Annotated in this window: 55 protein-coding genes, 1 pseudogene and 1 riboswitch (2 of these 57 cut by a window edge); of the genes and pseudogenes, 25 read left to right on the top strand and 31 right to left on the bottom strand. The window is 70.7% G+C overall.

All coding sequences use genetic code 11. From position 1 onward, the window contains the following. Positions 1–297 carry the 3' portion of a superoxide dismutase, Ni gene (sodN, locus tag ACIQM0_RS05890; RefSeq protein ID WP_327338977.1) on the top strand. It extends 99 nt beyond the left edge of the window, so only the last 297 of its 396 coding nucleotides appear in the window; its start codon lies off the left edge, out of view; it ends in the stop codon at positions 295–297. A 239-nt stretch (positions 298–536) separates the two neighbouring features. Here the strand turns inward: sodN and ACIQM0_RS05885 are convergent, their stop codons facing one another. Then, positions 537–1,010, bottom strand: a complete 474-nt coding sequence (locus tag ACIQM0_RS05885; RefSeq protein WP_401283854.1) for a hypothetical protein — start codon at positions 1,008–1,010, stop codon at positions 537–539. A gap of 689 nt (positions 1,011–1,699) precedes the next feature. On the opposite strand from ACIQM0_RS05885, the pseudogene ACIQM0_RS05880 reads away from it, so the two are divergent. Both ACIQM0_RS05880 and ACIQM0_RS05875 read left to right on the top strand, forming a co-directional pair. Further along, positions 1,700–2,152: pseudogene (locus tag ACIQM0_RS05880) on the top strand (GNAT family N-acetyltransferase); the annotation flags it as partial. A gap of 79 nt (positions 2,153–2,231) precedes the next feature. Then, positions 2,232–2,780 (top strand): SDR family oxidoreductase, encoded by a 549-nt coding sequence (locus ACIQM0_RS05875; protein WP_401283852.1) that lies wholly within the window; start codon positions 2,232–2,234, stop codon positions 2,778–2,780. Between the two features lie 25 nt (positions 2,781–2,805). On the opposite strand, the gene ACIQM0_RS05870 is transcribed toward ACIQM0_RS05875, so the two are convergent. Continuing rightward, entirely contained in the window at positions 2,806–4,290 is a 1,485-nt protein-coding gene (locus ACIQM0_RS05870) for an MFS transporter (RefSeq protein ID WP_401283850.1), read from the bottom strand. A gap of 101 nt (positions 4,291–4,391) precedes the next feature. Between ACIQM0_RS05870 and ACIQM0_RS05865 the strand changes: the two genes are divergently transcribed. After that, positions 4,392–5,003, top strand: coding sequence for a TetR/AcrR family transcriptional regulator (locus ACIQM0_RS05865; RefSeq protein WP_401283848.1), 612 nt, complete (start codon positions 4,392–4,394; stop codon positions 5,001–5,003). A 2-nt stretch (positions 5,004–5,005) separates the two neighbouring features. On the opposite strand, the gene ACIQM0_RS05860 is transcribed toward ACIQM0_RS05865, so the two are convergent. The 6 genes from ACIQM0_RS05860 to ACIQM0_RS05835 form a co-directional block, all read right to left on the bottom strand. Beyond that, on the bottom strand, positions 5,006–5,620 hold the full coding sequence (locus ACIQM0_RS05860; RefSeq protein ID WP_401283846.1) for a nucleotidyltransferase domain-containing protein: 615 nt from the start codon (positions 5,618–5,620) through the stop codon (positions 5,006–5,008). Beyond that, the gene (locus ACIQM0_RS05855; RefSeq protein ID WP_401283844.1) at positions 5,620–6,552 is read right to left on the bottom strand and encodes an SDR family oxidoreductase; all 933 of its coding nucleotides are present in this window, start codon (positions 6,550–6,552) and stop codon (positions 5,620–5,622) included. The genes ACIQM0_RS05860 and ACIQM0_RS05855 overlap by 1 nt, the downstream gene beginning before the upstream one ends. Then, positions 6,549–6,905 (bottom strand): DUF952 domain-containing protein, encoded by a 357-nt coding sequence (locus tag ACIQM0_RS05850; protein WP_401283842.1) that lies wholly within the window; start codon positions 6,903–6,905, stop codon positions 6,549–6,551. Before ACIQM0_RS05850 ends, ACIQM0_RS05855 begins: the two co-directional genes overlap by 4 nt. A gap of 9 nt (positions 6,906–6,914) precedes the next feature. Next, a complete protein-coding gene (locus ACIQM0_RS05845) occupies positions 6,915–7,472 on the bottom strand; it encodes a choice-of-anchor A family protein (protein WP_401283841.1) in 558 nt (185 codons plus the stop codon). A gap of 183 nt (positions 7,473–7,655) precedes the next feature. Continuing rightward, positions 7,656–8,657: an NAD-dependent epimerase/dehydratase family protein gene (locus tag ACIQM0_RS05840; protein WP_401284172.1), complete on the bottom strand. Its 1,002-nt coding sequence runs from the start codon at positions 8,655–8,657 to the stop codon at positions 7,656–7,658. 8 nt (positions 8,658–8,665) lie between these two features. Then, positions 8,666–9,745: a LysR family transcriptional regulator gene (locus tag ACIQM0_RS05835; protein ID WP_401283839.1), complete on the bottom strand. Its 1,080-nt coding sequence runs from the start codon at positions 9,743–9,745 to the stop codon at positions 8,666–8,668. Positions 9,746–10,023: 278 nt separating this feature from the next. On the opposite strand from ACIQM0_RS05835, the gene snpA reads away from it, so the two are divergent. Next, a complete protein-coding gene (gene snpA / locus ACIQM0_RS05830; protein ID WP_401283837.1) occupies positions 10,024–10,695 on the top strand; it encodes a snapalysin in 672 nt (223 codons plus the stop codon). Between the two features lie 121 nt (positions 10,696–10,816). Here the strand turns inward: snpA and ACIQM0_RS05825 are convergent, their stop codons facing one another. From ACIQM0_RS05825 to ACIQM0_RS05805, 5 genes are all read right to left on the bottom strand, one after another. Beyond that, positions 10,817–11,173 (bottom strand): GntR family transcriptional regulator, encoded by a 357-nt coding sequence (locus ACIQM0_RS05825; protein ID WP_401284170.1) that lies wholly within the window; start codon positions 11,171–11,173, stop codon positions 10,817–10,819. A gap of 2 nt (positions 11,174–11,175) precedes the next feature. Beyond that, positions 11,176–12,159, bottom strand: coding sequence for a DUF1648 domain-containing protein (locus tag ACIQM0_RS05820; RefSeq protein WP_401283835.1), 984 nt, complete (start codon positions 12,157–12,159; stop codon positions 11,176–11,178). Between the two features lie 185 nt (positions 12,160–12,344). Beyond that, on the bottom strand, positions 12,345–13,013 hold the full coding sequence (locus tag ACIQM0_RS05815) for a DUF6304 family protein (RefSeq protein ID WP_363025832.1): 669 nt from the start codon (positions 13,011–13,013) through the stop codon (positions 12,345–12,347). Between the two features lie 265 nt (positions 13,014–13,278). Then, positions 13,279–14,322: a family 2 encapsulin nanocompartment cargo protein polyprenyl transferase gene (locus tag ACIQM0_RS05810; RefSeq protein WP_401283832.1), complete on the bottom strand. Its 1,044-nt coding sequence runs from the start codon at positions 14,320–14,322 to the stop codon at positions 13,279–13,281. A gap of 287 nt (positions 14,323–14,609) precedes the next feature. Next, the gene (locus ACIQM0_RS05805) at positions 14,610–16,016 is read right to left on the bottom strand and encodes a family 2B encapsulin nanocompartment shell protein (RefSeq protein WP_401283831.1); all 1,407 of its coding nucleotides are present in this window, start codon (positions 16,014–16,016) and stop codon (positions 14,610–14,612) included. Between the two features lie 175 nt (positions 16,017–16,191). Here ACIQM0_RS05805 and ACIQM0_RS05800 point away from each other — a divergent pair, with 175 nt between their 5' ends. From ACIQM0_RS05800 to ACIQM0_RS05785, 4 genes are all read left to right on the top strand, one after another. After that, positions 16,192–16,641, top strand: a complete 450-nt coding sequence (locus tag ACIQM0_RS05800; protein ID WP_401283829.1) for an RrF2 family transcriptional regulator — start codon at positions 16,192–16,194, stop codon at positions 16,639–16,641. 108 nt (positions 16,642–16,749) lie between these two features. Then, positions 16,750–17,946: a globin domain-containing protein gene (locus ACIQM0_RS05795; protein WP_401283827.1), complete on the top strand. Its 1,197-nt coding sequence runs from the start codon at positions 16,750–16,752 to the stop codon at positions 17,944–17,946. A gap of 147 nt (positions 17,947–18,093) precedes the next feature. Beyond that, positions 18,094–18,684 (top strand): N-acetylmuramoyl-L-alanine amidase, encoded by a 591-nt coding sequence (locus tag ACIQM0_RS05790; RefSeq protein ID WP_401283825.1) that lies wholly within the window; start codon positions 18,094–18,096, stop codon positions 18,682–18,684. 64 nt (positions 18,685–18,748) lie between these two features. Continuing rightward, complete coding sequence (locus ACIQM0_RS05785; RefSeq protein ID WP_401283823.1) at positions 18,749–19,696, top strand: 1-aminocyclopropane-1-carboxylate deaminase/D-cysteine desulfhydrase; 948 nt, start codon at positions 18,749–18,751, stop codon at positions 19,694–19,696. Here the strand turns inward: ACIQM0_RS05785 and ACIQM0_RS05780 are convergent. Then, the gene (locus ACIQM0_RS05780; RefSeq protein WP_401283821.1) at positions 19,675–21,273 is read right to left on the bottom strand and encodes a Na+/H+ antiporter; all 1,599 of its coding nucleotides are present in this window, start codon (positions 21,271–21,273) and stop codon (positions 19,675–19,677) included. The genes ACIQM0_RS05785 and ACIQM0_RS05780 overlap by 22 nt on opposite strands. Positions 21,274–21,308: 35 nt before the next feature. Between ACIQM0_RS05780 and ACIQM0_RS05775 the strand changes: the two genes are divergently transcribed. From ACIQM0_RS05775 to ACIQM0_RS05765, 3 genes are all read left to right on the top strand, one after another. Next, positions 21,309–21,569, top strand: coding sequence for a UBP-type zinc finger domain-containing protein (locus tag ACIQM0_RS05775; RefSeq protein WP_363025817.1), 261 nt, complete (start codon positions 21,309–21,311; stop codon positions 21,567–21,569). Between the two features lie 232 nt (positions 21,570–21,801). Then, positions 21,802–22,215, top strand: coding sequence for an anti-sigma regulatory factor (locus ACIQM0_RS05770; RefSeq protein ID WP_014048265.1), 414 nt, complete (start codon positions 21,802–21,804; stop codon positions 22,213–22,215). Positions 22,216–22,238: 23 nt separating this feature from the next. After that, complete coding sequence (locus tag ACIQM0_RS05765; protein WP_401284168.1) at positions 22,239–23,192, top strand: RNA polymerase sigma factor SigF; 954 nt, start codon at positions 22,239–22,241, stop codon at positions 23,190–23,192. Between the two features lie 67 nt (positions 23,193–23,259). Here ACIQM0_RS05765 and ACIQM0_RS05760 read toward each other — a convergent pair whose 3' ends face one another. After that, the gene (locus ACIQM0_RS05760; protein ID WP_401283819.1) at positions 23,260–23,721 is read right to left on the bottom strand and encodes a hypothetical protein; all 462 of its coding nucleotides are present in this window, start codon (positions 23,719–23,721) and stop codon (positions 23,260–23,262) included. A gap of 163 nt (positions 23,722–23,884) precedes the next feature. Between ACIQM0_RS05760 and ACIQM0_RS05755 the strand changes: the two genes are divergently transcribed. Together ACIQM0_RS05755 and ACIQM0_RS05750 are read left to right on the top strand one after the other, a co-directional pair. Then, positions 23,885–24,853 carry a diacylglycerol/lipid kinase family protein gene (locus ACIQM0_RS05755; protein ID WP_401283817.1) on the top strand — a complete coding sequence of 323 codons (969 nt, stop codon included), beginning with the start codon at positions 23,885–23,887 and terminating at the stop codon, positions 24,851–24,853. A gap of 319 nt (positions 24,854–25,172) precedes the next feature. Further along, entirely contained in the window at positions 25,173–25,430 is a 258-nt protein-coding gene (locus ACIQM0_RS05750; RefSeq protein ID WP_003953983.1) for a WhiB family transcriptional regulator, read from the top strand. A 199-nt stretch (positions 25,431–25,629) separates the two neighbouring features. Here the strand turns inward: ACIQM0_RS05750 and ACIQM0_RS05745 are convergent, their stop codons facing one another. Together ACIQM0_RS05745 and ACIQM0_RS05740 are read right to left on the bottom strand one after the other, a co-directional pair. Then, positions 25,630–27,096 (bottom strand): sensor histidine kinase, encoded by a 1,467-nt coding sequence (locus ACIQM0_RS05745; protein ID WP_401284167.1) that lies wholly within the window; start codon positions 27,094–27,096, stop codon positions 25,630–25,632. Between the two features lie 360 nt (positions 27,097–27,456). Next, positions 27,457–28,527 (bottom strand): SIS domain-containing protein, encoded by a 1,071-nt coding sequence (locus ACIQM0_RS05740; RefSeq protein WP_401283815.1) that lies wholly within the window; start codon positions 28,525–28,527, stop codon positions 27,457–27,459. 218 nt (positions 28,528–28,745) lie between these two features. Here ACIQM0_RS05740 and nagB point away from each other — a divergent pair, with 218 nt between their 5' ends. Then, the gene (nagB, locus tag ACIQM0_RS05735) at positions 28,746–29,531 is read left to right on the top strand and encodes a glucosamine-6-phosphate deaminase (protein ID WP_401283813.1); all 786 of its coding nucleotides are present in this window, start codon (positions 28,746–28,748) and stop codon (positions 29,529–29,531) included. Between the two features lie 182 nt (positions 29,532–29,713). Here the strand turns inward: nagB and ACIQM0_RS05730 are convergent, their stop codons facing one another. The 4 genes from ACIQM0_RS05730 to ACIQM0_RS05715 all read right to left on the bottom strand — a co-directional run bounded on the left by ACIQM0_RS05730 (position 29,714) and on the right by ACIQM0_RS05715 (position 34,537). Next, entirely contained in the window at positions 29,714–31,249 is a 1,536-nt protein-coding gene (locus ACIQM0_RS05730) for a glycoside hydrolase family 3 protein (protein WP_401283811.1), read from the bottom strand. Positions 31,250–31,257: 8 nt separating this feature from the next. Continuing rightward, a complete protein-coding gene (locus ACIQM0_RS05725; protein WP_363025809.1) occupies positions 31,258–32,115 on the bottom strand; it encodes a carbohydrate ABC transporter permease in 858 nt (285 codons plus the stop codon). Continuing rightward, positions 32,112–33,107 (bottom strand): carbohydrate ABC transporter permease, encoded by a 996-nt coding sequence (locus ACIQM0_RS05720; protein ID WP_385025212.1) that lies wholly within the window; start codon positions 33,105–33,107, stop codon positions 32,112–32,114. Before ACIQM0_RS05720 ends, ACIQM0_RS05725 begins: the two co-directional genes overlap by 4 nt. A 128-nt stretch (positions 33,108–33,235) precedes the next feature. Next, a complete protein-coding gene (locus ACIQM0_RS05715; protein WP_363025806.1) occupies positions 33,236–34,537 on the bottom strand; it encodes a sugar ABC transporter substrate-binding protein in 1,302 nt (433 codons plus the stop codon). Positions 34,538–34,818: 281 nt separating this feature from the next. Here ACIQM0_RS05715 and ACIQM0_RS05710 point away from each other — a divergent pair, with 281 nt between their 5' ends. The 6 genes from ACIQM0_RS05710 to ACIQM0_RS05685 all read left to right on the top strand — a co-directional run bounded on the left by ACIQM0_RS05710 (position 34,819) and on the right by ACIQM0_RS05685 (position 42,118). Beyond that, entirely contained in the window at positions 34,819–35,589 is a 771-nt protein-coding gene (locus ACIQM0_RS05710; protein ID WP_123461562.1) for a GntR family transcriptional regulator, read from the top strand. Between the two features lie 330 nt (positions 35,590–35,919). Further along, positions 35,920–36,126: a DUF3311 domain-containing protein gene (locus ACIQM0_RS05705; RefSeq protein ID WP_037787228.1), complete on the top strand. Its 207-nt coding sequence runs from the start codon at positions 35,920–35,922 to the stop codon at positions 36,124–36,126. Beyond that, positions 36,123–37,751 (top strand): monocarboxylate uptake permease MctP, encoded by a 1,629-nt coding sequence (gene mctP, locus ACIQM0_RS05700; RefSeq protein ID WP_401283809.1) that lies wholly within the window; start codon positions 36,123–36,125, stop codon positions 37,749–37,751. The genes ACIQM0_RS05705 and mctP overlap by 4 nt, the downstream gene beginning before the upstream one ends. A 121-nt stretch (positions 37,752–37,872) precedes the next feature. Further along, complete coding sequence (locus ACIQM0_RS05695) at positions 37,873–38,385, top strand: GNAT family N-acetyltransferase (RefSeq protein WP_401283807.1); 513 nt, start codon at positions 37,873–37,875, stop codon at positions 38,383–38,385. 41 nt (positions 38,386–38,426) lie between these two features. Continuing rightward, positions 38,427–38,564, top strand: a riboswitch (cobalamin riboswitch). 141 nt (positions 38,565–38,705) lie between these two features. Further along, a complete protein-coding gene (locus tag ACIQM0_RS05690; protein WP_401283805.1) occupies positions 38,706–41,102 on the top strand; it encodes a ribonucleoside-diphosphate reductase subunit alpha in 2,397 nt (798 codons plus the stop codon). Further along, positions 41,102–42,118: a ribonucleotide-diphosphate reductase subunit beta gene (locus ACIQM0_RS05685; protein WP_363025798.1), complete on the top strand. Its 1,017-nt coding sequence runs from the start codon at positions 41,102–41,104 to the stop codon at positions 42,116–42,118. The genes ACIQM0_RS05690 and ACIQM0_RS05685 overlap by 1 nt, the downstream gene beginning before the upstream one ends. Here the strand turns inward: ACIQM0_RS05685 and ACIQM0_RS05680 are convergent. Next, entirely contained in the window at positions 42,115–42,327 is a 213-nt protein-coding gene (locus tag ACIQM0_RS05680; protein ID WP_401283803.1) for a hypothetical protein, read from the bottom strand. The two genes, ACIQM0_RS05685 and ACIQM0_RS05680, sit on opposite strands and share 4 nt — an antisense overlap. Before the next feature lie 81 nt (positions 42,328–42,408). Here ACIQM0_RS05680 and ACIQM0_RS05675 point away from each other — a divergent pair, with 81 nt between their 5' ends. Together ACIQM0_RS05675 and ACIQM0_RS05670 are read left to right on the top strand one after the other, a co-directional pair. Next, positions 42,409–43,383, top strand: a complete 975-nt coding sequence (locus ACIQM0_RS05675) for a helix-turn-helix domain-containing protein (RefSeq protein WP_401283801.1) — start codon at positions 42,409–42,411, stop codon at positions 43,381–43,383. Between the two features lie 91 nt (positions 43,384–43,474). After that, entirely contained in the window at positions 43,475–45,397 is a 1,923-nt protein-coding gene (locus ACIQM0_RS05670; RefSeq protein ID WP_401283799.1) for a family 20 glycosylhydrolase, read from the top strand. 52 nt (positions 45,398–45,449) lie between these two features. Here the strand turns inward: ACIQM0_RS05670 and ACIQM0_RS05665 are convergent, their stop codons facing one another. The 9 genes from ACIQM0_RS05665 to ACIQM0_RS05625 form a co-directional block, all read right to left on the bottom strand. Then, a complete protein-coding gene (locus ACIQM0_RS05665) occupies positions 45,450–46,181 on the bottom strand; it encodes a D-Ala-D-Ala carboxypeptidase family metallohydrolase (protein ID WP_401283797.1) in 732 nt (243 codons plus the stop codon). A 165-nt stretch (positions 46,182–46,346) separates the two neighbouring features. After that, positions 46,347–46,985 carry a peptide deformylase gene (def, locus tag ACIQM0_RS05660; protein ID WP_363025790.1) on the bottom strand — a complete coding sequence of 213 codons (639 nt, stop codon included), beginning with the start codon at positions 46,983–46,985 and terminating at the stop codon, positions 46,347–46,349. Between the two features lie 106 nt (positions 46,986–47,091). Then, the gene (locus tag ACIQM0_RS05655; protein ID WP_250967742.1) at positions 47,092–48,084 is read right to left on the bottom strand and encodes a hypothetical protein; all 993 of its coding nucleotides are present in this window, start codon (positions 48,082–48,084) and stop codon (positions 47,092–47,094) included. Positions 48,085–48,175: 91 nt separating this feature from the next. Then, on the bottom strand, positions 48,176–49,435 hold the full coding sequence (locus ACIQM0_RS05650; protein WP_401283794.1) for an HD-GYP domain-containing protein: 1,260 nt from the start codon (positions 49,433–49,435) through the stop codon (positions 48,176–48,178). Continuing rightward, a complete protein-coding gene (locus tag ACIQM0_RS05645; RefSeq protein WP_401283792.1) occupies positions 49,432–50,841 on the bottom strand; it encodes an HD-GYP domain-containing protein in 1,410 nt (469 codons plus the stop codon). Before ACIQM0_RS05645 ends, ACIQM0_RS05650 begins: the two co-directional genes overlap by 4 nt. A gap of 104 nt (positions 50,842–50,945) precedes the next feature. Further along, positions 50,946–51,266, bottom strand: a complete 321-nt coding sequence (gene rsrA / locus ACIQM0_RS05640) for a mycothiol system anti-sigma-R factor (protein WP_363025784.1) — start codon at positions 51,264–51,266, stop codon at positions 50,946–50,948. Next, positions 51,263–51,919, bottom strand: a complete 657-nt coding sequence (locus ACIQM0_RS05635; protein WP_018105559.1) for a sigma-70 family RNA polymerase sigma factor — start codon at positions 51,917–51,919, stop codon at positions 51,263–51,265. Before ACIQM0_RS05635 ends, rsrA begins: the two co-directional genes overlap by 4 nt. A 273-nt stretch (positions 51,920–52,192) precedes the next feature. Next, positions 52,193–52,852, bottom strand: a complete 660-nt coding sequence (locus tag ACIQM0_RS05630; RefSeq protein WP_401283791.1) for an alpha/beta family hydrolase — start codon at positions 52,850–52,852, stop codon at positions 52,193–52,195. A 54-nt stretch (positions 52,853–52,906) separates the two neighbouring features. Beyond that, a complete protein-coding gene (locus ACIQM0_RS05625; protein WP_401283789.1) occupies positions 52,907–53,722 on the bottom strand; it encodes an SOS response-associated peptidase in 816 nt (271 codons plus the stop codon). Positions 53,723–53,787: 65 nt separating this feature from the next. Here ACIQM0_RS05625 and ACIQM0_RS05620 point away from each other — a divergent pair, with 65 nt between their 5' ends. Together ACIQM0_RS05620 and aroA are read left to right on the top strand one after the other, a co-directional pair. Continuing rightward, the gene (locus tag ACIQM0_RS05620; protein WP_363025779.1) at positions 53,788–54,501 is read left to right on the top strand and encodes a M50 family metallopeptidase; all 714 of its coding nucleotides are present in this window, start codon (positions 53,788–53,790) and stop codon (positions 54,499–54,501) included. A gap of 63 nt (positions 54,502–54,564) precedes the next feature. Further along, positions 54,565–54,771: the 5' end (the start) of a 3-phosphoshikimate 1-carboxyvinyltransferase gene (gene aroA / locus ACIQM0_RS05615; protein ID WP_401283786.1), read on the top strand. It continues 1,134 nt past the right edge of the window; 207 of the gene's 1,341 nt are visible here — the first part of the coding sequence; its start codon is at positions 54,565–54,567; its stop codon lies off the right edge, out of view.

Raw genomic sequence — 54,771 nt, 5'->3', positions numbered from 1 at the left:
TCCGTCAAGGCCGTCCAGGAGAAGTACCAGGCCAACGAGGACGCGGACTTCCGCACTCGCTCGATCCTGATCAAGGAGCAGCGCGCCGAGCTCGCGAAGCACCACGTCTCGGTGCTCTGGAGCGACTACTTCAAGCCGCCGCACTTCGAGAAGTACCCGGAGCTGCACCAGCTGGTCAACGACACCCTGAAGGCGCTCTCCGCGGCCAAGGGCTCGAACGACCCGGCGACCGGCCAGAAGGCTCTGGACCTGATCGCCCAGATCGACACGATCTTCTGGGAGACCAAGAAGGCCTGATTTACGGTTAGACCGTCTGACCTGCCATCTCGTCGGTCACGTCGGCTACCTGACCGCACCCGGCCCGCCGGGCGCCCGCAACGACGCCCGTCACTGACCGGGTGCGGTCTTCTTCGTTTGGGCGTGGGTGAAGGTGGTTCCGCGACGTGATGACGGCGGACGCGGGGCCGAGCACCATGCCGGTCACACCGACGACACCCGCTAATCCGGCCGCTGTGACGGCCGCCACCCCCTGATCCCTACTGGGCAACAAAGGGTGCGTATCCGGTCGGGACCTCACTGACCTGAGGGTCAGAGAAGATCAAGGTCAGGTGATGCGCGTTCGTCTCGATGCGCACCTCGTGGAAGTCGATCCCGACGGCCTTCGACCAGCGGCGGGTCGCCTCCGACTCAGGCTGAAGTCCGGCTCCCGGATACATGCCATGCCACTTCACTCCCCAGACGTATCCGTCAAGATCGACACCGGTTTCATGGTCGATGAGCCGGTCGTCCAGAGAGACCCGCCACGTCTCCGCGGGCACTGACGTCTCGCACCGTGCCTCTACGCAGTACCGGAAGAGATACCGGAGGTGGGCCGGCACGACGCCGGTACGGGGATCAGCCGTTGCATAGACGACGACCTCGTAGTCGCGCATGTAATTGGTGTATCCGTGGTGCTCGACCGCGTGATCGAAGGTCTCGTCCAGCATCTGTTCAAGTACGGCAGTATCCATGCTGCCTTCTACCTCAGTTGACGAAACCTTCCACAACGAGATTCACGGGGCTCACGCGCTGCCGTCACCACCCGTTGCATCGAGGGCGGTAGCAGTCAGGCGGCGCGGGTCGACGGACCAGTGGGAGCGGATCAGGCTCGGCGACACGTTCTTCCACCGCCGCCCGATCAGCCTGGCAGGCACGTCAGCCGCCGGGGCCGTTGCAGGGTTCAACCATGGACCCGGGGGCACCTGAACTCCATGACGGGCTTGGGGAACTGCTGCTACCTCACCGACACGCTCGGCAGTGTGGTGGCGGTCGCCGACGAGACGGGCACCACGGTCAACAACTACGGCTACAGCCCTCGCGGCCCGCTCCCGCGACCCCAACATCGGCGGCTTCACCAACCCCGCCCTTCGGGAATCCTCCCGCTCGCTTTGGGGATCGAGCATGCGACATCGTCTGCGTCCGCCTCCTGATACTCACCTCCTCTCTTCTTCAAGCGGACACAGCAGCCGACAGCTTTAGTCATACAGAATCGAAAGTGAGGGCTCATGGGAAGCCGTATGACGCTGGCAGCCGCCGGGCGGGGCGGGCCGGAACTCCCCGCCTGGGGGATTGCGATCTTCCTGGTGATCTTCGCACTGGTGGGAGTCTTTGTTTTCGTGAGGAGATCAAAGAACCGTCCGTGACCGTTGGAGAGTGGCCGATGGCCGATGGAGTCGTTCTCGACGGAGTGCTGACCCGGCTTGTCCCGACGACCGAGGGCGATGTGGACCTGCTGGCCCAGCGGTTCGCTTCGCCCGACTTCGTCGAGCACTGGGGCGGCGTACCGATTTCGCGTGCCGAGGTGACTGAGAAGTACGTGGGGAGGCGGCGGCCGCGTGTGGAGTCCTTCCTGGTGCTGGCAGAGAGCACACCAGTGGGCTACGCGCAGTACTGGCGGGCCGGAGTCGCCGAAGGCGGCATCGACATGGTGTTGGGGCCGGAAGCGAGAGGGCGGGGCCTGGGGCCGGATGCCGCTCGCGTGCTCCTTGCACACCTGGGCGGAGACCTTGGGTGGCGGCGCGTGACCGTCGATCCCGCAAGAGGGAACCTGCGGGCAGTACGCGCCTGGGAGAAGGCCGGGTTCCGGCAGGTGCCGAGCGCGGCCGAGAACCTGCGATGGATCTCGCCGCATCCGACGCCCCCGGCCGGCTCATCGCCCTGGCCGCGGCCGAGCTCGGCGGGCTCGATTCCTGGTGAACAACGTCGGCGGCGGCGACCCGGGCGCGGACCCGACGGGCGGCTTCCTCAGCTTCACGGACGAGCAGTGGTCGGAGGCGTTCAACCTGAACTTCCTGACCGCCGTCCGCACCACACGAGCGGCCCTGCCCCACCTCACGGAGAGTCGGGGTTCCGTCGTCAACATCTCCTCGAACGGGGCCAGGACCCCGCACGCCGGCCCCGTCCCGTACACCACCGCGAAGGCGGCGCTGACCGCGCTGGGCAAGGCGCTGGCCGAGGAGTTCGGCCCCTTGGGGGTGCGCGTCAACACCGTCTCGCCCGGCCCCGTCCGCACCGCCATGTGGGAGAGTCCCGACGGGTACGGGGCCGAGCTGTCCAGGTCCATGGGCGTGGAGCACGAGCAGTTCCCGGCCGGTCTCCCGGCCGCCGTGGGCATGGTCACCGGCAGGCTCGTACACCCGGACGAGGTCGCCGCACTCGTCGCCTGCCTCGCCTCTCCCCGCGCCGGCAGCACCACCGGCGCGGACCACATCATCGACGGAGGCTCGATCAAAACAGTGTGACCGGGAGGTGCGATCAGCGGCGCGGTCAGGACGGTGTGACCGCCGTCCGCTCCGCTCGTCGGCCGCCCAGGAAGGCGCCGGCGAGCAGGGCCCCGGCCAGCACCAGCGCGGAGTTGACCAGGATCGCGAGCGAGACGCCCGACAGGACGGCCTGCGGGCCGTTGTCGCCGACGCCGGCCATCCGGGCGGTGACGACGGCGCTCATCACCGGGATGCCCAGGGTGATGCCGACCTGCTGGGTCATGGTGGCGAGGCCGGTGGCCAGGCCCTGTTCCTCGTCGGGGAGTCCGGAGGTCGCGGTCACCATGAAGCCGACGATCATCAGCATGTTGCCGATGCCGCCGATGAACGTGGCCGCCAGCAGCAGCCAGATCCACGCCCCTGAGGTGCCGAGCGCGACCAGGGAGAGGGTGGCGGCGGCCTGGACGATGCCACCGGTGACGATGGCCGTCCGGTTGCCGAAGCGGCCGACCGCACGGCCTCCGAGGGTGCCGCCGATGACCGTGCCGATGCCGAGGACACCGAACGCGAGCCCCGTCGCGAGGGGCGAATAGCCGAGGACTTCCTGGAGGTAGAGCGTCAGCAGGAAGACCAGCGAGGTCTCGGTGACGAAGGCGATCAGGCCGGTGGCGTTGCCCCAGATGACGCTTCGGCGCTTGAGGATGTGTACGGGGACGAGCGGCGCGGCGGCCCTCTTCTCGACGAACCAGAAGCCGATGAGCAGCACGAGTCCCGCGAGGAGCGCGGCCAGGGTGGTGGGCGTGGTCCAGCCGGTCGCGCCCGCCTGGGTCAGTCCGTAGACCAGGAGCAGCAGTCCGCCGGTGACGGTCGCGGCTCCGGGTACGTCGAGCCGGGGCCGTACGGCCGGGCGCGAGTCGGTGATGACGGACGGGGCCAGGGCCACGACGAGGGCGGCGACGGGCACGTTGACGAAGAAGGCCCAGCGCCAGGAGAGCAGATCGGTGAGCAGCCCGCCGAGGATCGCGCCCGCCGTGAACCCGGCGGACATCAGGGCGCCGTTGAGGCCCAGGGCGCGTTCGCGCAGCGGGCCCTCCTTGAACGCCGTGGTCAGCAGGGCGAGTCCGGCCGGGGTGACGGCCGCGGTGGCGAGGCCCTGGAGGACGCGGGCGGTGAGCAGCACCTCGGGGGAGGTGGCCAGTCCGCCCAGCGCCGAGGAGAGCCCGAGGACGACCATGCCGCCCACGAAGACGCGCTTGCGCCCGACGAGGTCCGCGACGCGGCCGAACAACAGGGTGAACCCGGCGGCCGCCAGGGCGAACGCGGTGGCGATCCACTGGAGGTCCGGGAGGGCGAAGCCGAGCCCCTCGCCGACGACCGGCAGGGCGACGTTCAGGATCGAGAAGTCCACGGCGATCATGAACTGGGCGCCGAGGAGGAGGGTGAGGACGAGCTTCTGCCGGCCGGTCATACGGGGTGCGTGCAACGGTGGACCCGCGGTGGCCGGGGTGCTGACGGTGGCGCGTGACGGGGTCTGGCTGGGTGCGGACATGGTCGCCCTTCCTCGAACGGAGGCTTTAACGGTTCTATGGTTCCGTTAAGATGGAGCGACCGTAGCAGAGGAGAACGCAGTAATGGAACTGGAGTCCCGTTATGACGTCTGAGGGTGTGGAACCCGGTACGGTCCGGCCCGGCGGCCGCACCGCCCGGGTCCGGGAGGCCGTCCTGCGCGCGGCGGGTGACGCGCTGGCCGAGCACGGCTTCGACCGCCTCGATCTCGCCGATGTCGCGCGCCGCGCGGAGGTCGGCAAGACGACCGTCTACCGCCGCTGGTCCGGCCCCACCGGGCTGATCGCGGATCTGCTCGACGACATGGCCGAGCAGTCGTCCCCGCGCACGGCGACCGGCTCACTGGCCGAGGACCTCAGGGCCAACGCCCAGCTCGTGCTCAGGACCCTCACCGACCCGCGCCAGGGCGCCCTGTTCCGCTCCGTGATCGCGGCGGCGGCCTGCGACGCGCGCACCGCTCGGGCCCTGCACCGCTTCTACGCGATCCGGATCAAGGAGTGGTCCGGCTGCGTCACCGAGGCCGTCGAGCGCGGGGAGCTCCCCGCGGGCACGGATCCGGACGAGGTGATCCGTGCCGTCTCTGCGCCGCTCTACTACCGCCTGCTGGCCAGTGGCGACCCGCTCGACGCGGCGGCAGCCGACCGCGCGGCCGACGCCGCCGCCGCGGCCGCGCGGGCGGGTGCGTACGTGAGCTGAGCTCAGCCCGCCCGCAGCCGGGCCGCCCAGGGGTGGTCCGCGCCCTCGGCCAGGGTGATCGTCTCGGTCAGCCAGGCGCGCTGGTCGTCCCCGAGGACCGGCAGCGCGGCCTCGAAGTCCTGCTCGTCCTTGGGGCGCCGGGACCCGGACTTGTACAGCAGTTGCACCTGCGGCACGAGATGGGGGACGCCGTCCGCGGAGACCGCGCCCAGCCGGTCCAGCGGCAGCCTGATCCTGGGGTCGCGCCGGAACACCCAGTCGTCGCCCGCCACGTCGTCGAGCATGAACTGGACGCGCCACGGCTCGTCCGGGCCCGGCCGGCACCAGATGTCGTGGACCTGCGCCGGAAGGATCTCGCCGGGGCTCCAGGGCCGCAGCGTGCCGGGCGGGTCGGCGGCCCACCACTCCCAGCCCGGCAGCACCCGCTGGACGGCGAGCTGGTCGCGGCGCAGCAGGAGCACATCGATGTCGCCGTGCTCGCGGTAGGCCCGGCCTACGGCCAGTTCGACCGCGTACCCGCCCGCGATCCACCACGGCTCGCGCAGCGGGGCGAGCAGGCGGACCGTCCCGGCGAGGGACAGCGGGTCCCAGGGGCCCCAGGGCGTTTCCGTGCGCATCAGCTTCCGAGGAGGTGCCGGTAGCTGTCCGGGTGTTCCATGAGGTAGGTGGCCAGGTCCTTGGCCGGACGGCCGGTGAGCCGCGGTACGGCGTCCGAGACGGCGGCCATCTCCCCCGCCGCGATGGCCTCGTACGACGTCACCCAGCCGGCCACCTCCCAGTCCTGCGCGCCGTACCGGGACCGTGAGGCATAGGCCTCCTCGCGCGTCTCCGGCACGTAGGTGATGGTCCGTCCGGTGGCCCGGCTCAGTTCCTCGGCCGCTTCGGCGAGGGTGAACGCCTCGGGGCCGGTCAGGTCGTACGTCCGCCCGTCGTGCGCGGCGTCGCCCTCGGGGCCGCCGGCGGGCAGCAGGACCGCGGTCGCGGCGTCGGCGATGTCCTCGTGGGCCACCGCGGCCACCCGGCCGTCCCCGGCCGGGCCGCGCAGCACGCCGTCCGTGCCGGTCATCGCCGGGATGCCGGCGAGGTACCAGCTGTCGCGCAGGAAGGTGTGCCGGACGCCGGAGACGCGGATGTGCGCCTCGGTCTCCCAGTGGTCCCGGGCGAAGGTGAACGTCGCGTCGGGCGCCGCGCCGAGGAAGGAGACGTACACGATCCGTTCGACGCCCGCCGCCGTCGCCGCGTCCACGGCGGTCATGTGCTCCCGCACCCGGTCCGGGCTCTCGTGCGCCGAGACGAGGAACAGGGTGTGCGCCCCGGCCAGGGCGCGGCGCATCGCCTCCCCGTCGCCGTAGGGCGCGGCCGGTGCGGTGTCGGCGCCGGGCAGTTGGGGCAGCCGGGACGGGTCGCGGCCCAGGAGCCGGACAGGGACTCCGGCCCGGGTCAGCCGCTTCGCGACCCGGCCGCCGAGCGCGCCGCTCGCGCCGGTGACCGCGGTGAGGGGGCCGCTCGTGAGGTCTTCGGGACCGTGCGTGTCGTCCGAGGGGGTCATACGGGGTCGCCTTCCTTGTGCTGCCAGGGGCGCACTTCCACGACCGCGTCGACCGGAACCGGTCCGTAGATGTGCGGGAATTCCTCGCCGCCGGGTGTGACCGACTCGTACCGCACGGGCGCGGGGAGCCGCTCGGTGTCGATGACGAGCACCACGAGGTTCTGGTCACCGGTTCCGGCCCGGCTCCCGGCGCCGTACAGCATCTCGGCCACACCGGGGAGCTGGTGCGGCAGTGAGCAGTGGATGAAGCCCTCTTCGTGCAGGGTGCGGCCGCGGGTGGACATCTCGTACGTCCCGATCCCGCGGGCCGCCTCCCACAGCGGGCCTTCGGTGAGGTGCAGCAGTTCGGCCATGAGCCAAAACTAACCGCGCCGACGCGCCCTCCGGGCCATCAGCGTGGCCGCCGATCCCGCGACCAGCAGCACGGCCGCGATCCCGCCGATCACCCATTCACCGCCGCGCGAACCCGTGTTCGGGAGTTCGCCTCCCGGGTGGGGCCGCTGCGGCCAGGAGTGGGTGGGGCCCTCCTCGGCGAGCAGCCGCTGCCCGGTGGCGACGGTGAGATCGCCGCCCACCGTCAGGTGGTCGGAACCGTCGGGCGGCGGCACCCGCGACCCCACTCCGGCGACACCGACGTTGTAGATCCGCGAGGCGCCCGCCCGCTTGCTCATGTCGAACCGGCCGTGGGTGACGATCTTCCCCTCCGCCTCCGCGGCGGCCTCCCTGACCAGGTAGTCGCCCCCGACATAGACGTTGATGTTGCTGTCGTGGTGGGTGACGGGCATGTGGTGCGGGTCCTGCCAGGCCGAAGGGCAGTCGTCCCCGAGGCACGGACCGAGACCACCGGGCAGCGGGTCGGCGGCCGCGGTGGGCGCGATGGCCCCCACCACGGCCGCCGCTGCCGCCACCCTCACCGCCACGCGGTGATTTTCACCGCTCCTGCGCGCTTTTGTTCGCATACAGCGCAATATGCAGGTTTATTGAGTGTTCATCAGCTTTGCCACGCCGGGCGGACGGGCCGCTTCCGCCGACCGGTCGGCCGGGCCGGGTCCCGGACGGCGGGTACGGGGTAGCGGGCCGGGAGGCTCCCATCTCGGCCGGCGTCAGCCCGTCAGCAGCTTCGCCTCGGTCCGCGGATCGAGGCCGACCGCGGGCCGGTCGGGCCGCTGCGGTGCGCTGCCGCCCTGTTCGCAGAGCCATGCCCAGGTGTCGGCGACCGTCTCCCGGACCGGCCGGCAGTGCAGCCCCGTGGCGTACGCCCGGCTCACATCGCCCTGGTGCAGGCTGTCGTACAGCTCCCCCGGCGGCAGCCAGACCGGCAGATCGGTCCAGGGCTCCACACCCGCCGCGAGAATCGCCCCGGTGTCCGTCCAGCGCAGCTCGGCACCGGAGCCGGTGGCACGCACACAGGCGTCGAGCAGCTCCCCCATCGTGGCGTGCCCCGGCCGGCTGACCAGGTTGTACGGTCCGTGCAGACCGCCCCCGGCGGCGTCGAGCAGCCATCCGGCGAGGTCACGGGCATCGATGTACTGAAGGGGCAGGCCGGGTGTCCCGGGAGCCAGTACGGGTCCGCCGCGGGCGATCCGCGTGAGCCACCAGGGCAGCCGGCCGATGTTCTCCCAGGGGCCGATGATCAGTCCCGCGCGGACGACCAGCGCCCGGTCGCCGAAGGCCTCCAGCGCGGCCAGTTCGCCCCCGCGTTTGGCCAGGGCGTACGAGACGTCGCCACCGGCGTCCGGTGAGGCGCCGTCCACCAGCGGTCCGTCCTCGGGCAGACCGGCCGGGGCCGGGTACGCGTAGACGGAACGGCTGGAGACGTACGCGTACCGCCGGGCGCGGCCCGACAGCAGCCGGGCCGCGTCCCGTACGGCCGAGGGGGCGCCGCTCCAGGTGTCGACGACCAGATCCCAGGCGTACGTGCCGCCCCCCGGCCCCCCGGCGGCTTCGAGGGCGGCCAGACCGCCTTCGGCGGTGCGGTCGCCCAGCAGTTCGGCCACGCCGGGCGGCGGCCCGTGGTGGCCGCGGTGGAACACCGTGACCTCCCAGCCACGCGCGAGGGCGTCCTCGGTGACGGCCCGGCCGACGAATTCGGTACCACCCAGCATCAGAAGCCTCATGACGCCGACTCTGCCCGCCCGCACCCCGGACCGGAGCCGGCCTCGCTCTGAGCTGAACTGGCCGTGTGCCGGTCCGAACCCGCCCCGCTCCGGGCCGCATCGGGTCCGGCCGGGTCCGCGCTCAGGGAGGAATGGGCGAGCGGACTCCGGTTGCGCAGCAGCCACTGGTGGTAGCCGTCGGCCTGCCGGGCCGCCTCCCGGTACGCGTCCTCCAACTCCCCGTACACCGCCGCCATGTCGGCGCCCGGACGGGAGACCAGCAGCAGACGTACGGCGAGCGGGTCGTCGCGCAGCGGGCGGATCGCCATGTCGTCGCGCGGGCCCGAGGTCGGCTGGCAGGGGGCGACCGCCTCGCCCAGGACGACGAGGGAGGCGGCGGTGAGGTAGTCGCCGTGCAGCACGGTCGGCTCGACACCGGCCGCGCCGAACACCCGGCGCAGGCCGTCCCATTCGCCGTCCACCGTGGGGTCGACCATCCACCGGTCGGCGGCCAGGTCGCTCAGGTCGACGACGGGCAGGGCGGCGGCCGGGTGGTCGCGGGCCATCGAGACGAACTGCGGTTCGCGGTCCACGAGCACCCGCTGCACCAGGCCGTCCGGCACGTACAGCGGGCAGCCCTCGACCTCGTGCACGAAGGCGACGTCGAGCCGGCCCGCCTCGACCGCGCGCAGCAGCGCGTGGGCCGACACGTCGACCCGCAGCGAGATGTCCGTGCCGGGCATCCTGATGCGCAGCCTGCGCAGCCAGCCGCCGATGACCCGGCTGGCGGTGCAGCCGATCCGCAGCCGGGGGCCGCCGGCCCGCGCCGCCTCCGCCTCCGCCTTCACGTCGGTGACCAGGGCCCGCATGCCGTCCACGAGCGGACGGGCCCGGCTCAGGACGGCGTGGCCGAGGAGGGTGGGGCGACAGCCGGTGCGTCCGCGGCTGAACAGCTCGGCGCCCAGGGAGTTCTCGATCCGGCGCAGCTGCGTGGTGAGCGAGGGCTGGCTCACTCCCAGCCTGCGAGCCGCCCGGTGCAGGCTGCCGGTGTCGGCGATGGCGCACAGCGCCCTGAGGTGCCTCACCTCAAGCTCCATACCGCTGAGACTAGGGCGGCGGACCGTGCCGCACCAGACGTCCCAACCCCATCAAACACCGTCAATTCAGAGCTCGTTGGAATGCCGGCCACCGCTTGTGCCCTCTCGCGCCACCCCCGTCCCCGCCCATGGGCGGGGACGGGGTGATAGGGCGGTGCTATCGCCGGTTGGCATCATCCGCCGGGGCTCCGCTTCACCGACACTCTCTCCGTACCGCCCCCGTCCGAGTCCGATCATCGGACGGGTTCCTCGGACAGGTAACTGGTAGGAGACCCCCCATGAGACACCCCAGGACCGTCATGTCGGCCGTCGTCGGCCTCGGCTTCGGCCTCGCCGCCGCGCTGGGAACCGCCCCCGCGCTCACCTCCGCCGCCCCGGCACCTGCCTCTTCCGCCTCGACCCCCCACGTCGCTTACACCGCCCACTCCGGATCTCACGAGAGCGCCGCCGCCAACAAGGCGTTCTTCGAGGCGGTCGCGAAGTCGGTGGCCGAGAAGCGGGCCGCCAACCCGGGCGTCCAGTCGGTCACCATCGTCTACAGCACCGCCAACGCCCCCAGCTTCCGCACGCAGATATCCAACAGCGCGCAGATCTGGAACAGCTCGGTCTCCAACGTCCAGCTGCAGGAGGGGTCCAACGCCGACTTCACCTACTACGAGGGCAACGACCCGAGCGGCTCGTACGCCAGCACCGACGGACACGGCAACGGCTACATCTTCCTCGACTACGCGCAGAACCAGCAGTACGACTCGACCCGCGTCACGACCCACGAGACCGGGCACGTGCTCGGCCTGCCGGACGACTACTCGGGTCCGTGCAGCGAGCTGATGTCGGGCGGCGGCCCCGGCCCGTCCTGCACCAACCCGTACCCGGACGCCAATGAGCGCAGCCGGGTGAACTCCCTCTGGCAGAACGGCTTCGCGGCCGCGCTCGCCCGCAGCGGTTCCTGACGCTGCCGACCGGGGCCACCTCGCAGGACGAGGTGGCCCCTCGCGCGTTCGGCCGGCGCTTCGCGTGTTGGGCCGGCGCCTGTCGCGTTCGGCCAGTCCTGGCCCCGTCGGCCAGTCCTTGTCAGCTGTTCAGTTCGGTACGGACGAGGGCCAGCAGCTCGTCCTCCGTCATCCCGAGCTCACGGGCCTCGCCGACCATCTCGCGCACCCGCTCCAGCAGCCTGGCGTGGTGCGGGGAGGCGCCCGCGGCAACCATCGCACCGCGCCCCCGGCGCAGCTCGATCAGCCCTTCCTCGCGCAGCCGCTGGTAACCGCGCAGCGCCGTATGGACGTTGACGCCCAGCGATTCGGCGAGGACCCGGGCGGCGGGCAGCCGCTCGCCCGGCTCGACCGATCCGTCCGCGACGGCACGCCGCACGCAGGCCGCGATCTGGTCGCCGAGCGGCACGGCGGAGGTGGGGTCGACCCGGAAGAGCATGGTCATTTTTCCGTTCGGCGCTGATCGATCAGGGTATTGAGGAGTGCGGCGGCGGTCGCCGAGTCGTCGACGGTCACCGCGAAGTCCCGGCCGCCGGAGAGCCGTGCCACGATTCCCTCACCGGAACGGATCATGACTCCGGTACGACCGGGGGTGAGCCGGTATCCCCAGCCCCCGTACTCGGCCAGTGCCTTGATGTCACGGCTGCTCGCCTCCTCGATCCTGTCGAGCGGGACCCGTATGCGCGGCCACGGCAGCAGCCCGGAGACCGTGATGCCCCGCCGGTCCACTGTGACGTACGGACGGGCGAAGCACACGAGGACCACGCCCACGAGGAGGGCCGGAACCGCCGCGCCCCAGCCCGCGGTGAACAGCAGGACGATCCCGCCTCCGAGCACGACGAGCGCGACCGGGAGCAGCCACCACGTACCGGCGCTGCGCGCCCACCCCGCGACCTCCCCGTGAGCCAGCGCGATCCGCTCGCCGCCACCGGCCGGCCCGCCACCGGCGGGTGCCTCCGCCACGGGGAGGAGGGCGGCGAGCAGCAGGCCGAGCCCGAAGGCGAGCGCGGCGACTCCCAGGGCCACGGCCATGTGCCACATCGGGAACGAGACACCCTGCGCGCGGCCCTGCGCGTCCTCTGCGGCATCCACGTTGATGAGCATGACGACCGCCATCAGGTAGCCGAGGGCTCCGGCGAGGGCATAGCCACTGGCGACGAGCCTCTGGTACCCGCGGCCGGTGAACTTCCCGGCGACCGCCATCAGCGTCCACAGGGCACCGGTCCCGATGAACAGGATGGCGACGAGCGCGATGTACGAGCCCTGGCTCGCATGGTCGTCCGCTCGGCCGTTGCCGACGAAGTGGCTGGCCAGCCGCGCGGGAAGCCGGTCGCGGCGGGTGGCGAAAAGGATGAGGTCGGCGGCGGTGGCGAGCACGAACGGAAGCGCGGCAAGGGCCACGCGACCGGCATTTCTAGGGTTCATCGAAACCTCCATTGTTTGCATGCTAGTAGAACAATGGAGGTGAGGCAATGCGGAGCCCGCCTGACGGTGACGCGCTGTCAGGCGGGCTCGGTGACGGGCTGGCAGGTGTGGCGCCGGTGTGAGTGGCGGACCGGCGCAAGTGGTGCGGCGGTACGAGTGGTGCGGCGGCGTGAGTGGTGCGGCGGTCAGGCCAGTTCGAGCGGGAACGCGCCGCGGTGGCCGGTACCCGCGCCCTCCGCCGGCCTGGGCTCGAACTCCGGGCAGCTCCAGGTCTCCTGGACGAAGCCGCTGCGCCGGTCCCAGAGATCGAGGACATCGCCCTGGCCGTCCGCGCCGCGGTAGGCCTCCTTGGCGCCCCGGAAGCAGGCGAGACCGCCGGAGAGACCGCGGCCGGGTGCCGGGAAGTAGTCCGAGAAGGCGCAGGCGATACAGGTCTGGAGCCGGACCCCGGGCGGAAGGACCCGCTGGATGGTGGCGAGCGCGGACCCGAAGTCGCTCTCGGCCCGATGGGACCGGAAGCCCGCACCGCCGAACTGCAGCTCCAGGTAGAGGTACGGGTCCGGCCTGCGCAGGGACAGCAGGCAGCTCAGCCTGGCCTGTTGGGCCACCCCGTCCGCGGTGACCGGGAACGGCAGGTCCCATTCCAGGACGCAGTCGTTGAGCACGCCGTCCGCCAGGGTGAACGTCTCACCCTGGTCCGGCGTGCCCGCCACGGGGCGCAGACCGTCGAAGCTATCGCCCTCGAAGTCGACTTCCCGGATACGGAGGCGGAGTTGCTGTCCGTCGGTGGTGAGGATGACGGCATCGGATCCCTGCCGGTCCCGGTACCACCCTGCCCACGACTCATCTGTCATGGGCAGGGACTGTAGCCCGTGCCTCCGACACTCTCCCTGCCGCCCTCCGTTTCCCCGCGCGGGCCCTGTGACCTCGGCCGATCATCGACCCGCCCCGCCGGACCCGCTCACCCGCCCGCCCGGCTCACGGCATCGCGTCGCGTCGTTTCGCTCCCCGCCCTTCCGTTCCGCTTCTCTTCGCTCCGTCCCCTCCCCGCTTCGCTCCGGATCCCTCCCCGCCAAGCCCCTCCGACGTGCTTCTTCGTTGCCTTCGTTGCTCCTTCGTTCAGTGCGTCCGACGGGTGACGAACTCCGCCAGGGCCAGGAGATCGCCCGCCGCGGACAGATCGGGCACGGCGCGGGACAGATGGTGCACGGCGCGGGCCATCCGGTCCGCGGCGCAGACCTGCGCCCAGTCGCGGCCGCCGGCCCGGTCGACGGCGTCGGCCGCACGGCTCACCTCGCCGGCCGTGTTCATGGGGCCGCGGTAGAGCGCGGCGAGCTCCGTGGCCGCCGGGGTGCCGGAGGTGAGCGCGGCGACCACGGGCAGCGACTTCTTGTGGGCGGCGAGATCGGCCCCGACCGGCTTCCCGGTCTGGGACGCGTCACCCCAGATGCCGATGAGGTCGTCGATGAGCTGGAAAGCGAGCCCCGCCTCCCGGCCGAAACCGTCCATCGCCCCGACACCCCGCTCGTCCGCGCCCGCGTAGAGCGCACCCAGCGCGCAGGCGCAGCCGAGCAGTGCGCCCGTCTTGGCCGTGGCCATGGTGAGGCACTCGTCCAACGAGACCTCGTCCGGGCCGCGTTCCTCGAAGGCGCAGTCGGCCTGCTGGCCCGCGCACAGCTCGATGACGCAGGTCGAGAGCCGGGCCGAGGCCCTCGACGACACCGCTCGGGCGTCCTCGGCGAGCAGCCGCTGGGCGAGGGCCAGCATGGCGTCGCCCGCGATGACGGCGTCCGGGATCCCGAAGACCGTCCAGGCCGTGGCGCGGTGGCGACGGGTGCGGTCCTCGTCGATGACGTCGTCGTGCAGCAGGGTGAAGTTGTGCGCCAGCTCGACGGCGACGGCCGCCCGCACGGCGTCCCGGGGATCGCCACCGAGCGCCCTGGTGGCGGCCAGCACGAGCGCGGGTCTGATCGCCTTGCCCGCACCGCCGGCGGCCGGCCTCCCGTCGGCGTGCTGCCAGCCGAAGTGGTACATGGCGACGCGCCGGATCGATCCGGGCAGCGAGGCGACCGCCGCCCTCAGGTGGGGGTCGACGAGGGATCGGGTGTACTCCAGAAGAGCTGCGGCCTCGTTGCCCTCGGTCTCGGCAGCTGCATGGGTCATGGTCAATCGGCACCCCGGTCGTTGCCGTCCCTGCCCGGTCGCTGTCGCCCCGGGCCGGGGACGTGGGTGGTTGCTGTGGGTACTGCGGACCGCGGCCCGTGGGCCCGGACCCGGGGGCGGGCCCCTGCGGTCCGGGCCCACGGGCCCGGGGCGTGTCTCGGAATCCCGCCCGGCGGGCGTCTGTCCCGCCCTGGGGCCTGCTTTCGGGGTGTCCCCCGGCGTCACGGGGCTGGGCACGCACGCTCGCGGCCCCGCTCCCCCTTTCGCGTGACAACCCGATACGGGCCCTAACGCCAGCGGCTGACCTCGACGTTCTCCAGGACGCCGAGGGCGTCCGGTACCAGCACGGCCGTCGAGTAGTAGGCCGTCACGAGGTAGGAGATGATCGCCTGCTCGTCGATCCCCATGAAGCGGACCGAGAGGCTGGGCTCGATCTCGTCGGGGATGCCTGTCTGGTGGAGTCCGACGACGCCCTGTTCGGCCTCACCGGTCCTCATGCAGATGATCGACGAGGTACGGGCGTCGGTGACCGGGATCTTGTTGGACGGGAAGATCGGAACCCCGCGCCAGGACGCCATACGGTGCCCGCCCACATCCACGCTCTCCGGGACCAGACCGCGCCTGCTGCACTCCCTGCCGAAGGCGGCGATGGCCTGCGGGTGGGCCAGGAAGAGCTTCGATCCGCGGCGGCGCGAGAGCAGTTCGTCCATGTCGTCGGGGCCGGGCACCCCGTCGTGGGGCTGGATGCGCTGGCCGTAGTCGCAGTTGTTGAGCAGGCCGAACTCGTGGTTGTTGATCAGCTCGTGCTCCTGGCGCTCCCGCAGCGCCTCGACCGTCAGCCGCAACTGCTGCTCGGTCTGGTTCATCGGCTGGTTGTAGAGGTCGGCGACACGGCTGTGGACCTTCAGCACGGTCTGCGCGACGCTCAGTTCGTACTCGCGCGGCGCGGACTCGTAGTCGACGTACGTGTGCGGGACGACGGCCTCGCCGACATGCCCCGCGGACAGGTCGATCTCGGCCTCGCCGTACTTGTTGGTGCGCTGCTGCGGGATGGCCAGCTGTCGGGCGAGGTGCTCGCGCAGCGAGTCGGACCGCTCGGCGAGGTTGAGCACATCGGCCCGCTGCAGGGTGAGGACGGTGCAGTCGGTGACGGCGCGGGCGGTGTACTCCCAGAGGGCGTCGCCCTCGATGAGGGAGTGGTCGCCGAAGTAGGCGCCGTCGGCGTGCACTCCGAGCACCGTCTCGTCCCCGTAGGGGCCGGTGCCGATCTTCTCGACCCTTCCGTGCGCCAGCAGGAAGACCCGGTCCGCCGCGTCACCGGCCGTGGCCAGGAGCTGTCCGGCGGGGATGTCACGCTGCTCGCACCTCCGGGCCAGCTCGGCGAGCGCCTCCTCGTCCCCGAAGTCCCTCAGTGCCGGGAGTTCGCCGAGCTCGGCGGGGATGACCGCCACCCGGTCCCCGGTCTGTACGAAGGTCACCCGGCCGTCGCCGACCGAGTAGCTCAGCCTGCGGTTCACCCGGAATGTGCCGCCCTGCACCTGGACCCACGGGAGCATCTTCAGCAGCCACCGTGAGGTGATCTCCTGCATCTGCGGAGCGGACTTGGTGGTCGTCGCGAGGTTCCGCGCGGCTGCCGTGCCAAGACTCTGCTGCGGCGGCAGCTGCGCGTTCTGAACCTCTTCACCAACGGACATCTGACGTCCTCTCGATCATCGGCGGAACTGCTGAAGAAGCCTTTCAGCACGTGACCCGGCGCGCCATTACACAAAAGAGTGTGACTAATAGGGCTTTGGGTTGGGCACAACGCTGCGCGATGTCCACGGACCAGTTAATTTGCATCTTGGATGCCAATTATCTACGGTGACGGTCATGCGGCTGACGAGATTCACCGACGTGGCGCTGCGCGTACTGATGCGCCTCGCCGTCGCGGAGAACGAGGATCCGCCGACCACCCGCGAGGTGGCGGCGACCATGGAAGTGCCCTACTCCCACGCCGCGAAGGTCGTCGCCCGACTCCAGCACCTCGGCCTGGTCGAGGCGCGGCGGGGCCGCGGCGGCGGGCTCGCCCTCGCCACGGGCGCCCGGTCCGCCTCGGTCGGCGGACTCGTCCGCGAACTGGAGGGGCCCGGCGACGTCGTCGAGTGCGAGGGCACCACCCCGTGCCCGCTGCGGTCGGCGTGCCGGCTGCGCGGCGCCCTGCGCGAGGCGGCGGAGGCCTTCTACGCCACGCTCGACCCGCTCACCGTCACCGAACTCGTCGCCTCCCCGACCGGACCGCTCCTGATCGGCATCAGCAGCGGACGGCCGCCCGGCGACTGAACGGCGCCCGCGCCCGCACCAAGGGCTCCCGGCCCCGCCTCCCCACCGGTCGCCCACCCCGGCCAAAAATACGCATCTCATATACCAATTCAAACCCGAGGAGTCACGATGCTCTCCGAGCCGTCGACCGCCACCGTCCGCGCCACCCTCCCCGCCGTCGGCGCGGCCATCGGGGACATCGCGGATCTCTTCTACCGCAAGCTGTTCGACGCCCACCCGGAGCTGTTGCGCGACCTCTTCAACCGCGGCAACCAGGCCTCCGGCACCCAACGCCAGGCGCTCGCCGGCTCCATAGCCGCGTTCGCGACCCAGCTCGTCGAGCACCCGGACACCCGCCCCGACGCCATGCTCGGGCGCATCGCGCACAAACACGCCTCGCTCGGCATCACCGCCGCCCAGTACGACGTCGTGCACACCCACCTGTTCGCCGCCATCGCCGAGGTGCTCGGCGACGCCGTGACCCCGGAGGTCGCCGCTGCCTGGGACGAGGTCTACTGGCTGATGGCCAACGCCCTCATGGCCATGGAGGAGCGGCTGTACGCGCAGCGGGGCGTGCTCGCCGGTGACGTCTGGCGCGACTGGGAGGTGGTGTCCCGCACCGAGGAGACCGAGGACGTCGCCACCTTCCGGCTCCGCCCCGCCGACGGTTCGGCCACCCCCGGTTTCCGCCCCGGCCAGTACGTCTCGGTGCAGTGCGAACTGCTCGACGGCGCACGCCAGATACGTCAGTACAGCCTCTCCTCGGCCCCCGGCTCCCCGCTCCGCTCGATCACCGTCAAGCGGGTGCACGGCGGCGGCGCCCCCGACGGCGAGGTCTCGCGGCACCTCCACGACCGGGTCCGCGCGGGCGACCGGCTCCGGGTGTCGGCCCCGTACGGCGACCTCGTACTGAAGTCCCACGACGCCCCGCTCCTGCTCGCCTCCGCGGGCATCGGATGCACCCCGATGCTCTCGATGCTCGAACACCTCGCGAGCGACGACCACCGCGCCCCGGTCACCGTCGTGCACGGCGACCGCTCCCCCGACGACCACGCCATGCGCACCGACCACGCGCTGCTCACCGGCAAACTCCCCGACGCCTCGGCGCACTTCTGGTACGAGATCCCCGGGCCGGGCCACCCCGCGAACCGCACGGGCCTGGTCGACCTGACGGGACTGGCCATCGCGCCCGGCACCCACGCCTACCTCTGCGGCCCGCTGCCCTTCATGCGGTCCGTACGCACCCAGCTGCTCGCCAGGGGCGTCCCCGCGGCCGACATCCACTACGAGGTGTTCGGCCCCGACCTGTGGCTCGCCAAGGGCTGAACCGGGACCGGTGCTCGCGGAGTTGGCCTGATCGGCTCGCACACCGCCCGAACAGGGCCCCACGAACAGCCCATGCCCGGCTCGCGGCCCTTTTGCCGGGTACAAGCGCGGTACGGACATACTCCCCACGCGCAAAAGGAGTCGGCCATGTCCTCACCCATGTCCGCGAGCACCTTTCTCGCCGCCCTGAAGAACGAGGGGCTCACCGTCGTCCAGGTGGGCGACTGGCGTACCCACAACCGCAACGACAAGGGCTCCTGGGGCCCGGTCAACGGCGTGGTGATCCACCACACCGTCACCACGGGCACCTACGCCACCGTCCAGCTCTGCCGCGACGGCCACAGCGACCTGCCGGGGCCGCTGTGCCACGGCGTCATCGCCAAGGACGGCCGCGTCCACCTGGTCGGCTACGGCCGGGCCAACCACGCCGGTCTCGGCGACGACGACGTCCTGCGCGCCGTCATCGCGGAGAAGGGCCTGCCGACGGTCAACGAGGCCAACACCGACGGGAACCGGCACTTCTACGGCTTCGAGTGCGAGAACCTCGGCGACGGCAAGGACCCGTGGCCCGACGAACAGCTCGAAGCCATCGAGAAGGCCGCGGCCGCGGTCTGCCGCCACCACGGCTGGAGCTCCAAGTCGGTGATCGGACACCTGGAGTGGCAACCGGGCAAGGTGGACCCGCGCGGCTTCACGATGGCCTCCATGCGGGACCGGATCCAGGACCGCCTGAAGTAGCCGCCCGGCGGCCCGCCCGGGGCACGTCCTCACTACCGGACCCGGGCACGTCCACAATGGGGGCATGCCTGCCACACCGCCCGGTCCGCCCGGCCTCTCCCGGCTGCGGCCGGTGCTCCCGTCGCCCCTGCAGCCGGCCGAGGACGACCGCTTCGGCCGGCACGGCGTACGGCTGCTGCTCAAGCGCGACGACCTGATCCACCCGGATCTGCCGGGCAACAAGTGGCGCAAGCTCGCCCCCAACCTGCGGGCCGCCGCCGGACGCCCCGTGCTGACGTTCGGCGGGGCGTACTCCAACCACCTGCGGGCCACGGCCGCCGCGGGCCGGCTGCTGGGCTTCCGTACGGTCGGCGTCGTCCGCGGCGACGAGCTGGCCCACCGCCCGCTCAACCCCTCCCTGGCGCAGTGCGCCGCCGACGGGATGCGGCTGCACTTCGTGGACCGCCGGACCTACCGCGCCAAAGCAGATCCACAGGTCCTGGCCGGGCTGCTGAGCGCCCACGGGGAGTGCGAGGTCATCCCGGAGGGCGGCAGCAACGCCCTGGCCGCACAGGGCTGCACAGAGCTCGGGCGGGAGCTGCGCGGCCTGGCCGACGTGGCCGCGGTGGCCTGCGGCACCGGCGGCACCCTCGCGGGCCTCGCCGCCGGTCTCGCACCGGAGCAGCGCGCGCTCGGCGTCCCGGTCCTGCGCGGCGGCTTCCTGGCCGACGCGGTACGGGACCTCCAGCGGGAGGCGTTCGGCGGACCGGCCGGCTCCTGGTCCCTGGACGAACGGTTCCACTTCGGCGGCTACGCCCGCACCACTCCCGCCCTGCACGCCTTCGCCGACGACTTCGAGGACCGGCACGGGCTGCCCGTCGAGCGGCTCTATGTGGCCAAACTCCTGTACGCGCTCACCGCGCTGGCCGAGGAGGGGGCGTTCCCCGCCGGCACCGCGGTCGCCGCCGTGGTCACGGGGCGCCCGGACCCCGCCGAGCCGCCCGGCGCCCCTCAGTCCGACTCCTCCCGGTAGGCCGCCGCCTCCTCCAGGTCGAGGCGCCTGAGCAGGGTCCGCATCATCTCGTCGTCGATGCTCCGCTCGTCCCGCAGCCGCACGAAGACCTCGCGCTCGGCCTCGATCATCTCGCCGGCCAGCCGCCGGTAGGTGTCGTCCGCCGACTCCCCCGTCACCGGATTCGACGCCCCGAGGCGTTCCCACACGGCGTTGCGGCGCCGCTCCAGGACGGTGCGGAGCCGGTCGGTGAGCGGCTGGGGCAGCCGGTTGCGCTCGTCGGTGAGCAGCTCCTCCAGCCGCGCCTCCGCGGCCGTGGAGGCCTCGCTCTGCGCCTGCGCCTCCGCGAGGGTCTCGGCCTGCCGGTCGCGCCCCGGAAGCCTCAGGACGCGCACCAGGAGCGGCAGGGTGAGCCCCTGGATCACCAGGGTGCCGATGACCGTGGTGAACGTCAGGAAGAGCACCAGGTTGCGCGCGGGGAAGTCCGCGCCGTCGGCCGTGACCATCGGGATGGAGAACGCGATGGCGAGCGAGACGACACCGCGCATCCCGGCCCAGCCGACGATCAGCGGGGCGGTCCAGTCGGTCTCGGGTTCCCGGTCCCTGATGCGTTTCGACAGCCACCGGGGCAGATAGGTCGCCGGATAGACCCAGATGAACCGGACCACGACGACCGCCAGGAACACCGCCACCGCGTACCAGAGGGCGTCGGCGACGGCGTACGTACCGAGCCCCCTCAGTACGAAGGGCAGCTGGAGGCCGATCAGCGCGAAGACCGCGGACTCCAGGACGAAGGCGACCATCTTCCAGACGGCCGCCTCCTGGAGCCTGGTCGCGAAGTCGACCTGCCAGGACCGGTGGCCCAGGTAGAGCGCGACGACGACCACCGCGAGCACTCCGGACGCGTGCACCCGTTCGGCCGCCGCGTACGCCACGAAGGGGATCAGGAGCGACAGGGTGTTCTGGAGCAGCGCCTCCTTGAGGTGGGTTCGGAGCCAGTGCAGCGGCACCATGAGCACCAGGCCGACCGCGACGCCGCCGACCGACGCGAGGAAGAACTCGCCGATCCCGGCGCCCCAGCTCACCCCCTCGCCCACGGCCGCGGCGAGCGCCACCTTGTACGCGGTGATGGCGGTGGCGTCGTTCACCAGGGACTCGCCCTGGAGGATCGTCGTGACCCGGGCGGGCAGACCGACCCGGCGAGCGATGGCCGCGGCCGTGACCGCGTCCGGCGGGGCGATCACGGCGCCCAGCACCAGCGCGGCGGTGAGCGGCAGATCGGGCACCAGCCGGTACGCCAGCCAGCCGACCGCGACGGTCGCGAACAGCACGTAGCCGACGGAGAGCAGCGCGACGGGGCGGAGATTGGCCCGCAGGTCGAGGTACGAGCTGTCGACGGCGGCCGTGTAGAGCAGCGGTGGCAGCAGGAGCGGCAGCACGATGTGCGCGTTCAGGGTGTACGTCGGCACCCCCGGCACGTACGAGGCGATCAGCCCCATGGCCACCAGCAGCAGCGGGGCGGGCACGGGTGTGCGGCGGGCCAGCCCCGCCATCGCCGCACTGGCCGCGACCAGTGCCACCAGTGGCAATGCGTCCATCTCACGGTCCTCGCATCCGTCGTAACCTGGCAATCATGAGTGAGTGCCCGCACGTATCAGATCTGCCGCGCCCCGAGCCCGCACCCCTCAGTGACGCCTGTCTCGAATGCCGGGCAGCCGGCACCCATCCCGTGCAGCTGCGGCTCTGCCTGGTCTGCGGCCATGTCGGCTGCTGCGATTCGTCACCCCTGCAGCACGCCACGACGCACTTCAAGGAGACCGGTCATCCGGTGATGCGGAGCTTCGAACCCGGCGAAAGCTGGCGCTGGTGCTTCGAGGACGGTTCGATCGTCTGACGTCTGGGTACGTCAAACCGGCGCCTGTTGTTCGTAATTGACCGCCACAGACCTCTACCCACTGTGCGTACCCATGGGCTTACCATGAGTGACAGTCATGGGACGGGGTCTTGGCGACACGGCATCATGGATCGCGATAGCGTCGCCGGACCAAGAACCGAAGACGTACCGCATGGCTCCGGGGCACTCTTCCCGGATCCTCGAATGAGTTTGTGCCACCTTGGAGGTGAGGGTGTCCCAGATCGCAGGCGAGCCCGGGAATCAGGACTTCGTAGAGGTCCGACTGCCCGCTGCGGGTGCCTACCTGTCGGTGTTGCGGACGGCCACGGCCGGCCTCGCAGCGCGCTTGGACTTCACTCTCGACGAGATCGAGGATCTTCGCATCGCGGTCGACGAGGCCTGCGCGATCCTGCTTCAGCAGGCCGTGCCCGGCTCCGTCCTCAGCTGCGTGTTCCGTCTTATCGACGACTCTCTCGAGGTGACGGTTTCGGCCCCCACGACGGACGGACGGGCCCCGGAGCGCGACACCTTCGCCTGGACGGTGCTCTCCGCGCTGGCGGGGAAGGTCGACTCCACGGTCGCCGATGACCGGACGGTCAGCATCAGCCTGTACAAACAGCGCGGCGCGGGACCCGGGCCGGCGTGAGCAACGGGAACGGGGACGGTCCTGTGCGGGACGAGACGATCCGACCAGGGGTGGTGCACGCGGCAGGCATCCCGGAGCAGCAGGCCCTGACTCATCCGGTGGACGAGGCGGACCTGCCTCGTACGGTGGACGGGGCGGACGGGCCCGCTGGCCGTACGGTCGCGGTGGAGCAGTCGCAGGCGGAGCGGGCAGGCCAGATGAGCGAGCACGGGCACCACGATCCACACGACCGCAGCGGGGCGCGGGCGCTCTTCATCGAGCTGGGCAAGCTCCCCGAGGGCTCGCCCGAGAAGGCCGAACTGCGCAATCGGCTGGTGCGGATGCATCTGCCGCTCGTGGAGCACCTGGCCCGGCGTTTCCGCAACCGGGGCGAACCGCTGGACGATCTGACCCAGGTCGCCACGATCGGCCTGATCAAGTCGGTGGACCGGTTCGACCCGGAGCGGGGCGTCGAGTTCTCGACGTACGCCACGCCCACGGTCGTCGGCGAGATCAAGCGCCATTTCCGTGACAAGGGCTGGGCGGTGCGGGTGCCGCGCCGCCTCCAGGAGCTGCGGCTCTCGCTGACCACGGCGACCGCGGAGCTCTCCCAGCAGCACGGCCGCTCCCCCACGGTGCACGAGCTGGCGGAGCGGCTCGGCATCTCCGAGGAAGAGGTCCTGGAGGGCCTGGAATCGGCCAATGCCTACAGCACGCTCTCGCTGGACGTGCCGGACACGGACGACGAGTCCCCCGCGGTCGCGGACACGCTCGGCTCCGAGGACGAGGCGCTGGAGGGGGTCGAGTACCGGGAGTCGCTCAAGCCGCTGCTGGAGGACCTGCCGCCGAGGGAGAAGCGGATTCTGCTGCTCCGGTTCTTCGGCAACATGACCCAGTCGCAGATCGCGCAGGAGGTCGGCATCTCGCAGATGCATGTCTCGCGGCTGCTGGCCCGGACTCTGGCCCAGCTGCGCGAGCGGCTGCTCGTCGAGGAGTAGCCGGTCGGTGCGCGGCCCCGGGAGACCGGCGGCCGCGCCGCACCTGCCCGCGTGCCGCGCGTACGTGTCAGGCGTCGGCGTCCGTGCCGGGCTCCGTACCGGGCCTGCGGATGCCCAGGGCCTCGATCGTCGCCGGCCTGGCCAGCTGGAACAGCGCGGTCAGCGACACCGCCGCGAGGACGATCCCGGCCGGGATGAGCACGCCGTGGGACCGCAACAGCGTCCACGCCACCGGCAGCGCGATGATCTGGGTGATGAGGGCGGGGCCACGGCTCCAGCTGCGCCGCAGCAGCAGTCCGCGGGCGGCGGCGAGCGGGATCGCCCCGAGCGCGATCAGCGTCAGACCGCCCATTTCGGCCTGCTGCGGGCTGTCGGGGCGGCCGAGCAGCCCCATGACCAGCATGTAGATCCCGCCGATGACGAGGGCCGCGCCCTCGATGGCGTTGAGTCCGGCCACGACCGTGATCCTGGCCGGCTTCGGCGGCTCGGCCAGAGGCGTCGGCGCGGGCGCGTTCTCCTGAGTACTCACCCATGCAGGTTGGCACCCCGGGCCCGCGAAAGTGAAGCCGGGGTCGGAACACCACCGGAACGGGGCGCCCCCGGTCGCCCCACCGCGCCCGGACCGTCACCCTGTGTGAGGGCCGACAGGTAGGACTTCAGACCCGTACCTCGCGGTAGGTAGTCTGACAGTCATGCGCGCACTCCTTGTGGTCAACCCAGCTGCCACCACCACCAGTGCGCGGACCCGTGACGTGCTCATTCACGCACTGGCCAGCGAGATGAAGCTGGAGGCCGTGACCACCGAGTACCGCGGGCACGCCCGCGATCTGGGGCGCCAGGCAGCCGACAGCGACGACATCGATCTCGTGGTGGCGCTCGGCGGCGACGGCACGGTCAACGAGGTCGTGAACGGGCTGCTGCACAACGGCCCCGACATAGACAACCTTCCGAAGCTCGCCGTGGTTCCCGGTGGCTCCACCAATGTCTTCGCACGCGCACTCGGTCTGCCCAACGACGCGGTGGAGGCGACCGGCGCCATTCTGGACGCGCTGGCCAACCGCACGGAACGCACCGTCGGCCTCGGCCTGGCGGCCGGTACCCCCGGCTCGGAGGACGAATCGGTCCCGGAACGCTGGTTCACTTTCTGCGCCGGCCTCGGATTCGACGCCGGCGTCATCGGCCGGGTCGAACAGCGGCGCGAACAGGGAAAGCGGTCGACGCACGCGCTGTACGTCCGCCAGGTGCTCCGCCAATTCCTCGAGGAACCGCACCGCCGGCAGGGAATGATCACGCTCGACGTGCCCGGACGGGAACCGGTCACCGATCTCGCGCTCTCCATAATCTGCAATACGGCACCCTGGACCTACCTGGGGAACCGCCCGATATACGCCTCCCCCAAGGCCTCGTTCGACACCGCCCTGGACGTCCTCGGTCTGCAGCGGCTGTCGACGGCGGCGGTCACCCGCTACGCCACCCAGCTGCTCACTTCGAGTCCCCGGAAGGGGCCACACGGTAAGCACGCGGTTTCACTGCATGACCTCACGGACTTCACCTTGCATTCAAAGGCTCCACTGCCCTTCCAGATGGACGGTGACCACCTGGGGGTGCGTACAAGTGTGACGTTCACAGGCGTACGCCGTGCACTGCGTGTGATTGTGTGAGTGGAAGGGACCAAAGTCCTTTAACTCGAACGTTTGGACTGGCTTCCACCCTCTAGAAGTACGGCTGTGACCTAGCCGACACCGAGGAATCAAAAAAAACTTTCCAGAAGGGGTTGTATCCGCAGCCGAGGTTTGCGAATCTCTACATGGCGATCGGGACGGCCCGCAACAACGGCCTCCACTGAGAGCCAGAACCCCTCCTCACCGCACAGGACCACATCCAGTTCATCTGGGCGTCGGCCCTACACCTGCGGGGGGATTCGTGAAAGCGTTCACATTCACAAGCCACAGTACGTAATACCAAGGAGAGGTAGCAGCCATGGACTGGCGTCACAACGCCGTTTGTCGTGAGGAAGACCCGGAGCTGTTCTTCCCCATCGGCAACACCGGTCCTGCGCTGCTGCAGATCGAGGAAGCCAAGGCCGTCTGCCGTCGCTGCCCCGTCATGGAGCAGTGCCTGCAGTGGGCGCTCGAGTCCGGCCAGGACTCCGGCGTCTGGGGTGGCCTCAGCGAGGACGAGCGCCGCGCAATGAAGCGCCGCGCCGCTCGCAACCGGGCGCGCAACGCCAGCGCCTGACCGACGCCACCGCTACGAACCTCAGCCAGGCGGCGCGTACGGAGTGTACGCATCACCCCGCCCCCCGAGTCGCAGCGCGCAGTACCCCCGAAGCGCATGTCTGACCAGGAAGCCCGGACCGTGACCAACGGTCCGGGCTTCCTGCTGTGCGGATGTCCGGACCGCTCGCGTTCACACCGGTCGGCGTGAACGCGCGGTGCTACTTGTCGGTGCGGACCGGGATGTCGAGGATGACCTGGGTGCCGCGCTCGGGCGCCGGCACCATGCCGAACGTCCCGCTCAGCTCGCCCTCCACCAGCGTCCGCACGATCTGGAGGCCCAGATTGCCGGTGCGCTGCGGGTCGAACCCCTCGGGCAGGCCGCACCCGTCGTCCTGAACGGTGATCAGCAGCCGGCCCTCCGTGGGCGAACCGCCCCGCACCGCGGAGACCTCGACCGTGCCGGACTCGGCGACTCCGAACGCGTGCTCCAGCGCGTTCTGGAGCACTTCGGTGAGGACCATCGCGAGCGGGGTGGCCACTTCGGCGTCGAGAATGCCGAAGCGTCCCGTACGGCGGCAGGTCACCTTGCCCGGCGAGATCTCGGCGACCATGGCGATGACCCGGTCGGCGATCTCGTCGAACTCCACCCGCTCGTCCAGATTCTGGGACAGCGTCTCATGGACGATGGCGATCGAACCGACGCGCCGCACCGCCTCGTTGAGGGCCTCACGGCCCTGCTCGGAGTCCATCCGGCGGGCCTGCAGCCGCAACAGGGCGGCCACCGTCTGGAGGTTGTTCTTCACCCGGTGGTGGATCTCCCGGATGGTGGCGTCCTTGGTGATCAACTCGCGCTCGCGGCGGCGCAGTTCCGTGACGTCGCGGAGCAGGACCAGGGAGCCGATCCGGATCCCCTTGGGCTTGAGCGGGATGGCCCGGAGCTGGATCACCCCGCCCGCGCACTCGACCTCGAACTCACGGGGCGCGTAACCGCTGGCGAGTTTGACCAGCGCCTCGTCCACCGGCCCCCGCGAGGGCGCGAGTTCGGCGGTGATCCCGCCGAGGTGCTGTCCGACCAGGTCGGAGGCGAGGCCGAGACGGTGGTACGCGGAGAGGCCGTTGGGGCTGGCGTACTGGACGACGCCGTCGGCGTCGAGCCGCACCAGCCCGTCACCGACCCGCGGCGACGCGTCCATGTCGACCTGCTGGCCGGGGAAGGGAAACGATCCGGCGGCGATCATCTGGGCCAGGTCGGAGGCGGACTGGAGGTAGGTGAGTTCCAGCCGGGACGGGGTGCGGACGGTGAGGAGGTTGGTGTTGCGGGCGATGACACCCAGCACCCGGCCCTCCCTGCGTACGGGGATCGACTCGACCCGTACGGGCACCTCCTCGCGCCACTCCGGGTCGCCCTCGCGCACGATCCGGCCCTCGTCCAGCGCCGCGTCCAGCAGCGGACGGCGGCCGCGCGGCACCAGATGGCCGACCATGTCGTCCTGGTAGGAGGTGGGGCCGGTGTTGGGCCGCATCTGGGCGACCGACACATAGCGGGTGCCGTCGCGGGTGGGGACCCAGAGGACCAGGTCGGCGAAGGAGAGGTCGGAGAGCAGTTGCCACTCCGAGACCAGCAGATGGAGCCACTCGAGGTCGGTGTCACTCAGGGCTGTGTGCTGGCGGACGAGGTCGTTCATGGAGGGCACGCGTGCGAGCGTACCTGTGGATGCGCACAGGTACCGAACCGGACGACCCCGCCGCACGTGTGGACAAGAGGGCCGGAAATTGCCGTGCCCCACGGATGGACAGGGGCGAATGGTCTAGTCCACAATGCAGAAGACAGAGCCTCCGCTCTCCCCGCACAGGAGAGCGGATCGAGGTACCCGCGCTCTCTGCCCTGACTGCGCCGGTACCTCTCCCAGGCCGGGGGCACCGCACACCGCCGGCCGGGCGGACCGCCCGCGGGCGGTCTTACTCCGGGCTGCGGTGCTGGTCGGGCTGAGGGTCCCGGCCCGGCGCCGCGGCCCGCGGGTGTCTTCCGGGCCGTCCGGCCCCGGTCAGTGCGTCTCCGTGACCTTCGCGAGCGCGCGCGGGGCGTCCGGGTCCTGGCCGCGGGCGATCGTCACCTCGTACGCCAGCATCTGCAGCGGCAGGATCTCCAGGATCGGCTGGACCTCCTCCGCGACCCCCGCCGTCGGCAGCACGAAGCCCGCTGACGCCGCTTCCACCTGGGCCTTCGGGCCGACCACGAAGAGGTCGGCGCCCCGTCCGCGCAACCGGTCGAGGACCGGCTGGAGGGCCTCGCCGCCCCGGCCGTCGGTGACCACGGCGATGACCGGGGAGATGTTGTCGACCATGGCGAGCGGGCCGTGCAGCAGGTCGGCGCCGGAGTAGGAGAGGGCGGGGATGTAGCTCGTCTCCATCAGCTTCAGGGCGGCCTCCTTGGCCGTGGGATAGCCGTAGCCGCGCGAGGTGATCACCATGCGCTCGGCAAAGCGGTAGCGCGACGCCAGGGCCCTGACCTCGCCCCCGCGGCCCAGGATCGCCTCGGCGAGCTCCGGCAGGATCGCGGCCGCCGCACCGTCGCCGCCGCACAGCCCCTCCACGAACAGGTACAGGGACAGCAGCGAGGCGGTGTACGTCTTGGTGGCCGGCAGGGCCTTCTCCGGGCCCGCCAGGATGTCGATGTGGTACTCGGAGACCGCGGCGAGCGGTGAGTCCGGGTTGTTGGTCACGGCCAGCGTCACCGCACCGGCCTCCCGCGCGGCCCTGGTGGACGCCACCAGGTCGGGTGAGCCGCCGGACTGGCTGACGGTCACGACCAGGACGTCCTTGAGGTCCGGCTTCGCGCCGTACGCGGTGGTGGTGGACATCGAGGCCAGACCGCAGGGCAGTCCGAGCCTGATCTCGATCAGGTACTTCGCGTAGAGCGCGGCGTTGTCCGAGGTGCCGCGGGCGGTGAGCAGGACGAAGCGCGGCCTCCGCGCCGCGATCTCCGCCGCCACCGCCCGGATGGCAGGGGCCCCCTCGCCGAGGATGCGCCGGAGCATCGCGGGCTGCTCGGCCATCTCGCCGGACATGATCCGGCCGGGCAGCTCCCCCTCGCCTGCCGGGTACGTGGCGGACATGTCTGGTGCCTCCCGGGGATGTGCCGATGCGTCGGCCAAGTCGAACACGGGGCCCCGCGGACCCGCCAGCGGACGGCGCCCGGCGGGATTGCGGCACGCGTCGTCCGCAGTTCGCCGGACGGGTACCCGGGGGCTGTGTCCCCGTGCCCGCGGTCTGCTAGATTAGGAGTTTGATTGGTCTATACCACATGTAGTCACTCCAGATCGGCAGGCCCCGCGTGGAAGTTGTCATCGTCCCGGACGCCAAGGCAGGCGGCGAACTGATCGCGGGGGCCATCGGCGCTCTGCTGAGCCGCAAGCCCGACGCCCTTCTCGGCGTTGCCACCGGCTCGACCCCGCTGCCCATCTACCAGGCGCTGGCGGACAAGGTCCGCTCCGGTGCCGTGGACGCCTCGCGCGCCCGCATCTGCCAGCTCGACGAGTACGTCGGGCTGCCGGCGGGCCACCCGGAGTCGTACCGCTCCGTGGTGCTGCGCGAGGTCGTCGAGCCGCTCGGGCTGTCCGAGGCCTCGTTCATGGGCCCCGACGGCTCCGCCGAGGACGTCCAGGCCGCCTGCGAGGCCTACGACAAGGCCCTCGCCGCGGCCGGCGGGGTGGACCTCCAGCTGCTGGGCATCGGCACCGACGGCCACATCGGCTTCAACGAGCCGTGCTCCTCGCTCGCCTCCCGTACCCGGATCAAGACGCTCACCGAGCAGACCCGGGTCGACAACGCGCGCTTCTTCGACAACGACATCACGCAGGTGCCGCACCACGTGATCACCCAGGGCATCGGCACGATCCTGGAGTCCCGCCACCCGATCCTGCTCGCGACGGGCGAGGGCAAGGCCGAGGCGGTGGCGCAGACGGTCGAGGGGCCGGTGGCCTCGGTGGTGCCCGCCTCGGCGCTGCAGATGCATCCGCACGCGACGATCGTGGTCGACGAGGCGGCGGCGTCGAAGCTGAAGCTGGCGGACTACTTCCGCGCCACGTATGCGGCGAAGCCGCTGTGGCAGGGTATTTAGTCCTCTGCGGTACGTGAGAGGGGCCGGACACCCGCGTGGTGTCCGGCCCCTCTCACGTCTGTGCGGGTGCGTCGTGGTGGACGCCTTGTCCTCAATCGCCGGACGGGCTTGATTTGGCGCGAGGTCCTGTCCTCGATCGCCGGACGGGCTTGATTTGGCCGCCCGGCGATTGGGGGAGAGGTTCAGACGGCGGTGATGACCTCTGCCGCTGCCCGGCCGCAGACCCTCGCGGCTCCGTGGGTGGCGATGTGGAAGGCGCCCCTGGGCTCGGCCTGGGGGACGCCCATCTCGACCACGATCGTGTCCGGACGGGCCGTCAGCAGCGCGTCCAGGGCCTCGGTCATCCACGGGTGGCGGTGCGCGTCACGGACGACCGCGACGATGCGCCGCTCCCCCGCGGCCCGCAGCACATCGGCCGCGAGGGCCTCGTGCTCGCCGTCGTACGTGTCCGTCCCGGTTCCCGGTGCCAGCCGGGCCAGTTCGGCGGCGACACCCCAGGGCGTCTCGTCGCCGACCGCGATGTTCGCGACCGGGGTGAGCGCGGCGACGTACGCCGGCCCGGTGAGCGGTTCGGCCGTGCCGGTCACCACGACCGCGCGGCGGGCCGCGACCAGGCCGATGTCGGAGCCGATGCCCGTGCTGCCCCCGGTGCCGGGCGCGGTCCCCTCCTGCACTGCCGCACCCGGCGCCGGGACAGCCCCCCTGGCCCGCCGCGTCCAGGACGCGAGGGCCCGTACCCGTGCGGCCGCGTCGGCCAGCCGCTCCTCGGGCAGTTCACCGGCACGGACCGCCGCGACCAGCGCGTCGCGCAGCCGGATCACCGTGCTGTCGTCGTCGAGGCCGCCGCCGACGCAGAGCGCGTCGGCGCCCGCCGCGATCGCGAGGACCGAGCCGCGCTCGATCCCGTACGTCGAGGCGATGGCCTGCATCTCCACGGCGTCGGTGACGATCAGGCCGTCGTAACCCAGCTCCTCGCGCAGCAGACCGGTGAGGATCTGCGGGCTCAGTGTCGCCGGGCGGTTCGGGTCGAGCGCGGGAAGCAGGATATGCGCGCTCATCACCGACTTGGAACCCGCCGCGATCGCCGCCCGGAAAGGCACCAGTTCACGGGCGTGCAGGGTTTCCAGGTCGACGTCGATGCGCGGCAGCGCGTGGTGCGAGTCGACCGCGGTGTCGCCGTGCCCGGGGAAGTGCTTGGTGCAGGCGGCGACGCCGGCGGCCTGGAGGCCCTCGACGTACGCGGCGGTGTGCCGGGCGACCAGCTGGGGTTCGGCGCCGAAGGACCGTACCCCGATGACCGGGTTGCCGGGGTTGGAGTTGACGTCCGCGGACGGCGCCCAGTTGAGGTTGACACCGCAGTCGGCGAGCCGGCGGCCCAGTTCCTGGGCGACGGCTCGGGTCAGCGCCACGTCGTCGACGGAGCCGAGCGCCAGGTTGCCGGGGAAGGAGGAGCCGTGCCGCACCTCGAGCCGGGTGACGTCGCCGCCCTCCTCGTCGATCGCGACGAGCACGTCGTCGCGTTCGGCGCGGAGTTGGGCGGTGAGCGCGGAAAGCTGCTCGGGCGTCTGGATGTTGCGGCCGAACAGGCCGACGGAGGAGAGGCCTTCGCCGATCCGGCGCAGCAGCCAGTCCGGGGCGGTGGTGCCCGTGAAGCCCGGCTGCAGAACGGCGAGGGCGTCGCGGGTGACGGTGTCCGTGGTGGAGACGAGGGTGGTCATGGGTGGCGTTATCCCTTCACGGCACCGGAAGTGAGGCCGGTCGCCATGTACTTCTGCACCAGCAGGAAGAAGGCCACGACCGGGATCGCGATCAGGGTCGAGGCGGCCATCAGCGCGCCGTAGTCGATGCCTCGCGAGGTCGTGAAGTTCATCAGCCACACGTTGAGGGTGTACTTGTCGTTGTCCTGGAGGACAACGTAGGCGAGGAGGTACTCGTTCCAGGCGGTGATCAGCGAGAAGATCGACGCGGCGGCGAGACCCGGGGCCAGCAGCGGGAAGGTGATCCGCCAGAAGGCGCCCATCCGGCTGCAGCCGTCGACCATGGCCGACTCCTCCAGCTCCGGCGGGATGTTGATCACGAAGCCGCGGATCATCCACGTCGCGAACGGCAGCGTGGAGACGAGGTAGATGACGATGACGCCCCAGTACTCGTTCAGCCCGCCGAGGTCGTTGAGCTGGATGTAGATGGGGATGAGCATCGCCGTCGGGGGCAGCAGCTGGACGACGAGCAGCACGATCATGAAGAACTTGCGGCCGCGGAACCGGAAGCGGCCGATCGCGAACGCGGCGATCGTGGCGAGCAGCATGCCGCCGAGCACGGCGACGCCGCAGACGATCAGGCTGGACTCGATGGCCGTACCGAAGTTCGGCTGCTTGATGGCGCGGGAGAAGTTGTCGAACGTGATCGACGTGGGCCAGAGCGTCTGGTCGTAGCTGCGGATCTCGGCGTTCGGCCGCAGGGAGCTGATGACCAGCCAGTAGACCGGGAAGGCCATCAGCACGAAGGCGACGAGGCCCGCGATGTTGTAGCCGATGCGGTGCTTCTTGCGGTCCTGGCGAAGGACCTGGGGGGTGGAGGCGCTCACTCGACCTCTCCGATCTTGAGCAGCTGGCGCAGGTAGTACACGGCGACTCCGGACAGCAGCAGGACCGTGATGAGCGAGATGGCGGCGCCCTGGCTGAACGAGTTGGACTCGAATGCCTTCTCGAACGAATAGATACCGAGAACCGAGTACTCGGGTTCCGGCTTGTTGCCGCGCATCAGGAAGATCTGGCCGAAGACGTTGAAGTCCCAGAGCACGGAGAGCGTGGCGACCATCTGGAAGACGGGCTTGATGACCGGCCAGGTCACGTAGCGGAAGACGCCTGTCGTGCCGGCTCCGTCGAGCGAGGCGGCCTCTTCGAGTTCCTTGGGAACCTGGGTCAGTGCGGCGTACAGGGTGACGGAGACGAAGGGGATGGCGCCCCAGACGACGACCGCGCCGATGATGACGAAGCCCTGCTTGGGGTCGAGGAACCAGTTGTGGCCCTGTGCGTCGATCCCCAGGTACTTGGTCAGCACCATGTTGATGACGCCGTAGTCGGAGTCGGCGAACCAGCGGAAGATCGAGGTGGCGACCAGCAGCGGCATCGACCAGGCGGCGACCAGTGCGGCGGTCAGCAGCAGCCGGACCCAGGTGGACATCCGCTGCATGAGCATGGCGAGGCCGAGGCCCGCGACCATGGTGACGAGGACGCAGACGACCATGAAGATGATGGTCCGCCAGACGACGTCCCAGAACTCGCTGTCCCCGAGGATGTTGGTGAACTGGTCGAAGCCCACCCAGGGGGCCGCGGAGCCGGACCACAGCTCGCGGCGGCCCACGTCCTGGAAGGACATGATGACCGTCTTGATGAAGGGCCAGACGAAGACTGCGGCGATGGCGATGAACGCCGGTGCTATGAGGAGGTACGGCAGCAGAGCGCCGGCCTTCCGCGGTTTACGGTTCACGTTCTTCGCGAGCTGAGGATCCGCACCCTCAGGGGCCCGCGGGACGGACACCGGCGGGTCGGCTGCTTTCATATCGGCGGCACTCATTGTGCTTGCCTTCCGTTTCGGACCGGGTACCGGAGGGCGGGGGTGACAGGCCCTTTCGGGCCCGCCACCCCCGCAGACGATCAGGTGAACCGGTGACTCGTGCGGTCACCGGTTCGGGGCCTGAGAGCTCAGGACTCCTTGTTGATCATCGAGTCGATCTCCGCGTCGGCCGCCTTGGTGGCCTCCTCGACCGACTTGCCCTTGATGATGTCGAGCAGCATGATCTCGAGGGTTTCCTTCTTCTCGATCGCCGTCCAGCCCGGGGCGATCGGAGTGAACCAGGCGTCCGGCACGGCGTTGGCGATGGCCGCGGTCTCCGGCTTGGCCTTCAGGGGCTCAAGCTGCTTGGTGTTGTTCGGAAGGATGTTCTTCGAGGCGAGGACCTCCTCCGACTTCTCGGAGGTGAACATCGAGATCCACTCCTCGCCGAGGTCCTGGATCTTCGACTTGGAGATGGTGGCGAGGTCGGAGCCGCCGATGAAGGAGGGGAGCGCCTTGCCGTTCGGGCCGGGCATGCCCGCGGTGCCGATCTTGTCGGTCAGCTTCGGGTTGCCGTTCGCCTTGGAGTCGACGACGCTGCCGGCCTCCCAGCCGTTGCCGTAGAGAAGAGCGGTCTTCTCGTTGGCCATGACGTTGGCGTGGTCCGCCTCGTCCTTCGTCTTGTCACCGTGGTTGTACTTCTTGACCAGGTCGACGAAGTCCGTGATGCCCTTCTGGGCCTCGGGGGTCGACAGAGTGGACTTCCACTCCTTCTTGCCCTCGTCGTACTTGGCGATCTGGCCGCCCTCGGCTGCGACGTAGGACATCGCGGCGTACCAGTAGCGGCCCGGCAGGTACAGCGGCGAGAACGCCTTGTCCTTGCCGTACTTCTTGCCGATCTTGTCCAGCGCGGCCGTCAGGTCGTCCTGGGTGGCGGGGAGGGTGTCCTTGCCGGTGCCGGCCTTGAACATGTCCTTGTTGTAGATCGCTACGCGGGCGCCGGCGTAGTAAGGAACGCAGTACTGCTTGCCCTCGAAGGCGCACGTGTCCTTCAGACCCTTGATCCAGGTGTCCGAGTTCTCGTACTTCTTCGGGTCGATCTCGCCGAGTGCCCCGTTGAGGATGTACGTCATGGTCTCGGTGTTGCCGAGCTCCACGACGTCGGGGAACTTGTCGCCGGCCAGGGCGGCGTCGAGCTTCTTGGCCTTGTCGGCCCAGGTCTGGTACTGAACGTTGACCTTGACGTTGGGGTACTTCGTCTTGAACTGGGTATTGACATCCTTCACCAGTTCAGGCCACGTGCTCTGTGCGTCCGACATCAGCCAGACGGTGAGCGATTCGTTGCGGTCCTTCGGGTCCTTCGACGATGCCTTGTCGTCGTCCGAACCACACGCTGCGATCGAAACCAACATGCCCGCGACGCCGATCGCCGCGATGAGCTTGCGCTTCACGCCACCCTCCTCAGGGATGCTGCAACCCCTGCCCACCGCGCAAAACACGTCGACGAGTACTGCTGGGGCTGGAACCTGGTCTTTAATGGTTTAGACCAGTACCGGGAGCTTGGCCTAGACCTTTAGGGGTGTCAAGGGTGTATAAGAAGTGCACTCGCGTCCGTTATAGGACCGACATCTGAGGGAGGGCGACGAGCCGTGACCGGACCGTGCCACCATGTGAGCCGCGACAGACGGAGGAGCCGGTGACGGCAGCAACGCAGCAGTCGGGAAGGCGGGCCATGGGTGCCGACGGGGGCAGTACGGAGAACGAGACGGGCGCGAGCGCGGGTACGCGCACCGCGCGCGTACCGAAGTACTACCGGCTGAAGCGACATCTCCTCGATATGACGGACACGATGCCGCCAGGCACCCCCGTGCCCCCGGAGCGGACCCTGGCCGCCGAGTTCGACACCTCGCGCACCACCGTGCGCCAGGCACTCCAGGAACTGGTCGTCGAGGGCCGGCTGGAGCGCATCCAGGGCAAGGGCACCTTCGTCGCCAAGCCGAAGGTCTCGCAGGCCCTGCAACTCACCTCGTACACCGAGGACATGCGCGCCCAGGGGCTGGAACCGACGTCCCAGCTACTGGACATCGGCTATGTCACGGCCGACGACACGCTCGCCGGGCTCCTCGACATCACGACCGGCGGACGCGTACTGCGCATCGAGCGGCTGCGGCTGGCGAGCGGTGAGCCGATGGCGATCGAGACCACGCATCTTTCGGCCAAACGCTTCCCCGCGCTGCGGCGCTCGCTGGTGAAGTACACCTCTCTCTACACGGCCCTGGCCGAGGTGTACGACGTGCGGCTGGCCGAGGCCGAGGAGACCATCGAGACCTCACTCGCCACCCCGAGCGAGGCCGGGCTGCTCGGCACGGACGTGGGTCTACCCATGCTGATGCTGTCCCGGCACTCGCTGGACGAACAGGGCGAGCCGGTCGAGTGGGTCCGCTCGGTCTACCGCGGCGACCGCTACAAGTTCGTGGCCCGCCTGAAGCGCCCACTGGACTGAAGGGCACCGCCCCGGCACCGCATCCGAACAGCCCCCGTGGAAGCGCTTCCACGGGGGCTTTCCGCTCTCCGGCCAGCCCCTCCGTACCGCCATTGGTCTGAACCAACTCACCCGCACGCAGGGCCATTTGGGCGAACCTTCGCCGGGTGGAAGACCGTTGCCGGACCGCAATGCGGACAGGGGGTGACGCTGGCACGGGCGCTCACTTAGATTTCCCTGCGCGTTACAACAGGTGATCAGCGAGGGGACGGAGTCGCCGCCATGTCAGCAGACCCAGAAGGAAAGCCAGCGGACCCAGGAGGAAGGCCGCCCACGGTCACACCCGTGCGGGTGGTCATCGCCCTCTGCCTCATCGCGCCGTTCGTGGCGATGCTCTGGGTGAGTTCGTACGCCAAGATCGACCCGACCTTCATCGGTATCCCGTTCTTCTACTGGTACCAGATGCTCTGGGTGCTGATCTCGACCGCGCTCACGATGATCGCGTACAAGCTGTGGCAGCGTGACCAGCGCGCCCGCAAGGGGGGTGCGTCGGCATGAAGGACGGCGTGAACGGCGTCGCGCTCGGCGTCTTCATCTTCTTCTTCCTGGCCGTGACGGTCGTCGGCTTCATGGCGGCCCGCTGGCGCAAGGCCGAGAACGAGGCCAGCCTCGACGAATGGGGCCTGGGCGGACGGTCGTTCGGCACCTGGGTCACCTGGTTCCTGCTCGGCGGCGACCTCTACACCGCGTACACCTTCGTCGCCGTACCCGCGGCGATCTACGCGGCGGGCGCGGCCGGCTTCTTCGCGGTGCCCTACACCATCCTGGTGTACCCGCTGATCTTCACCTTCCTGCCGCGTCTGTGGTCGGTCTCGCACAAGCACGGCTACGTCACCACCTCGGACTTCGTCCGCGGCCGCTTCGGCTCCAAGGGGCTCTCCCTCGCCGTCGCGGTCACCGGCATCCTCGCCACCATGCCGTACATCGCGCTCCAACTCGTCGGCATCCAGGCGGTCCTCGACGTGATGGGCGTCGGCGGCGGCGAGAACACCCACTGGTTCATCAAGGACCTGCCGCTGCTGATCGCGTTCGCGGTGCTCGCCGCGTACACGTACTCCTCGGGCCTGCGCGCGCCCGCGCTGATCGCGTTCGTCAAGGACGGGCTGATCTACCTGGTCATCGCCGTGGCGATCATCTACATCCCGATCAAGCTCGGCGGCTTCCACGACATCTTCGCCTCCGCGCAGGAGAAGTTCGCGGGCCCGCCGGGAGGCAAGCCGACCGGCGCTCTCGCGCCCGGTGTGAACGGGCAGTGGGGCTACGCCACGCTGGCGCTGGGCTCGGCGCTGGCGCTCTTCATGTACCCGCACTCGATCACGGCGACGCTCTCCAGCCGCAGCCGCAACGTGATCCGCCGCAACACCACGATCCTGCCGCTGTACTCGCTGATGCTGGGCCTGCTCGCACTCCTCGGCTTCATGGCGATCGCCGCCGGGGTCAAGGTGGACAACGGCCAGCTGGCGATCCCGCAGCTCTTCGAGGACATGTTCCCCGACTGGTTCGCGGGGGTGGCGTTCGCCGCCATCGGCATCGGCGCACTGGTCCCCGCGGCGATCATGTCGATCGCGGCGGCGAACCTGTTCACCCGGAACATCTACAAGGACTTCCTGAAGCCCGACGCGACCCCCGCGCAGGAGACCAGGGTCTCCAAGCTGGTGTCGCTGCTGGTGAAGGTCGGCGCGCTCGCCTTCGTCCTCACCATGGACAAGACGGTCGCGATCAACTTCCAGCTGCTCGGCGGGATCTGGATCCTCCAGACGATGCCGGCCCTGGTCGGCGGCCTGTTCACCCGGTGGTTCCACCGCTGGGCCCTCCTCGCGGGCTGGGCGGTCGGCATGATCTACGGGACCGCCGCCGCCTACGGAGTCGCCAGCCCCACCCAGGCGCACTTCGGCGGTTCCTCCAAGGAGATCCCCGGCATCGGCGAGATCGGCTACATCGGCCTGACGGCGTTCGTGCTGAACCTCGTGGTCACCGTCGTCCTCACCTTCGTCCTGAACGCCGTGAAGGCGCCTGCCGGGGTCGACGAGACCTCGCCCGACGACTACACCGCGGACGCGGGCGACCCGGGCGTGAAGACCGAGCTCCCGCCGGCCACGGCCGGGGCGCCGGGCGGTCACTGACCCGCCGCGCCACGGGCCGCCGCACCCCCCGCACCGGGGTGCGGCGGCCCGTTCGCGTGCCGGGCGCCGGGGCCCGGGAACTCCCTCGAACGGGCGCGCGGAGTGCGGCAGACTTCCGGGCATGGACATCACCATCAGGCCGGTCGCGCCCGCCGAGCACACGGTCCTCGGCGAGATCACCGCAGAGGCCTATCTCGGGGACGGGCTGCTGGACTTCGGCGCCGACGATCCCTATCTGGTGCAGCTGCGGGACGTCGCCCGGCGGGCCGCGGAGGCCGACGTGCTCGTCGCGGCGGACGCACGGGGACGGGTGCTCGGCGGGGTCACCTACGCGCCGCCGGGCAACCGCTGGGCCGATATCGCGGCGCCGGACGAGGCCGAGTTCCGGATGCTCGCGGTCTCCCGCGAGGCCCGCGGGGCCGGGGCGGGCGAGGCGCTCGTCCGGGCCTGCACCGACCGGGCACGGGCCACCGCGGGGGTCACCGGGATCGTCCTGTCGACGCAGCCGGCCATGCACGGGGCCCATAGGATCTACGGGCGCCTCGGCTTCGTCCGGACCCCGGAAAGGGACTGGTATCCGATCGAGGGGCTCTCGCTGCTGACGTACCGCCTGGAGTTCCCGGCGGACTCCTGATCGGTCACGCGACACAACATGTGGGGGCTGCCTCAACCGGCGGCCCCCACATGTATGCTCGTGCTCGCTGTCGCCGCAGGGAAATCCGGTGCGAATCCGGAACTGTCCCGCAACGGTGTATTCGGTGTGCTTTTGTGCACCCCCGAGTCCGAGGACCTGCCGACAGCGCGTCCGGCTCGACCGAACCGGACGCCCAGACGTCCGGGCCTCGTGGATGGGCCGGTGGACGCCGCACGGAGTGCTGCCCCGCCCAGGGCCCGGCTCCGCCCGGCTGCCCCCGTTCCTCCGCCGGCCCAGAGCCGAGCGAGGGAGAGCACCACGTGACCATCGCGCCAGCCGATCCGGTTTCAGCGGCCGAATCAACGGGAACCACGAGCGACGGACCGGGAACCGCGTTGCTGCGAACCCTCACCGCCCTCACCGCGGATCTGCCCGACACCGACCCCGGACGCGTCGCGGGCGCCGCACTGCGCGGCCGCAACGCCCGGTCGGACGAGGCCGAGCTGCGCTCGCTGGCCACCGAGGCCGCCGCGGGCCTGATCTCCGAGGACCCCGCCTACTCCCGGCTCGCCGCCCGCCTCCTCACCCGCTCCATCGCGGACGAGGCGGCCGGGCAGGGCGCGACGTCCTTCTCCGCGTCGGTCGCCGTCGGGCACCGCGAGGGCCTGATCGCGGACCGCACCGCCGAGTTCGTGACGCTCCACGCGGCCGCCCTCGACGCACTGGTGGAACAGGCCCTCGCCGACGGCGCCGACGACCGCTTCGGCTACTTCGGGCTGCGTACCCTGCACAGCCGCTACCTGCTGCGCCACCCGCTGACCCGCCAGGTCGTCGAGACCCCGCAGCACTTCATGCTGCGCGTCGCCGCCGGGCTCGCCGAGGACAACTCCGAGCGCGCCCTGGGCGAGGTCGCCGCGCTCTACCGGCTGATGAGCCGGCTGGACTACCTGCCCTCCTCCCCCACGCTCTTCAACTCCGGCACCCGGCACCCGCAGATGTCCTCCTGCTACCTGCTGGACTCGCCGCTGGACGAGCTGGACTCGATCTACGACCGCTACCACCAGGTGGCGCGGCTGTCCAAGCACGCGGGCGGCATCGGCCTCTCCTACTCCCGTATCCGTGCCCGCGGTTCACTGATCCGGGGCACCAACGGGCACTCCAACGGCATCGTCCCGTTCCTCAAGACGCTCGACGCCTCCGTCGCCGCGGTGAACCAGGGCGGCCGGCGCAAGGGCGCCGCCGCGGTCTACCTGGAGACCTGGCACGCGGACATCGAGGAGTTCCTGGAGCTGCGCGACAACACGGGTGAGGACCAGCGGCGCACGCACAACCTCAACCTGGCGCACTGGATCCCGGACGAGTTCATGCGCCGGGTCGACACGGACGGCACCTGGTCGCTGTTCTCCCCGGCCGACGTGCCCGAACTGGTCGACCTGTGGGGCGACGCGTTCGACGCCGCGTACCGGGCGGCCGAGGCCAAGGGACTGGCCCGCAAGACGATGCCGGCCCGTGAGCTGTACGGCCGGATGATGCGGACGCTCGCACAGACCGGCCAGGGCTGGATGACGTTCAAGGACGCCTCCAACCGGACCGCGAACCAGACCGCGGAGCCGGGCCGCGTCGTGCACTCGTCGAACCTGTGCACGGAGATCCTGGAGGTCACCGACGACGGCGAGACGGCCGTCTGCAACCTGGGTTCGGTCAACCTCGGCGCGTTCGTCGCCGACGGCACCATCGACTGGGAGCGCCTGGACGCCACCGTCCGTACCGCGGTGACCTTCCTCGACCGGGTCGTCGACATCAACTTCTACCCGACCGAGCAGGCGGGCCGCTCCAACGCCCGCTGGCGGCCGGTGGGCCTGGGCGCGATGGGCCTCCAGGACGTCTTCTTCCAGCTGCGCCTGCCGTTCGACTCCCCCGAGGCACGCGCCCTGTCGACGAAGATCTCCGAGCGGATCATGCTCGCCGCGTACGAGGCCTCCTGCGCGCTGGCCGAGCGCTCGGGCCCGCTGCCCGCCTGGTCCGAGACGCGGGCCGCCCGCGGGGTGCTGCACCCGGACCACTACGACACCGAGCTGAACTGGCCGGAGCGCTGGGACGCGCTGCGCGCCCGGGTCGCGAAGAGCGGGATGCGCAACTCGCTGCTGCTCGCCATCGCGCCGACGGCGACGATCGCCTCCATCGCGGGCGTGTACGAGTGCATCGAGCCGCAGGTCTCCAACCTGTTCAAGCGCGAGACGCTCAGCGGTGAGTTCCTCCAGGTCAACGCGTACCTGGTGGACGAGCTGAAGAGGCTCGGCGTGTGGGACGCGCGGACCCGTGAGGCGCTGCGCGAGGCGAGCGGCTCGGTGCAGGGCTTCGCGTGGATCCCCGAGGACGTGCGGGCGCTGTACCGCACGGCGTGGGAGATCCCGCAGCGCGGACTGATCGACATGGCGGCGGCCCGTACGCCGTTCCTCGACCAGAGCCAGTCGCTGAACCTGTTCCTGGAGACGCCGACGATCGGCAAGCTCTCCTCGATGTACGCGTACGCCTGGAAGCAGGGGCTGAAGACGACGTACTACCTGCGCTCGCGCCCGGCGACCCGGATCGCCCGTGCGGCGTCCGGCCGGGCCGCGGCCACCGCCCCCATTCCCGTACAGCAGGCGGCCGCGCCCGACGCGGACGCGATCGCCTGCTCCCTCGAAAACCCCGAGTCCTGCGAGGCCTGCCAGTAATGAGCACATCCGAGAACAAGAACCTGCTCGACCCGGGCTTCGAACTGACCCTGCGGCCCATGCGCTACCCGGACTTCTACGAGCGCTACCGGGACGCGATCAAGAACACCTGGACGGTGGAGGAGGTCGACCTCCACTCCGACGTCTCCGACCTCGCCAAGCTGTCGCCGGGCGAGCAGCACATGATCGGGCGGCTCGTCGCGTTCTTCGCGACCGGTGACTCGATCGTCTCCAACAACCTCGTGCTGACGCTGTACAAGCACATCAACTCCCCCGAGGCGCGGCTGTACCTGTCGCGGCAGCTCTTCGAGGAGGCCGTGCACGTCCAGTTCTATCTGACGCTGCTCGACACCTATCTGCCCGATCCGGACGACCGGGCGGCCGCGTTCGACGCGGTCGAGGAGATCCCCTCGATCCGCGAGAAGGCGCAGTTCTGCTTCAAGTGGATGGACTCCGTCGAGAAGATGGACCAGCTGGAGACGCAGGCCGACCGCCGCCGCTTCCTGCTGAACCTGATCTGCTTCGCGGCGTGCATCGAGGGGCTGTTCTTCTACGGCGCGTTCGCGTACGTCTACTGGTTCCGCTCGCGCGGCCTGCTGCACGGCCTCGCCACGGGGACGAACTGGGTCTTCCGTGACGAGACCATGCACATGAGCTTCGCGTTCGAGGTCGTGGACACCGTCCGCAAGGAGGAGCCCGAGCTCTTCGACGACGCCCTCCAGCAGCAGGTCACCGACATGCTGAAGGAGGCCGTCGAGGCGGAGCTCCAGTTCGGCCGCGACCTGTGCGGCGAGGGACTGCCAGGCATGAACACCGAGTCCATGCGCGAGTACCTGGAGTGCGTCGCCGACCAGCGGCTCGCCCGGCTGGGCTTCCCCGCGGTGTATGGATCGCAGAACCCGTTCTCGTTCATGGAGCTCCAGGGCGTCCAGGAGCTGACGAACTTCTTCGAGCGCCGCCCCTCCGCGTACCAGGTGGCGGTCGAGGGCACGGTCGGCTTCGACGACGAGTTCTAGACCCTCGCCCAGCTCCTGACGTACGGACGCCGTGCGGCCTTCACCGGCCGCGCGGCGTCCGCCGTTTCCGGCGGTGCGGTTCTCCGGCTCCGTTCCGCCTCCCGGAGCGCGCGGTCGATGCGGAGTTCGCGGGCGATCCCGATCAGCGCCGGGAGCAGGACAAGAGCGATAACAGCCGTTATGCCCAGGAGGTTCAGGAATGTGTTCATGCCTCTACTGTCGTCCGGCGGGGCGGAATCCGTCAGTGGCAGGACTGTCATAAGACATCGAATTCCTGCCACACTGGGGAGATGCTGAAGAATGTCGCCGCGCTGCTCCTCGACGAGGTCCACCCCTTCGAACTCGGCGTGCTCTGCGAGGTGTTCGGGCTCGACCGCAGCGAGGAGGGCCTGCCGGTGCACGACTTCGCCGTGGTCTCCGCCGAGGGCCCCGTGCTGCAGACCCACGCCGGGTTCACCATCAGCACCCCGTACGGACTCGACCGCCTGGAGGAGGCCGACCTCATCGCCGTGCCGGCCGGCAGCCACTTCATGGACCGGGAGTACCCGCAGGAGGTCCTGGACGCCCTGCGCCGGGCCGTGGACCGCGGCGCCCGGGTCCTGAGCGTCTGCTCGGGGGCGTACGTGCTGGGCGCGGCCGGACTGCTGGACGGCCGCCGCTGCACCACGCACTGGCGGCACTCCGACGAGCTGGCCCGCCGCTTCCCGCTGGCGATCGTCGAGCCGGACGTGCTGTACGTGGACGAGGGCTCCGTCATCACCTCGGCGGGCACGGCCGCGGGGATCGACGCCTGTCTGCACCTGGTCCGCCAGGCCTACGGCCCCGCCGCCGCCAACACCATCGCCCGCCGCATGGTGGTGCCGCCGCACCGCGACGGCGGGCAGGCGCAGTACATCCAGCGGCCGCTGCCCCGCGACCGCTGCGACACGGTCGGCGACACCCTCGCCTGGATGGAGCGCAACCTCGACCGGGAGATGACCGTCGAACAGCTCGCCGCCCAGGCGCACATGTCGCCGCGCACCTTCGCCCGGCGCTTCCAGCAGGAGACGGGCACCACGCCCTACCGCTGGCTGCTGCGCCAACGGGTGCTGCTGGCCCAGCACCTCCTGGAGACATCGGATGAAACGATGGACACGATCGCCGGCCAGACCGGTTTCGGGAACGCCGCCGCGCTGCGCCATCAGTTCGTACGTTCGTTGGGCACCACACCACATGCGTACCGGCGGACCTTCCGCGGCCCCTCCGCCGTGAACGAAGTCGCCTGATCCTCAGGCGAGGTGACCTCCGATCATTCGTCCAACCGTTTCCCTCACCTGTCCATGGACCGGGCCCCGGCGAGGCACCAGGGTCTGACAGATGGACATCCGGACGGCAAGACGAAGGACCATCGGGGCCGTGGTGGCCGCGCTCGCCGCCACTCTGCTGCCCTGGCAGAGCGCCTCGGCCGTGGACGCACCCGCGGCGGCGCCCCCGCCCGAGGTGCTGCCCTCGCTGCGGCAGTGGCAGCCCGGCGAAGGGGAGTTCACCCTCACCGACCGGACCAGGATCGTGCTGGACGGGGTACGGGAGGAGCGCACCACCGCCGACGCGAAGAGGTTCTCGGGCGAGCTGAACGGGCACCCCTCGGTGTCGCGGGTCCGGTCCACCGCCCGGTCCGGGGACATCGTGCTGCGCCAGGACGCCTCCCTGAAGGGGTCGTTGGGCGCCGAGGGCTACCGGCTCGAAGTCGGCGACCGGGTCACGGTCACCGCCGCGACCTCCACGGGCGTGTTCTACGGCTCGCGCACCGTGCTCCAGCTGCTGAACGACGACGGCCGCGCGGCACGGGGTTCGGCGACCGACGTGCCCGCGTACCGCGAGCGCGGCGTCGGGGTCTGCGCCTGCTACATCAACGTCTCGCTCCCGTGGTTCGAGCGGCTGATGAAGGACATGGCCTCCCAGAAGCTCAACCAGCTCTGGATCGAGGCGAAGGTCAGGAGCGACACCGACCCGGAGTCGGCGTTCTGGGGCTACTACACCAAGCCGCAGATCCGCACCCTGGTCGCGATGGCGAAGAAGTACCACATCGACCTGGTGCCGGAGATCAACTCCCCCGGCCACATGGACACCTACCTGGAGAACCACCCGGAGCTCCAGCTCAAGGACAAGGACGGCGTCGCCTCGCCGCCCCGGCTGGACATCTCCCGGCCAGAGGCGCTGACGTACTACACGTCCCTGGTGGACGAGGCCCTGAAGGTGTGGGACACCCCCACCTGGCACATGGGCGCCGACGAGTACATGATCGGCTCCTCGTATCCGGACTACCCGCAGCTGCAGGCCGCCGCGACCGCCAGGTTCGGCGCCTCGGCCACCCCGGACGATCTCTTCGTCGACTTCATCAACCAGGTCAACAAGCACGTGAAGGCCGGCGGCCGGTCGCTGCGGATCTGGAACGACGGACTGGTCGGCCACAACGGCATCGTGCCGCTGGACCGCGACATCGCCGTCGAGCACTGGCTGGGCGGCGGCGCCATCCAGCAGCCGTCCGAGCTGCTGGCCGAGGGCCGTCCGGTGATGAACTCCGCGTACTCCCTCTACCTCGTGCGCGGCGGCTTCGCGATGGACACGCGGAAGCTGTACGAGAGCGACTGGACGCCCCTGCGCTTCGAGGGCCAGACGCTGCCCGCCACGGCGGCGAACCTGACCGGCGCGAAGATCAGCCTCTGGCCGGACAGCGCGGCGGCCGAGACCGAGAACGAGGTCGAGGCGAAGGTGTTCATGCCGCTGCGCTTCATCGCGCAGGCCACCTGGGGCGGCCCGAAGCCCAGTGAGACGTACGCCGGTTTCGAGGCCCTGGCCCGGCGGATCGGTCACGCGCCCGGCTGGGAGAACACCGACCGCACCCCGCTCGCCGACGGCACGTACCGGCTTGGCGCCGGCGCGAAGGCGCTCGCGCCCGGCACGGACTCCGGGGTGTCCCTGACCCGGGGCGCGACGGCTGGCTGGACGCTGACGGCGACCGACGACGGGTACTACACGGTCCGCTCGGCATCGGGCGGCCAGTGCCTGGACGTGGTGCGCGGGAAGAAGTACCTGGGCGCCCCGCTGGAGGTGGGGGCCGAGCTGTCGCTCGGCACCTGCGCGGCGGGCGCGCGGACCCAGCGCTGGCAGCTGGACGCCGGGGCGGGTGCGCTGGTGCTGCGCAACGCCGTCTCGCAGCTCCGGCTGACGGAGCGGGCCGCGGACGGCGCCGCGGTACAGACGACGGGCGGGACGCGCCTGACGGCGAAGTCCGCCTGACGCACGGCTGTGGGGCCCGCCGGTTCGGCGGGCCCCACAGGTGTGCCGGAGGTCAGATACCGCAGTTCGGCGCCGACCAGAAGTGGCTCGGCCCCTGGTTCACGTGGATGTGGTCACCGTGGTCCGGGTAGCCCGGCCCGAGGATCCCGTTGAACCCGTGGTTGCGGGCCTGCTGGGCGATGGTGCACAGGGGAAGTCCGCCCAGGTCCGCCGCGTCGCCGTACAGATGGCGGCTGCCGGCCGCGCCGCCGACCGCGCTGTTGCAGGGCGTGGAGCGGAAGCCGCTGTTGATCCGGATGGGATGGTCACCGAGCGCGTGGCGCAGCGCCTCCAGCTTCCACATGGTGCTCAGCGCGTTGGCTTTCGCGGTTCCCGCCGCGACGGCACCACCCGCCCAGGTGCTGTTGCAGGTGTTGTGCTCGGCGTAGGTGAAGTGGATGGGCGTGCAGTCGTTGTCCTGGAGCGCGTAGAGCTTGGCCTGGGTGGCGGGGCCGGCTACTCCGTCGGCGGCCAGTCCGTAGGCGGCCTGGAAGCGCTTGACGGCGGCCGTGGTGGCCGGTCCGTAGGAGCCGTCGACGGCGAGGACGGAGTTGTATCCGGGGTATCCGGCGACCCTGATCTGGAGCTGGACGACATCGTTGCCGGTGGCGCCGGAGGACAGGGTGCGGGTCCAGGTGTAGCAGCCGTCGGCCTGTGCGGTGCCGGCCGTGACGACGGCCCCGCCCCACGCGAAAGCCATGGTCATGACAAGGCCGAGCAGAAGTCTTGCGGAACGTCTGAGCATGGGGGGCTCCCTACCACGACGAAGGTGTGGACAGAGAGACTGTCGGACGAGTCGACGCGCGTCAACTATGCACAGGAGAAGGGTGGTTGACAGCCTGGAGAAGTGGCGGGGGCCCTGCCCGGCATACCGGTGCAGGGCCCCCGCGCAGCCGCGCGTTCAGCCGGTTCAGGCGTTGGGCACGATCTCGTAGCGCGGGGTGTTCTCCTCCATCTGCCGGAGCGCGTCCTTGCGGTCGCGCTTGGAGAGCCGGTCGATGTACAGGTACCCGTACAGGTGGTCCGTCTCGTGCTGGAGGCAGCGGGCGAAGTAGCCGTTGCCCCGCACCTTGACGGGGTTGCCCTTCGCGTCCTGTCCGCGCACCACCGCGTAGTCCGGGCGGGCCAGCGAGGCGTACGCCGTCGGGACCGAGAGGCAGCCCTCGTTCGCGTCGTCCAGGACGCGCTCCTCGGGCGGCAGCTCGTCGAGCACCGGGTTGCAGATGACACCGGTGTGCCGCACCCCGTCGTCGTCCGGGCAGTCGTAGACGAAGACCTTGAGGTCCACCCCGATCTGGTTGGCGGCCAGGCCCACGCCCTCCGCCGTCCGCTGGCTGGCGAACATGTCGTCGATCAGCGTGGCCAGCTTGTCGTCGAACGCCGTGACGTCCTTGCACTCCTTGTGCAGGACGGGGTTGCCCACGACCGTGATCGGGTGCGAGGTGCCGCGCTCGCGGTATGCCGCCTCACGCGCCTCACAGTCCTCGGTGTCGACGAGGAAACCCTCGTCGTCGACGCTGATCTGCTCGTCCGTCTCCTGCTGCGCCATGTCCGCCGTACGCCTTCCTCACAACGTGAAACCCGGGGTCCGCCGCTCGCGAGAACCCGGGCGCCCGAGCACCGGAATCGGTGCGCGTACAGCCTACGGGCACAGGTCAGCAGACTTCTTCGAGATCCCGCCACTCACGGCTGTCCGGACTGTCCGCCACCCAGCCGTCCAGCAGGCCGCGCACCAGCCCGGCGGGCGCCGCCAGCCCGCACTCACGCTCCGGTACCCACAGCTCACCCGCGGTGCGGTGCCCCAGCGGGCCGGGGTGTCCCGGCTCACTGTGGTCGTGCGGGTCGAGGTGCTCGCCGTCGCCCTCGTCGCTCTCCATCCGGCTCTCCGAGCAGGCCCGGCACAGCAGCCGCACCGACGAGGACCAGTCCTCCGCGGCGAAACCGGCGTCGGACGCCAGCTGCTCCAGGGCGTCCCGGTCCGCCTCCGTGGCGGCTTCGAGCAGCACCACCCAGGTCGGCACGGGCGACGGCGCCCACAGCTCGATCTCGTCGAAGACGGGGTACGAGGGCCCGGCCGCGGTGATCCGCTCGCCGTTCGGCACCCCGTCGTGCAGCACGACCTCGCCCCAGCGCCGCCCGGAGGACGGCAGCGGGATCGACAGCACTTCCATCCGCGCCGGGTCCAGCCTGCGGCCCCACACGACCTCGGCCTCGCCCTCGGGCGACAGCCGTACGGCCGCGCTGCCCAGCTCCATGCCGACCGGCTCGCTGTTGGAGGCCGGGGTCTGCTGCCCGCCGCCGGGCACCTTCAGCCCGTACGCCTGCCAGGCCCGGCGCGCCAGCGGCCAGTCCTGCAACGCGGTGGCGGCGATCCCGACGTTCCACCAGTCGGGAGCACCGGACTCCTTGTCGAGCAGCGCGACGGCCCGCAGGCCGGCGGCCCGCGCCTGCTCCCAGTCGTGCCGGAACTTGTGCAGCAGCGCCAGGTTGAACCATGACTCGGAGAGCCAGGGCTCCAGGTCCGCCGCACGCGTCAGCAATGCGCCCGCGTCCTCGTACCGGCCGTCGCCGATCAGCGTGAACGCGCGGTCCGTGGCCTGCCGCCAAGAGGCGGAGGGCCGATGCCGTACCTTCCCGAAGATCCTCACGATTCCCGCCTGTCCCGACTGGACACCCTCGTTCTACGCTCTCCTTCGCATCCAACCATGCCCGGCCGGACGCCCGCTCATTACCCATGGGTTACCCAGGTGGGACAGGGGTCAGACCGCCCCTGGCCAGAACCCGGGCGAGCGATTCCACGACCTGGGGCTGGTAGTCGTGGCCGGTCCCGAGCCTGAGCTGTTCCAGCGCGCCGAGCGGCCCGCCGATACTTTCCCCGCAGAGGTCGTCGTATGCGTTGACCGCCCTGACGATCCTGGCGGAAAGCGGCTGCTCGCGATAGGGGTCTGCCTGCCGCTCCACCACGACGGCGACCTTCGCGTCGACCCCGGTCTGGCGGACCACGGCCCCGCCGAGCAGGGCGATACGGCGCTGTTCGGCGGCGGGCAGCGTGGCGGTGGCGCCCTCCCTGACCGGGTCGACGAGCGAGAGCTGGCCGATGTCGTGCATCAGGGCCGCGTACTCCAGGACCGTGAGCTCGGGCCCGGAGAGCCCCAGCTCGCGGCCGACGGCCGTGCAGAGGTCCGCCACCCTGCGGGCGTGGCCGTGCGGGGTGTATCCGGCGATCTCGGTGGAGCGGGCGAGCGAGGCGATGGTCTGCCGGTAGGTGATGCGGACGGCGACGAAGCGGCGGAACGACAGCTGGGTGAGCAGCAGCGGCACGCATAGGACGGGCAGTGCCCACAGCCCGGCCGCGGCGACGCCGAGCGCCATGACCGCGCCCGTCGCGCAGACCGCGGAGCCGATGCCGGTCAGGGCCCGCAGCTCGTCGCGGAGCAGCGGGCCGTACGGGACGGGGGTGCCGGCCCGCAGCAGCAGGGCGCCCAGGACGGCGTCGCACAGCGCGGTGAGGCCGAGCAGCAGGAGCAGGAAGGCCGCGTAGTACGGCCCGTCCCCGAACCAGCTCTCGGACCGGCCCGAGTTGTAGAGCGGCTGGAAGCACACGGCCGCGAAGGTGACGGTCAGGACGCGGCGGGCCAGCTGGTCCGGGCCCGGCTCGCTGCCGCGTGCGACATGGGGCACGGAGGCGACGAGCTGGGCCGCGACGAGCACGGCGATCACCTGGAGCACGTCCTGGCCGGTGGGCTCCCCGCCGCTGCGGCCGAGCAGGGCGTACGCGAGGGCCCCGGCGGCGCCGAGCGGCGCGGGCTCCCGTTCCCCGGGGAGGGCGCCCCAGCGGGCCAGCTCGCCGATCGTGATGAGCACCCCGAAGGCGAGGGCGTGGCCGGGGGCGTGGACCCCGAGCCAGACGGTGTGCCCGAGGGCGGCGGCGGTGAGCGCGAGGGCGGCGCCGCGCACGGCCAGGGTGGCCCGGGGCGGCCGGGCCCGCTCCGGACTCACCGCCGCCGGTCCGGCGACCCGGACGGTGACGGCGACGCACCGGAATCGGGCCCGTCCGGCGGCCGAGGACGCGCCGGCCCCGGGGCGGCCCCGCCGCGCGGCCCCGGCACCTCGTCCGCCGTCACCGCCTCCGCCCACCCGTGCCGCTCCAGGCCGCGCGCCAGCGCCCGCACCATCTGCGGATCGAACTGGGTGCCGGCACACCGCTTGAGCTCCTCCACGGCGACCGGCACCGGCCGCCCCGGCCGGTAGGACCGGGTCGAGGTCATCGCGTCGAAGGCGTCGGCGACGGCGACGACCCGGGCGAACTCGGGGATCTCGCGGCCGGCCAGCCCGTAGGGGTACCCGCTGCCGTCGAGCCGTTCGTGGTGGTGCAGGATCGCGGCCCGCGCCTCACCGAGGAAGCCGATGCCGCGGACGATCTCGTGCCCGTACTCCGGGTGCAGCTCGATCACCCGCCGCTCCTCCGGTGTCAGCGGCCCGTCCTTGCGCAGCACCCGGGTCGGCACGCCGAGCTTGCCGACGTCGTGCAGGATGCCGGCGAACCGGAGCACCTCGACGCGGTCCCGCGCCATGCCCAGCTCGTCCGCGATCAGCACGGAGGCGCGCCCCACCCGCTCGCTGTGGCCGCGGGTGTAGGTGTCCTTGATGTCGACGGCCTGCACCAGGGCCCTGATGGTGGCGCGGTGCGCGGCGTGCTCGCGGTGGTACTGGGCGAAGACCCAGCAGGAGATGTACATCGGCAGCAGGACGAAGAGCGCGGCCAGCGGCCCGTACGAGCTGCTCCACAGGACCGCCATCATCAGTCCGGCGAGGCCGTGCACGAGGTGGGGGCCGAGCGAGCGGGGCAGCAGCCCGCTCCAGGCGCGCCGCACGGGCAGTTGCTCGGCCGCGGCCAGGATCGAGCCGTCCAGTGCGGTCAGCACGAGGCTGAAGGCCAGTGCGGCGGCGCAGGCGGGCAGCAGTGCGTAGGGGAGGTCGGGGAGCCGCCCGGGGCCGGAGCCGCCGAGGGCGGCGGGACCGCCGAGCAGGACGTGGACGCGGGAGGCCACCCAGACGGCGAGGACGAGCTGTGCCGCCCGCCAGACGCGGCGGGCGGCGGCCGGGGGTTTCTCCACCCGGCCGACGAGTGAGCCGGGTATCGCGACCAGTGCCGCGGCGGCCGGCGGCAGCAGGAGGGCGGCGGCCAGCAGCAGCGGAAAGAACGATCCGGCACTGACCGGCACGGAGGTGCGGAAGAAGGGGAAGCGGCCGGGAAGTTCACAGGCCAGGTAGAGCCCGGTGAGCAGTCCGAGGGTGGTCCACGGGGTGCCCGCGCCGGGACGCAGCGCGGGCAGTACGCACAGGCCCGCGCAGAGCGCGACGGCCATGATGTACGCCCGCGCCGCGCCGCGTGTGGCTCTCACCCGTTCCGCCCGCCCCCCAGCATCGCCAATGGAGGCGCCAGGCTAGCGAGTTGGGCGTCCCGGCTGAGTGCCGACGGCCGCGATTAGCACGTTCGGGTGATGCGTCAGTCCTTGGCGGCGGCCGGCTGCCCGGTGTCGGAGACCGACACGTCCTGCTCGGGCACCGCCTGGCCGGAGCGGATCAGGTCGATCCGCCCCATCACCTTGGAGCGCAGGTCGGCCGGTACGTCGTCCTGACCGCAGCAGCGCTTGACCAGCTTCTTCACGGCCTGCTCCAGCCCGTACTTCTCCAGGCAGGGAGAGCACTCGCCGAAGTGCGTCTCGAACTTGGTGCAGTCGCTGTCGGGCATCTCCCGGTCGAGGAACTCGTAGAGGTGGTCAAGGACCTCTGAGCAATCCGTCTCGTGCGGCTCTCCGCAGCTCATGAGCCCGAGCCTTTCCGATCGTCCGACTCACCGGCACCCGCCGGGACGAGCCCGCGGTCACGGGCGTAGTCCTCCAGCATGCCGCGCAGTTGACGGCGGCCCCGGTGCAGTCGGGACATCACCGTACCGATGGGAGTCCCCATGATGTCCGCGATCTCCTTGTAGGCAAAGCCCTCTACATCGGCAAGATAAACGGCGATGCGGAACTCTTCGGGAATCGCCTGCAGTGCGGACTTCACATCGGAGTCGGGCAGGTGGTCGAGGGCCTGGGACTCGGCGGAGCGCAGACCGGTCGACATGTGCGACTCGGCGCGGGCCAGCTGCCAGTCCTCGATCTCCTCGGCGGCACTGCGCTGGGGTTCGCGCTGCTTCTTGCGGTACGAGTTGATGAATGTGTTGGTGAGGATGCGGTACATCCACGCCTTGAGGTTGGTGCCCTCACGGAACTGGTGGAAGGAGCCGTATGCCTTGGCGTACGTCTCCTGGACCAGGTCCTCGGCATCCGCGGGGTTGCGCGTCATGCGCAGCGCGGCCGAGTACATCTGGTCGAGGAAACCGAGGGCATCGCGCTCGAAGCGCGCGTTGCGCTCGGCGGTCGTCTCCTGCGGGCGGCCGTCGTCGGTCCCTGTGTCGGTCCCAGTGACCGGACCCACCTCCTCCAACGCTGTGGCGGGACCGAAAGCGGACCCGCTCGAATCGGAGAATAGTCGACCTTGGTCCGGCGCGGGCTGTCGATCCGATCCGCTCAGTGCCCGCTCGGAAGTGGTCTTGGCCGCATGCAGCACCGTCCACTCCAGGTCAGCGGCGTTCGAGCGACGCGGGCAGATGGTCGAACCCATGCGACGGACTCCCTCTCCACATACGACGTTGGTGTACCGACATCCCACACAACAGTGGCCCCCCGCCCAACATTCCCGGGCCGTACGTCACACGATTCCGGCCAGCCATCCGGTCACGGCCGAGGTGAGGATCTCCATCGCCTGATCCTCGGTCACCCCCGACCGCTTCGGGACCGCGAAACCGTGGTCGCCGTGCGGCACCTCGGCGATCCGGTACTCCCCCGGAGGGAATTCGGCGGGCCTGCCGAACGAGTCGTGCCCGCCCTGGACCACCAGGGTGGGCACACCGGAGGCCAGCAACTCGTCCTTGCGGGACTTCTCCGGCCGGCCCGGCGGGTGCAGCGGGAAGCTGAGCGCGAGGACCGCACGGGCGCCGAGTCCGGACGCGGTGCGGCAGGCGACCCGGGCCCCGGCGCTGCGTCCCCCGGCGACGACCGGGAGCCCGGAAGCCGCCAGAACCGGCCACAGTCCGCGCCAGCCGGTGTCCAGGGTCTTCGGGGCGGGGGCGAGCCTCTTCCCCGCGACCCGCCAGGGCTGCTCCACCAGAGCGACGCTCACCCCGTGCGCGGGCAGTGCGGCGGCCAGCGCCCGCAGGTCCCGGGCCTCGATGCCGCCGCCCGCGCCGTGGCCGAGGGCGAGCAGGAGGCGGGGTTCACGGGCGGGCCGCCAGGTGATCCGGGCGGTCCCGGCCTCGGTGTCGACCGTTTCGGTGCGTGGGGCTGTCCCGGTGGCTTTCACGGGCCCCATCCAACCAAGGCCCGCGCGGCGGGCACCGGTGCGACCCGGGTCCCGGAAGAACGTTCAGAAGAGCGTGCCGACCTCGGGCGCGGCCAGCTCGTCCAGCAACTCGGGTCCGTTGTTGCGGACGTTGCTGACGGCGGTTGCCACCGGATAGGCCCGCATCAGCCCGCCGGGCGGCGGTGTCAGCAGTCCCCGCAGCTCCTCGACGCCGGTGTGCGAGGGGTCCAGCCAGTCGTCCCAGCGGTCCGGGGTGAGCATCAGCGGCATCCGGGGGTGGATGTCGGCGAGCGCGGCGGGGCCCTCGGCCGGAGCCACGGCCAGCGGGCTCGTCTCCGCCTCGGTCGTGATCACCGAGCAGGTCACCCACCAGGCCTGCGGATGGTCGTCCGGCAGGGTCCGGTCGCGCCAGAACTCGTAGAGACCGGCCATCGCGAAGACCGATCCGTCGGCAGGGGTCACGAAGTACGGCTGCTTGCGGGGCCGCTTCCTGCGCCCCTTCTCCTCCAGTTGCCGTTCCTCGCCGCCGGTCACCCACTCGTAATAGCCGTCGGCCGGCAGGATGCAGCGCCGCGAGACGAAGGGGCGGCGGAAGGACGGCTTCTCGTGCACCGTCTCGGCGCGGGCGTTGATCATCCGGGCGCCGCCCTCCGGCGATTTGGCCCAGGAGGGGACGAGCCCCCATTTCAATGCGCGCAACTGGCGAACCGGACGCTGGTCATCCGCGTCTTTCACCGGACGTTCCAGTACGGCGTAGACCTCCTTGGTCGGCGCCACGTTGTAATCGGGCTCCAGCGTCTCGGCCGGTTCCCACTTCTCCACCTGGAAGAGTCCGGTCAGATCCTCGGGCCGCCGACTCGCTGCATACCGTCCGCACATAAGTGCCAGACTGCCACGACCGCCATCCCGACCGGACGTCAATACCGCAAGGAGCCGCCCACGCCATGGACAGCACCGATCTCGGCAATCTGTGGGACCGCGTCTTCGGCACCCAGCCGCTCCCCGAACAGTGGCTGGTCGTGGTGACCGCCACGGCCGCGCTCATCGCCGTCGTGCCCAATTTCATATGGCGGCTGACCCGCAACGCGATCACCATCGCCCACGAGGGCGGCCACGGACTGGTCGCCCTGCTCACCGGGCGGCAGCTCTCGGGCATCCGGCTGCACTCGGACACCAGCGGGCTGACGGTGAGCCGCGGCAAGCCGACCGGCATCGGCATGGTCCTCACCGCGGCGGCCGGCTACACCGCACCGCCGCTGCTGGGCCTCGGCGGCGCGTGGCTGCTCGTCAACGGCCGGATCACGCTGCTGCTCTGGCTGGCGACGGCACTGCTCGCGGTGATGCTGGTGATGATCCGCAATGTGTACGGGGCGCTGACGGTGATCCTCACCGGTTCGCTCTTCCTGCTGATGTCGTGGCTGGCCTCGCCCGACTGGCAGTCGCTGTTCGCGTACAGCGCGGTCTGGTTCCTGCTGCTGGGCGGCGTGCGTCCGGCGTTCGAGCTCCAGTCCAAGCGGCGGCACGGCGGTGCGCCGGACTCGGACGCGGACCAGCTGTCCCGGCTGACGGACGTACCGGCCGCGCTCTGGCTGTTCCTGTTCCACGCCGTGTCGCTCTGCTCGCTGATCGGCGGCGGACGCTGGCTGCTGGGCCTGTGACCTCGCATCTCACCACTCCCGCGCCGACGGCCCCGGATTGCCGGTCGGTCTAAAGTGAGCCCCATGACCGAAAGTTCCGTGCACCCCGCCCTCTGGCCCGCCCCTCACGCGAGCGGAGCCGTCGACGCGACCGTCACCGTGCCCGGATCGAAGTCGGTCACCAATCGCGCGCTGGTGCTGGCCGCGCTCTCCTCCGAGCCCGGCTGGCTGCGCCGCCCGCTGCGCTCCCGCGACACCCTGCTGATGGCTGACGCGCTGCGCGCGATGGGC

This window comes from Streptomyces sp. NPDC091387 (assembly GCF_044756945.1).
Taxonomy (GTDB): Bacteria; Actinomycetota; Actinomycetes; order Streptomycetales; family Streptomycetaceae; genus Streptomyces.
Note: the sequence above shows the minus strand (reverse complement) of the source record. Positions and strands in the feature narration are given on the sequence as shown.

What these genes read in the sequence shown, in the direction of transcription:
- ACIQM0_RS05885 (WP_401283854.1), bottom strand. Translation starts at nt 1,010, where the DNA reads ATGGATACTGCCGTACTTGAACAGATGCTGGACGAGACCTTCGATCAC.
- ACIQM0_RS05870 (WP_401283850.1), bottom strand. Translation starts at nt 4,290, where the DNA reads ATGTCCGCACCCAGCCAGACCCCGTCACGCGCCACCGTCAGCACCCCG.
- ACIQM0_RS05865 (WP_401283848.1), top strand. Translation starts at nt 4,392, where the DNA reads ATGACGTCTGAGGGTGTGGAACCCGGTACGGTCCGGCCCGGCGGCCGC.
- ACIQM0_RS05860 (WP_401283846.1), bottom strand. Translation starts at nt 5,620, where the DNA reads ATGCGCACGGAAACGCCCTGGGGCCCCTGGGACCCGCTGTCCCTCGCC.
- ACIQM0_RS05855 (WP_401283844.1), bottom strand. Translation starts at nt 6,552, where the DNA reads ATGACCCCCTCGGACGACACGCACGGTCCCGAAGACCTCACGAGCGGC.
- ACIQM0_RS05850 (WP_401283842.1), bottom strand. Translation starts at nt 6,905, where the DNA reads ATGGCCGAACTGCTGCACCTCACCGAAGGCCCGCTGTGGGAGGCGGCC.
- ACIQM0_RS05840 (WP_401284172.1), bottom strand. Translation starts at nt 8,657, where the DNA reads ATGCTGGGTGGTACCGAATTCGTCGGCCGGGCCGTCACCGAGGACGCC.
- ACIQM0_RS05835 (WP_401283839.1), bottom strand. Translation starts at nt 9,745, where the DNA reads ATGGAGCTTGAGGTGAGGCACCTCAGGGCGCTGTGCGCCATCGCCGAC.
- snpA (WP_401283837.1), top strand. Translation starts at nt 10,024, where the DNA reads ATGAGACACCCCAGGACCGTCATGTCGGCCGTCGTCGGCCTCGGCTTC.
- ACIQM0_RS05825 (WP_401284170.1), bottom strand. Translation starts at nt 11,173, where the DNA reads ATGCTCTTCCGGGTCGACCCCACCTCCGCCGTGCCGCTCGGCGACCAG.
- ACIQM0_RS05820 (WP_401283835.1), bottom strand. Translation starts at nt 12,159, where the DNA reads ATGAACCCTAGAAATGCCGGTCGCGTGGCCCTTGCCGCGCTTCCGTTC.
- ACIQM0_RS05815 (WP_363025832.1), bottom strand. Translation starts at nt 13,013, where the DNA reads ATGACAGATGAGTCGTGGGCAGGGTGGTACCGGGACCGGCAGGGATCC.
- ACIQM0_RS05810 (WP_401283832.1), bottom strand. Translation starts at nt 14,322, where the DNA reads ATGACCCATGCAGCTGCCGAGACCGAGGGCAACGAGGCCGCAGCTCTT.
- ACIQM0_RS05805 (WP_401283831.1), bottom strand. Translation starts at nt 16,016, where the DNA reads ATGTCCGTTGGTGAAGAGGTTCAGAACGCGCAGCTGCCGCCGCAGCAG.
- ACIQM0_RS05800 (WP_401283829.1), top strand. Translation starts at nt 16,192, where the DNA reads ATGCGGCTGACGAGATTCACCGACGTGGCGCTGCGCGTACTGATGCGC.
- ACIQM0_RS05795 (WP_401283827.1), top strand. Translation starts at nt 16,750, where the DNA reads ATGCTCTCCGAGCCGTCGACCGCCACCGTCCGCGCCACCCTCCCCGCC.
- ACIQM0_RS05790 (WP_401283825.1), top strand. Translation starts at nt 18,094, where the DNA reads ATGTCCTCACCCATGTCCGCGAGCACCTTTCTCGCCGCCCTGAAGAAC.
- ACIQM0_RS05785 (WP_401283823.1), top strand. Translation starts at nt 18,749, where the DNA reads ATGCCTGCCACACCGCCCGGTCCGCCCGGCCTCTCCCGGCTGCGGCCG.
- ACIQM0_RS05780 (WP_401283821.1), bottom strand. Translation starts at nt 21,273, where the DNA reads ATGGACGCATTGCCACTGGTGGCACTGGTCGCGGCCAGTGCGGCGATG.
- ACIQM0_RS05775 (WP_363025817.1), top strand. Translation starts at nt 21,309, where the DNA reads ATGAGTGAGTGCCCGCACGTATCAGATCTGCCGCGCCCCGAGCCCGCA.
- ACIQM0_RS05755 (WP_401283817.1), top strand. Translation starts at nt 23,885, where the DNA reads ATGCGCGCACTCCTTGTGGTCAACCCAGCTGCCACCACCACCAGTGCG.
- ACIQM0_RS05750 (WP_003953983.1), top strand. Translation starts at nt 25,173, where the DNA reads ATGGACTGGCGTCACAACGCCGTTTGTCGTGAGGAAGACCCGGAGCTG.
- ACIQM0_RS05745 (WP_401284167.1), bottom strand. Translation starts at nt 27,096, where the DNA reads ATGAACGACCTCGTCCGCCAGCACACAGCCCTGAGTGACACCGACCTC.
- ACIQM0_RS05740 (WP_401283815.1), bottom strand. Translation starts at nt 28,527, where the DNA reads ATGTCCGCCACGTACCCGGCAGGCGAGGGGGAGCTGCCCGGCCGGATC.
- ACIQM0_RS05730 (WP_401283811.1), bottom strand. Translation starts at nt 31,249, where the DNA reads ATGACCACCCTCGTCTCCACCACGGACACCGTCACCCGCGACGCCCTC.
- ACIQM0_RS05720 (WP_385025212.1), bottom strand. Translation starts at nt 33,107, where the DNA reads ATGAGTGCCGCCGATATGAAAGCAGCCGACCCGCCGGTGTCCGTCCCG.
- ACIQM0_RS05710 (WP_123461562.1), top strand. Translation starts at nt 34,819, where the DNA reads ATGGGTGCCGACGGGGGCAGTACGGAGAACGAGACGGGCGCGAGCGCG.
- mctP (WP_401283809.1), top strand. Translation starts at nt 36,123, where the DNA reads ATGAAGGACGGCGTGAACGGCGTCGCGCTCGGCGTCTTCATCTTCTTC.
- ACIQM0_RS05695 (WP_401283807.1), top strand. Translation starts at nt 37,873, where the DNA reads ATGGACATCACCATCAGGCCGGTCGCGCCCGCCGAGCACACGGTCCTC.
- ACIQM0_RS05685 (WP_363025798.1), top strand. Translation starts at nt 41,102, where the DNA reads ATGAGCACATCCGAGAACAAGAACCTGCTCGACCCGGGCTTCGAACTG.
- ACIQM0_RS05680 (WP_401283803.1), bottom strand. Translation starts at nt 42,327, where the DNA reads ATGAACACATTCCTGAACCTCCTGGGCATAACGGCTGTTATCGCTCTT.
- ACIQM0_RS05675 (WP_401283801.1), top strand. Translation starts at nt 42,409, where the DNA reads ATGCTGAAGAATGTCGCCGCGCTGCTCCTCGACGAGGTCCACCCCTTC.
- ACIQM0_RS05670 (WP_401283799.1), top strand. Translation starts at nt 43,475, where the DNA reads ATGGACATCCGGACGGCAAGACGAAGGACCATCGGGGCCGTGGTGGCC.
- ACIQM0_RS05665 (WP_401283797.1), bottom strand. Translation starts at nt 46,181, where the DNA reads ATGCTCAGACGTTCCGCAAGACTTCTGCTCGGCCTTGTCATGACCATG.
- def (WP_363025790.1), bottom strand. Translation starts at nt 46,985, where the DNA reads ATGGCGCAGCAGGAGACGGACGAGCAGATCAGCGTCGACGACGAGGGT.
- rsrA (WP_363025784.1), bottom strand. Translation starts at nt 51,266, where the DNA reads ATGAGCTGCGGAGAGCCGCACGAGACGGATTGCTCAGAGGTCCTTGAC.
- ACIQM0_RS05630 (WP_401283791.1), bottom strand. Translation starts at nt 52,852, where the DNA reads ATGGGGCCCGTGAAAGCCACCGGGACAGCCCCACGCACCGAAACGGTC.
- ACIQM0_RS05625 (WP_401283789.1), bottom strand. Translation starts at nt 53,722, where the DNA reads ATGTGCGGACGGTATGCAGCGAGTCGGCGGCCCGAGGATCTGACCGGA.
- ACIQM0_RS05620 (WP_363025779.1), top strand. Translation starts at nt 53,788, where the DNA reads ATGGACAGCACCGATCTCGGCAATCTGTGGGACCGCGTCTTCGGCACC.